We start from the raw sequence: 57,671 nt of genomic DNA, 5'->3' as shown, positions 1-57,671 counted from the left end.
GGTCCCCGGGGCCGCGAATCGGGGCGGCTTCTTCGGCGGAATTTCGGACGGACGGTTTACAACGGCGGATTTCGGAGTGAGAATTCCGTTCATTCGTGGGTGAAGCCCTTCCCACTCACCTGACCGCGGCGCGATTCACCCCGAATCGGGCTACAGGTCCTCCCCTGTCAGGACCAACGTCCCGGTCGCCGCCAGGACCCTCGTCCGAGGGAATGAGGACGATTTGTCCTGCAATTCCCGTCGGCTCGGGAGCAGGCTGGTACGCGTGGATCTCCTCGACATCGCCAGGTGGCAGTTCGGGATCACGACGGTTTATCACTTCCTGATGGTCCCGTTGACGATCGGACTCGCGATCCTCGTCGCGGGAATGCAGACCGCCTGGTACCGCACCGGTAACGAGCGGTACCTGAAGATGACCAAGTTCTGGGGCAAGCTCATGATGGTCAACTTCGCCATGGGCGTGGTGACCGGCATCGTGCAGGAGTTCCAGTTCGGCATGGCCTGGAGCGAGTACTCCAGGTTCGTGGGCGACGTCTTCGGGGCGCCGCTGGCCATGGAAGGCATCGTCGCCTTCTTCGTCGAATCGGTCTTCCTCGGTCTGTGGATCTTCGGGTGGGACCGGCTGTCCAAACGGGTGCACCTGGCCTGCGCCTGGGCGTTCTCGCTGGCCACCGTGGCTTCGGCCTACTTCATCCTGGCCGCCAACTCGTGGATGCAGCACCCGGTCGGTGTCGAGATGGTCGACGGGGAGCCCCGGCTGAGCTCGATCTGGGCCGTGCTGACCAACAACACCCTGCTCGCGGCCTTCCCGCACACGATATTCGGGTGCTTCGCGGTGGCGGGCACGTTCGTGCTCGGTATCGCCGCGTGGAAGGTCTGGAAGCGCGACCGGCAGGGCATGCCGCACGACGAGGACCGCCGGGTCTGGCACAAGTCGATGCGGGTCGGCGCGTGGGTGGCGCTGTTCTCCTTCGTGGGGCTGGCGATCTCCGGCGACATCCAGGGCAAGCTGATGTTCGAGCAGCAACCGCTCAAGATGGCCTCGGCGGAGGCGTTGTGCCACACCGAACAGCCCGCCAGCTTCTCGGTCTTCGCCTACGGCGACGTCAGCCGCCCCGACTGCGAGAGCGTCAAGAGCATCACCGTGCCGTTCATGCTGTCCTACCTGGCCCACGGGGACTTCAGCACCGAGGTCAAGGGCGTGCAGCAGCTGCAGGGCGAGTACGCGGAGAAGTACGGCACGCACTACCCGGACGACCCCAGGTTGGGCGAGCTCGCGGGCGAGCGGATCGAGTACCAGCCGAACCTGCCGGTCACCTACTGGGGATTCCGGTTCATGATCGGCTTCGGCGCCGTCTCGGCGCTGGCCGCCCTGGGGGCGCTCTGGTTCACCAGGGGCGGCAGGTTCCCGCGCGGGCGGCTGTGGGGACCGCTGGCACTGGCGTCCATCGCCACCCCGTTCCTCGCCAACGTGTTCGGTTGGATCTTCACCGAGATGGGGCGCCAGCCGTTCGTGGTGGCCCCGAATCCCAACCCCTCGGGAGTGGACGGTGTCTGGATGTACACGGCGCAGGCCGTCTCGTCCGGCGTCTCACCGGGCGAGATGATGACCTCGCTGATCGCGCTGACCTCCGTGTACGGCGTGCTGCTGGTGGTGGAGGTGTTCCTGATGGTGCGCTACGCGCGGGGCGGCTTCGAGTCCGTAATGCCGCACAAGTCCTCCGACGACGACTCCGGTTCGGGCGGATCCGGCTCGGACGACGTCCTCTCCTTCGCCTACTGACGCCCGCCCGGAGGACGGGTTCGCCCGATCCCTCGACCGATACCGTGACCCGTTTCCGCGCGGAATCAGCCGCGCACGACCGACCGCACCGACCACCGGAGTGACCTGATGGACCTGCCGACCGTCTGGTTCTGCATCATCGCCCTGCTCTGGCTGGGCTACCTCTTCCTGGAGGGCTTCGACTTCGGCGTCGGCATGCTGCTTCCCGTCCTGGGACGCAAGGAGACCGAACGTCGAGTACTGATCAACACGATCGGCCCGGTCTGGGACGGCAACGAGGTCTGGCTGATCGTGGCGGGCGGTGCCATGTTCGCCTCGTTCCCCGGTTGGTACGCGGGGCTGCTGAGCACCGCGTACCTGCCGTTCACCGTGCTGCTGCTCGTGCTCATCGGCAGAGGGGTGGCGTTCGAGTACCGGGGCAAGGTCGACACCGACCGGTGGCGTCGTGCCTGGGACACGGTGATCGTGATCGCCTCGTGGGTCGCTCCGATGATGGTCGGACTCGTGCTGTCGGCGACCGTGTTCGGACTGCCGCTGGACGCCAACGGTGACCGGGTCGGTGGTCCGCTGGTCATCCTCACGCTGCCCAACGTGCTCGGAGCCGTGGCCGTGGCGGCCTTCTCGCTGCTGCACGGCGCCGCGTTCCTGGCGTTGAAGACCGAGGGCGGGGTGCGGGAACGAGCCCACCGCTTCGCGCTGCTGCTCGGGGTCCCGCTGCTGCTGCCCGTCGTGGGGTTGCTGCTGGTCGCCCAGTTGCGCGAGGGAGCGCCCTGGACCTGGATTCCGCTGCTGATCGCGCTGCTGACGGGGCTCACCGCGCTCGCGCGGCAGGCGGTGGGCCGCGACGGCCAGGCGTTCGTGCTGCAGGGAGTGGCGCTGGCCGGAGTGGTGGTGACCCTGTTCGGCGCGTTGTGGCCCAACGTGCTGCCCTCCACGCTCGATCCGGCGTGGTCGCTGTCGATCGCCGAAACCGCGTCCAGCCCCTACACCCTGACCGTGGTCACCTGGGTGGCCGCGTTCGGGACGCCGGCCGTGCTGGTCTACCAGGGGTGGACCTACTGGGTGTTCCGCAAGCGGATCGGGACCAAGCACATCCCCCCGGTGCACGCCGCTTAGCCGTTGTGGCCGCTCGGTTTGCGTGGCGGTGCGAGTGGCGGAACCTCTCGCGCGGCGGTGCGAGTGACGTGAGTGGTCGGAGTTCGGCCTGCGGGAGCGGTGGGAGTTCGGCCTGCGAGGGTGCTCGGGGCGCGGCCTGGGTCGAAGGGGCGCGGCGATTTCGCGAGAAATTGACGCCCCCGGGGGCCACGGCTCGGTTGGCGTCACGACGGCACGAAGCAACGAAAGCGCGAAAGCAGCAGTGATGCTGGAAGAGACCGGGTGAGGGAGGTGGGAAGCGTGACAGGTCGTTCGAGGGAGCCGAACAGCTCCCCGAGTGCCGACAGCGGCGACGGCAGCGCCGTCCTCGCCGGGGGGCCGTTGGGGGCGCTGCCCCGGCTGTCGCCGTCCACCCGGCGCGCCCTCTACCTCAGCGGTGCGCTGGCCGTGCTGAGCGCGTTCGCGCTGATCACGCAGGCGTGGGCGCTGGCCGACGCACTGGCGCGGGTGGTCATGCGGGGCTTCGACACCGCCGCCATCGGCGACCGGCTGGCGGTGTTGTGCGGCGCGGTACTGGCCCGGGGCGTACTCGGTTGGGCCACCGCGAGCGTCTCCGCCCGCGCGGCGGCAGGAGCGAAGGAGGAGCTGCGCGCGCTGCTGCTGGACGCCGCGCTGCGGCGCGGCCCCGAGTGGATCGGCCGCTACGGAGCGGCGGAGCTCACCACGCTCGCCACCAAGGGGCTGGACGCGCTCGACGCCTACTTCACGCGTTACCTACCCGCACTGGTGACCGCCGCCGTGGTGCCCGCGATCGTCGGTTTCCGGATTCTGCTCGCGGACTGGACCTCGGCGGCCATCATCCTGGTCACGGTCCCGCTGATCCCGCTGTTCGCCTGGCTGGTCGGCCGCTACACCGAGAGCCGCACCAACCGGGCCGCCGAGTCGCTGCGGCGCATGTCCGGGCAGCTGTCCGAACTGGTCCGCGCCCTGCCGGTGCTCACCGCCTTCGGCCGGGCGGGCGCGCAGCGCGAGGCGGTGCGCCGCGTCAGCGAGCGGTACCGGCGCGACAGCGTCTCCACCCTGCGGATCGCGTTCCTGTCCGCGCTGGTCCTGGAGTTGTGCGCCTCGCTGTCGGTCGCGCTGGTGGCCGTGAGCATCGGGATGCGGCTGGTCTCCGGTGACCTCGACCTGGCGACCGGTCTGCTCGTGCTGGTGCTGGCGCCGGAGTGCTACCTACCGCTGCGCAACGCGGGAGCGGCCCACCACGCCAGCGAGGACGGCCTGGAGGCGGTGCGCCGCGTGGCGGAGGTCCGGCTCGAGCCTCCGGATGCCGGGCAGGGCACCTCCTCACCCGCGCCTTCCGGGATTCCGAACGCCGCCGGGATCGCGAACGCCGCCGGAGTTCCGAGCGCCGCCCCACTGCGGGTGACCGGTCTCCGGGTGGCCCGCCGCGAGGGCCACGCGCCCGACGGGCTGGATTTCACGGCTCATCCGGGGCGGGTGACCCGACTGGAGGGCTTCGGCGGGATCGGCCCCAGCGGCAGCGGCAAGTCCACCACGTTCGCGGTGCTGCTCGGGTTCACCACCCCCGAGTCCGGGACGCTGCGCTACGGCGAGACCGAGATCGACAGGCCGGACTCCGCGAGCTGGCGCACCACGGTCGCCTGGATCCCGCAGCGTCCCGCGTTCTCCGGTGGAACGGTCACCGACGAGCTGCTGCTCGCCGTCAGCGACCAGCCCGAGGGCACCGCCGTCCACATCGACGAGGTGCTGCGCGCGGCGGCGGCCGAGCACCTGGCCGGCCGTCCGGTCGATTCGCTGTCCACCGGTGAGCGGCAGCGCGTGGCGGTGGCGCGTGCCCTGCTGCGGTTGCGCGGCCGGGCCCGCGTACTGCTGGCGGACGAGCCGACCGCCCACCTGGACGCCGCCACCGCCGCGCACGTCTCCGCAGCGATCGAGGACGCGGCGGAGTCGGGCGCCGTCGTGCTGCTGGCCAGCCACCGCCCCGGACCTGCCGAGCCGCGCGAGTCGCCGCCCGACGAGCACGAGCACGGCACCGCGTCCTCCCCCGCCGCCTCCGGACCCGCCCGCATCCGGGAGCTGGTCACGGCGCGGGGAGTCGGCGGCGCGGCGCTCGGTGTGCTCTCGCTGCTGTCCGGCATAGCGTTGACCGCCGCCTCGGCGTGGCTGATCGCGCGGGCCGCGCAGCAACCACCGGTGCTGACGCTCAGCGTCGCCGCCGTGGGGGTCCGGACCTTCGCGTTGTCCCGCGCCGTGCTGCGCTACCTGGAGCGGCTGGCCACCCACGACGCCGCGTTCCGGCTGGCGGGCAGCCTGCGGGAACGGCTGTGGGGCGGGCTGGTCCGCTGGGGCCCCGCGCGTACGGCGGCGCTGGTTCGCGGCGACGGCGCGGCCAGGCTGGTGGACGACACCGACAACGTGCGGGACCTGGTGCCGCGCGTGCTGGGGCCGCCGCTGACCGCTGTCGGGGTGGGCGGCGGGGCCGTTGTCGTGCAGGCCCTGGTGCTGCCCGAGGCGGGGCTGCTGCTCGCGGTCGCGCTGCTGCTGGCGGGAGTGCTGGCTCCGCTGGTGGCGCTGGCGGTGCAGCGTCACGCGGCGGCCGTGGTGGCCGCGGGACGCCGGGAGGTGGCCATCCGGGTGCTGGGGCTGCTCGAATCCGCCGCCGAGCTGCTGTCGTTCGGAGCCGCCGGTGAGCGGCGTGCGGAACTGGCACGCGCGGACGCGAAGCTGGCGCGCGAGGCGCGCAGGGCGGCCTCGGGTGAGGGTGCTGCCGGGGCCGTCGTCACGCTCGTGATGGGGGCCGCCGTGATCGGCTGCACCGCGCTGGCGGCACGCGCGGTAGCGGCAGGCGAGCTCGCCCCGGTGCTGGCGCCGCTACTCGCGTTGGTGCCGATGGCGGCCACCGAGGCGGTCTCCGAACTTCCCACCGCCGCGCAGCAGTGGCTGCCGCTGCGCAGGGCACAGCAGCGGTTGAGCCCGTTCCTGTCCGAGCCGGACCAGGCGGAAGGGGTGCTCTCCGGTGGAGCGCCGTCCGGTGGAGCGCTGTCCGAACGGGACGGCGGTATCGACGGCGGGAAGCGCCCGGTCGGGGTGTCCGGGGAGTCGGAAACCGAGCCGGCCCAGGAACCGCCGGTCGCTCCGGGCGAGGTGCTGCTCGAAGGCGTCCGAGCGAGCTGGCCCGGTGCCGATGAGCCCGCGTTGTCCGGGCTGACGCTGCGGATCCCACCGGGATCGCAGGTGGCCGTGGTGGGCGACTCGGGCGGTGGGAAGTCCACCACGTTGGCGGTGCTGGCCGGTCTGCTACCGGTGACGAGCGGGACGTGCGCGGTGGGTGGCAGGGTCGCGTGGTGCCCGCAGGACCCGCAGTTGGTCTCCACCACGATCCGCGAGAACCTCCGGCTGGCCGATCCCACCGCCGACGACCACCGGTTGGCGGCGACGCTGCGCTCGGCCGGGCTGGGAGGCTGGGAGGACTCGCTGGGCACGGTGGTCGGCACCGGCGGGACCGAGCTCTCCGGCGGTGAGGCGCGGCGGCTGGCGCTGGCCAGGGCGCTGCTGGTTCCCGACGCGGAGGTGCTGCTGCTGGACGAGCCGACCGCCCACCTGGACGAGCCGACCGCGCTGGAACTGCTGGACACTTTGGAACGCGAGTCGCGCGGCCGCACCGTGGTGCGGGTGACGCACCACGACCGCGAGGTGCACCGGGCGGATCTGGTGGTTCGCATCCGCCACGGTTACGCGGCGGCGGTGCACCGTTCGGCGCACCCCGCGTAGCACGAGTGACGGAAACCGACCCGAACCGGAGGCGATTCCCGACAAGGTGCTCTCCGGCTGAATCTCCCGGCGGAGATTACCGGTGGAGATAACCGGCGGGTGCTCGATTCAGCGTTCCCGCCGAAGCGGAAAAACCCCGCTCGGAATCGGAACGGAAAAACGGTCGGCTCGATCCTTTCCGATCCGTCGGAAGGAACGAGCCGACCGTTCCGCTAGTCAGGTGCGAATCAGTCGATGGGAACGGCGCTCCACCGCTGGGACAGGCTGTCCACGTCCTTGTTCAGCACGATGTCGCGCGAGGGATAGGCCACCTGGTAGGGGTTCATCACCCGGTGAGCGTTGTTGTACGGCGAGATGCGCAGCCCCTCGTCCTTGTCCACGTTCCACCACTGCTCGCGGTCGCCGCGGTCGCACTCCTGCTGCCGCACGTGGCGCAGCGCGTCCTGATTGTTGGGTTGCAGGCAGAGACCCGAGCCGACGTTCTTGATGCGGAGCACCCCGCTGAAACCGGTGGGCAGGAACTTCCACTGCTCCTGGAGCCGGTTCGCGTCGGTCCGGTGCTGGTGCCACAGGTCCAGGATGCCGTTCTTCGAGGTGTTCCACCCCTTGGTGATCATGAACAGGTGGGCGCTGCGGTTGTAGAGGTGGTAGGGCTCGTCCAGCACGATCGAGGTCTGCGCCTCGCGCGCCCCAGGCCGCTGTTCGTGCTGTTCGGCGGCACCCGCTCCCGCGCCCATTACACCCACCAGGGAGAGCGCCGTCGCGAGTACCAGTGCGATCCGCTTTTTCGGCTTCACCGAGAACCGATCCTTTCTCATGATCATTTCGTGATTCCCGGGAAAACTGTCGAACACCCGAAGAGCAAGATCAACATATCGTTCGGGTGAACCGCCAGTACTGCCCTCGGTGCCGGATCCACTCGCGTTGTCCCCGCACCGGGAACGGAACCAGGCAGACTCGCGCACCCAGGCTGTTCCCGACCCCGCTTCCGAAGCCGGGCCAACCCAACAGGAACAGGTCCGTCCGAGAAACATGGCATGATCGTCTTGTGTTGAAGTGACCGCTCAACGTAGTCGTTGCGGTTACCCTCGATCGGCTGGGGAGGCACTCGAACATGGGACGGCGGCGCGAGTTCAAGAAGCTCAACAGGCAGGGCAGGGAAGCCGCCCGGTCGTTATGGCGAACCCTGCACTCGGGCGTTGAACCACCGCCGGTATCCCTGCCGGGGGTGGTCCTCCCCGGAGAACATTGTTGGGGTGCTGCTCCGATCATGTACGCACGATGGGGAGCCGCGGACGTCGACGTCCATTACGGCGGTTTCGCGGCCGTGGGGAACCCGGCTTTCGTGCTCGGGGCTTCGCTGGCCAACTCCGCCAAGAACGCCAGACTGCGCAAACAGGCGGAACGAATGGCAGCGGCGCAGTGGCGTGGGTTCCAGAGCACGACCGTCATCGTCACCGATCGCGGAGTTCGTTGTCGCGCGGATGGCCGACTTCTGCCGTTCGACTACAGCGCAGTCACCGGGTGCTGGCCGGAGATATACAACCAGACGTTGACGCTGGAGTTCGACCGCACCTCCCCACTGCTGCTCGGAGGACCGTGGGCGGTGTGGACTTCGGTCGCCGTCACTTACCACCTGTTCGGGCAGCAGGCACTCTATTCGGGGGCACTACGTCCGCTCGTGGAGTGAGGCGGAACCCAGCTCACACGCGCCCCGCGAGCACTGCTTCCGCCGGATCAGGATGCGACTTCCATCGCCGCGCTCATCGGCTTCCACTCTTGGGCAGCACGATCCGCTCGTCGGCGCTGAGCAGGGTGATCTCCGGGGTGTCTCCTCATGGCTTCGTAACGAAGAAAGGCTGGGAGCGGCAGTAGCGGCTCCCAACCTTCAGCGATCGCGCTCGAAGAAACGCGAGCGGCAGTATCGCACACAGCGACCGAGCCGGTCGTTGGCAAGAACGTTGGCGGGAGACATTGGATAGATACGTGTGCTGCTGTCGGTGGCGGAGCGACAGTGCTCTCGCCGACCGTTCAGGCAGCCATGGCCCGTTCTCGGTACGGCGACGGTTCGCCGATGTGCCTCACCTCGCATCCTTCTCCACCGTTTCCGAGTTCCGTCCATTTAGGATTTACCGCTGCGGAGCGGGAACGGCTCGCTTCGAGCCGGTGTTCGCCGATGTAGCCGGGTTCGGGGATCCGCTCGGGCACTTCGGGCAGGCTGAGCAGCCTGGCGAGGTCTTCCTCCGCGAGGCTGGTGGGGTGGCGTGGTCGTTGTCTGGCCGCGTTGTGGGGTCGGTAGTCGGGGTGGTTGAGCAGGGCGCGTCGTTCGGCCGGTGTGGGGTTGGGATCCGGCCGGTGGCCGAGGGCGTCCCACCAGCCCGAGTCGGGTGAGCGGTCGGGGCCGTGCAGCACGATCGTGGCTCGCCGCAACAGCGAGCCCGGCGGGATAGGGCCACAGCTCACTCCCGGCGTGCTGTTCCCGGTGGTGGCACTGTCGTCGCGGCGTTCGGCCGAGTTCGGTGTCTGGTGCCGCGCGAGCAGACCGGCGACCGTCAGCGCGCCCGGACCGACGTCGGCGTGCTCGCCGTGCCCGCCGCGTAGTGGGGCCAGCGCGCTGCCCACCGCCAGCGCCAGCACCGTGCCGATCAGCCACAGCAACCCGAGTGGCTGGTGCGGCACGGCCGGGCCCAGCGTGCTGGCCGCCGTCACAGCGCACCCCCGTGATCGCCGAAGCGTTCGCGGAGCTTGCGACTGGTCTCCTGTTCCTGGCGCTCCTGTTCACGGCCGTGCTCGATCGCCGCGCTCATGCAGATGTCACAGGTCGGCACCAGCCAGTCCACCTCGGACGGATCCGTCAACACCACGTGCTGCCCGCACAACGTGTCACGCCGCTGCTCCGGACGCGGCCGAACCTCCCGCGAGAAGGCGTGTCGAAACCCGCCCACCGGGTTCCACCACACCACCGGACCCGACCAACCCCACCCCAACAACGGAACCTCAAGCATCGCGAACACTCCTTGTGAACTCTCTCGAACGTTTCAGCGAGATCGCTTTACTTCGGAGCGACAGTTGCACATGTTTAACAAGCTGTCACATGTTACAGACTCCAAGTTGGGATCACTCCTGGTCAATGACACCTTCAGGTGATCTATGAGGGTCAACGAGAGTGTTTAGGATGTGGCACATGGCCCGCAGCGCACGAGGAAGCCCGCAAGCACGAGCGCTGGGCGCTGAGCTGCGTGAATGTCGCCAACAGGCGAAAGCGAGCATCCGTCAACTGGCACAAAGACTCGGTACGCACCACATGACGGTGTCCCGTTACGAGACTGGCGATGCCGTACCTGAGCCCGAAAGAGTGGCTGATTACCTCTCGGCTCTCGGGGTGAGCGATACCGAGTACGAACGCATCCTCGCCATCGCCCGAGAAGTCGGTGAACCGAACTGGCTCACCTCGGGAGCGCCCGGTGTAGAACAGCAGCTGAAGACACTGATCGAGTGCGAAAGATCCGCGACTGCCATCACCGACGTGTCACCGCTGCTGGTTCCGGGCCTGCTCCAAACCGCCGACTACACCCGCACCGTGATGTCGGGGATCTCTCCCGGTGAAACAGAAAAACGAGTCGTGCTGCGTCTCGGCAGGCGTGACACGATCACGAGAGCGGATGGTCCGCACCTGACGGCCATCATCTCCGAGGAAGCTCTGCAGCAGCCCACCGGTGGCTATCCGGTCATGGCAGAGCAACTACGCCATCTGCTCAAAATGGACGAGGAACCGAATATCACGATCCGGGTTCTTCCCACGCGGCAACAGATCGTTCATCCGGCACACGCAGGACCCTTCGTGCTGTACGAGTTCTCGAAAGCCGCGCCGATCGTCCATCTGGAGCACTACAGCTCCGCAGCGTTTCTCTATGGCATGCGCGACGTCACGGCCTACCGGGAAGCCGTTGTCACCCTGCACGAGCTGGCCCACCCTGAAGCGGAATCACGAGAGATCGTCGAGCAAAACGCCGCACACATGGAGAAACACCAATGATTCCCACCAATGCAACCTGGCGGAAGTCGAGCCGGTCGCACCAGAAGACCAACTGCGTCGAGATCGCCTTATCCAGTCAGGCCGTCGGCATCCGCGACACCAAGGACCGGCAGGGCGGCACCCTCACCGTCAGCCCAGCGGCCTGGGCCGGATTCCTGAACCACCTCAAAACCGGCGACTACGACCAGGGCTGACCCAACCCAGCGCCGTTTACGCCGTGGCCGGGGCGTCGATTTCCCGCGAAACTCCCAAAGCCCCGGCACTACGCGGCACGAGCGGCATCCCGATCAGACTCGCGGACCGTTCGGCAGAGCGACCTCGCCTGGTTGGCCGCTCCCCCTGCGCGAGCACTATGGACAGCATTGGACCATCCGAGTGATCGCGGTGCGTTCCCGGAACACCTCGGAGTGCTGATCGTCATAGTGGCCGTAGGTCCATCCCGCTGACGCGACATACCCAGATCCGGCAGGATGTGACCCGGTTTCGGATCACGACCCAGCGGCCAACGGCCCAGGAAGGAGCAGACGTGAGCCAAGACGGTTTCAGCGTCGACCAGGACAAACTCAAAGCATCCATCGCGGACCTGCGCAAGGCAAGAGACGAGGCCACAGAGATCGCCAACAACTCAACAACAATCGCCCCGGGCGAGTTGACCGCATACGACGACACCACCGGAAAGGCACGCGAGGCGTTCCAGAAGCGTATGAGCGATCCAGAAGGATCACTTCGCGCTGCCGCTGAAGATATTCGTAACAAGCTGGACGAGAAGATAGCCGCTTTCGAAGCCCTGCTGCGCGAATACGGCATCGCCGAGGACAACGCTTCGGTCGCACAGCGCGACACCGAAAGGCAGAGCTGAACACCGTGGAAAACTTCACGCACAAGGCACGACGCGGCGCTGTCATCGCGGGCGGACTCGCGCTGACCATAACACTGGCCGCCTGCTCCAGTGACTCAACGGGCCAGACCGGAACTCCAGAAGACACAGCCACCAGCAGCTTAGCTTCGTCCGACTCGCAATCCGAAACCGGAATCACCAACCCCAAAAACCCCGCCGCACTCGAACCATGCGAACTACTACCCACCGAAGCCACCGCCACACTGGGAGTGGAGACCAGAGGAGAAAGGAAACAGAACGATCTCAAACCCAGCCTCCCAGATCTGTGCGCTTGGAAAGGCAGAGAGAATGGCTCGAAGCAAGTTACCTTAGTCGCGCTCCCCGATCGCACAATTCAGCAATACTACGACAACAAATCAAACTACGGATACTTCGAAAAAATGCAAGTTTCCGAATATCCCGCAGTTGTGGGGAACACGAAAGCCCCCATGGAGGGTTCCAATTGCACGATGTACATGGCCGCTAACGAAAACCAAATAGTCATGTCTTCCATGTTTATTTCCACTAAAAACATCGGAAAAGTAAATCCGTGCGACTTGGCAAAGCAGGCTCTGGAGCTATCTCTGCCATCGTGGCCAGCGGCGAAGTGACCCCACAGGGGTAATGAGCTACTCCGAAGCATCCTCCCGAGGTCACAGACACAACCCGGTAGCTGGAACTCCTCCGTGAGGAGGATCCATGTGGCACCACCACCTCCATCACAGGAGTTCCACAACCACCTTCACCCCTCCCTCACGAGCGAGGCGCTCCAGAAGCGCATGAACGCCCCCGAAGGATCGCTTCACGCTGCCGCTGAGGACATTCGCGACAAACTGAACGAGAAGATAGCCGCTTACGAAGCCCTGCTGCGCGAATACGACATCGCCGAGGACAACGCTTCGGTCGCACAACGCGACACCGAAAGGCAGAGCTGAACACCGTGGAAAACCTCATGCACAAGGCACGACGCGGCGCTGTCATCGCGGGCGGGCTCGCACTGACCATGGCACTGGCCGCCTGCTCCAGTAACTCAACGGGACAAACCGGAAACCCAGAAGACACAACCACCAGCAACGTGACCTCATCCGCCTCGCAATCCGAAACCGGAATCACCAACCCCAAAAACCCCGCCGCACTCGAACCATGCGAACTACTACCCACCGAAGCCGCCACCACAATAGGCGTGACCACTAAGAGCCCCTAACACGTTGGTGATACCGGGCTGGGATGATCTTGGTTGATGGCTGCGCCGTGGGTGGTCTCAGACGAGTTGTGGGAGCGGATCGAGCCGCTGTTGCCGGCGCGTCCGGCGGGTCGGACCGGGCCGAAGCCGTTACCGGATCGGCAGGTGTTGCAGGGCATCCTGTTCGTGCTGGTCACCGGTATCGGGTGGGAAGACCTGCCGCAGGAGCTGGGGTTCGGATCCGGAATGACGTGCTGGCGGCGCCTGCGGGACTGGCAGGAAACAGGGGTCTTCGACCAGCTCCACGAGGTGCTACTGGCCGAACTCAACGCGGCCGGACAGATCGATTGGTCGCGGGCGTGTGTGGATGCTTCCCACGTCCGCGCGAAAAGGGGGGCACGGCCACGGGGCCGAGCCCCGTTGACCGGGGCAAAACCGGATCGAAGCACCACCTGATCACCGATGGCGGCGGCATTCCGCTGGCCACCCTCCTCACCGGCGGCAACCGGCATGACATTACCCAACTGCTGCCGCTGGTCGAAAAGGTCCCGCCGGTACGAGGGCGACGCGGACGGCCCCGCCGCAAACCCGACGTGCTCGTCGCGGACCGCGGCTATGACTACGAGCCCTACCGCCACCAGCTCCGGCAACGCGGAATCACTCCGCTGATCAGCCGGAAACGCACCCGCGACACCAACCAGCCCGTGCGCTGGGTCGTCGAACAAACCCTGGCACTGCTACACCAGTTCCGACGCCTGGCCACCCGATGGGAACGCCGCACCGACATCCACCACGGCTTCCTCACCCTCGCCACCAGCCTCATCAGCTGGCGCCGACTCCCCAAACAAATGCGTTAGGGGCTCTTAGTCGCGTTCCCCGAACGCTCCATCCAGCAGTACTACGACAACAAATCGAGCTACGGATACTTCGAAAAGCTGGAGGTTTCCGGACATCCCGCAATTGTGGGAAACACGGAAGCTCCTATGAAAAGCTCGGGTTGCGCGATGTACATGGCCGCAAACGAAAACCAGATAGTCCTGTCCTCCACTTTTATTTCCACTGAGAACATCGGAAAAGTAAACCCGTGCGACTTGGCGCAACGAGCCCTGGAGTTGTCGCTACCGTCGTGGCCAGCGGCGAAGTGACCCCGTAGGGGTAATGAGCTGCTCCGAAGCGTCCTGTTCGGTGTCCGATCAGCCAGGAAGGTGGAACTCAGCCGTGACGATGACCCGTGAACATCCCGCACCGCACACATGGCGCAAGCCCAGCCGCAGCGCCAACAACGCCCACTGCGTCGAAGTCGGCTTCGCCGACAACACCATCGCCGTTCGCGACACCAAGGACCGCGCGGGCGGCGCCCTCACCGTCACCCCCGCAATCTGGGCCGGATTCCTGAATCACCTCAAAACCGGCGACTACGACCAGGGCTGACCTGGCGCGCATGCCGCGCTACGCCGTGACCGGGGCGTCGATTTCTCGCGAAATCTGCGAAGCCCCGGTGCAAGACAGCGCACGAGACACGCCGAAAGATTCTCGGCGACGACGTAGCTCTCGGAGCACCGCGCTCAGCCGCTCGACTCGTGTCGGCACGACCACTCGAAGTCGGCAAACAGGTGCTCGGGATCGCGTCACTCAGTCCTCCAGCCCCCGCCCCACGGTGTCGAGCGCGTCGGTCAGCGCGGCCAGTTGTTCGCGGCTGAGCAGGTCGATCAGCGAGGAGCGGACCAGCTCCACGTGGCCGGGCGCCACCCGGTTCAGCTTCGCCATGCCCTTCTCGGTCAGCACCGCGAACACCCCGCGATCGTCGCCGGGGCACGAGCTGCGATACACCAGCCCGGCCTTCTCGAGCTTGCCGATCTGGTACGAAGCCCCGCTCTTGGAGGTCAGCAGCGATTCGGCCAGCTCGGTCATCCGCAGCTGCCACTCCGGCTCGTCGGCCAGCCGCACCAGGATCTCGTACTGCGGATGCGACAGTCCCTCCTGCTCACGCAGGTGATGTTCCACACGCCGCTCCACCCGGTGGCTCGCCGCCAGAAAGGCGTTCCACGCGGCCTTTTCCTCGGAGTCCAGCCACCTCGGTTGCGTCATGCACCCATCATAGCGGTTGTTCGAATTTGAACAACCCGGTAATTTGGCGATGGTTTCAATTTGAACTACCCGGTCGGGGAACCCCGACGCCGAACCACAGGAGGAAGACCGTGCCGCAGTTACCAGCCGGAATCCGCGATCTCGCCCTGCTTCTCGGGCGAGTCGTGCTCGGAATCGTGTTCATCGCCCACGGCATGCAGAAACTCACCCAGTGGGGAATCAGCGGCACCGCCGAATCGTTCGCGGGCATGGGAATACCCGCCCCCGGAGTATCAGCCTGGTTCGCCGCGCTGGTGGAGACGCTGGGCGGTATCGCACTGATCCTGGGAGTAGCACTGCCGCTCGTAGGCGTGCTGTTGGCGGCGGTCATGCTCGGGGCGTTGTTCTTCGTCCACCTCAGCCAGGGCTTCTTCTCCTCCGGCGGAGGTTACGAGTACGTGCTCGTGCTGGCCGCCGCCGCGCTCGCCCTCGGCTTCAGCGGCGGCAACTACTCGGTCGACCGGATGTTGCGCAAACCGCGCGAATCGGAAGCCACTCCGAGTACGACGAACGCCTGAACAACGTCCGCACGGGCACGACGCGGTACTCGGCACCGCGTCGCACCGGCACGAGCCGCCCGCGCCCGGGACGCGAAGAGGCATCCGAAGCGGAGGATCCCGGGTGCAGGACAGCCCGGGAAACGGCGAATACCGGGTGGGACCGTGACCTCCTCGGACGAGGGATCCGACAGTGTCCGGTCACGGTCCCACCCTCGCGGGGCGGCGAAAGGAGGCGCCAACCGCCCCACGACGGCGTCAATTTCTCGCGAAATCGCCGCGCCCCACGGGGAGCGACCGCGTGGGAAGCGACCCCGTGGAGAGCGATCTCGGCCCGTGAGTCTCAGCCCATCCAGTCGCGCCAGAGCTCGCGCATGCTGTCCAGCGTCTCGCGGTAGCGGCGGTAGCCGTCCTCGTAGCGCTCCCGCACCTCCGGGTTGGGCCGGACCTCGCGCAGCGGCAGCGTCCACTCGCCGGAGTCCACCTCGTCGCCCAGCGCGCGGGCGGCCGTCACCGCCGCTCCCCTGGCCCCCATGCCGGGGTCGTCCGTGAGGTGCAGCGGCTGCCCCAGCACGTCGGCGAACACCTGCGCCCAGGGATGCGAGCGCGTGCCGCCGCCGCAGGCCACCAGCTTGCCGTTCAGCCCGGCCGCCTCGAAGCAGTGCCGCGCCGCGTAGGCCACGCTCTCGCAGACCGCCCGCACCACGTCGCTGCGGCTGGTGCCCAACCGCACCCCGCTGATCTGCCCGCTGGCGCGCGGATCCACGAATGGCGAGCGCTCCCCGCCCGGCGCCAGGAAGGGCAGCGCGGAGACGTCGTTGGCTCCCGGTGGGCTGGCCTCCAGCGCCCCGCCGAGATCACCGATCTCCATGCCGAGCAGGTCCAGCACCCAGTCGAGGCTGGCGGTTCCCACCATCGCGGGCATGCCGTGCAGCAGCTGGTTCTCCTCGGGCGTGCACAACCACATCCCGGAGGGCTCTTCCTGCCAACGGCGGTTGCCCGACTCGGTGAGTACCTGGCAGGCCAGCGTGGTTCCCACGATCAGCAGCCCGTCGCCGAACTCGTGCAGCCCGCCGCCCACGGCGCAGGCGGGCAGGTCGAACGGGCCCGCCGTGACCGGCAACCCCTGGGGCAGCCCCAGCAGTTCCGCGCCGTTGGCGTCGAGCTCGAAGAGCTGCCGCGGCCGGGCCGGCTTGGGCAGCAGGTGCCGGAACTCGGTCAGCCCGCACGCCTCCAGCGCCCGCTCGTCGTACTCCCTGGTGTCGGCGTCCAGGAACGGCACGGAGGCGTCCGAGGCGTCCACGCTGATCTCGCCGGTCAGCACGTGCAGCACCGAGTCGACGCAGTACCCGGCCACCGCGGCGTCGCGCAGCGACTCCGGCTCGTTGTCGCGAAGGTGGGCCAGCAGGGGTCCCTGCGCACCGGGGAACAGCCCGTTGCCGGTGCGCTCGTAGACCTGCCTGCTGACCCCGTCGCGCTGCCACCGCTTGACCACGGCAGCGGCGCGACCGTCCATCCACGAGATGGGCTGCCGGACCGGCCTCCCGGCGGAGTCCCGCAACCACAACCCGTCGCCCTGCCCGGTCAGCGCCACGGCGCGCGGCTGCTGCCCGGTCCGCTCACCCACGTCGCGCACCACGGCGGCCACGGTGGACACCACGTCGTCGAGGTCCTGCTCCACTCTGCCGTCGGGGTAGTGCTCCAGGTGCGACTGCCTGCTCGCCTCGGCGAGCACGCGGCCCGAGTCGTCGAAGGCCGCCGCCTTGGTCAGCGAAGTTCCGATGTCGACCGCGGTGATCATGTCTCGCTCCCCCGGACGTCGGGATTGGCCAGGTGCGCGGCCCGCTCGCCCCGCGCGAACCGATCCACCTCGGCGGCCACGATCTCGGCGGCGCGGTGCGCGGTCTGCCGGGTCGCGCCCGCGAGGTGCGGGGTGGTGATGAGGTTGGGCGCGCCGTGCAGCGGCCACTCCGGCGGCGGGGGCTCCTCGTCGTAGACGTCCAGCGCCAGCGCACCCAGCTTGCCGCTGCGCAGCAGGCCGGGCAGCGGCTGGTAGTCGAGCAGGCCACCGCGGGCGGTGTTGACCAGCACCGCGCCCTCGGGCAGCAGCGCCAGGCGGTCGGCGTCGAGCAGGTGCTTGGTCTCCGGGGTGAGCCTGGCGTGCAGGCTGACCACCGAGCAGCGGGGCAGCATCTCCTCCAGCGCGACTGGTTCCACACCGTCGGCGCGCAGCCCGTCCTGATCGGCGTAGGGATCGGCGACCAGTACTTCCGCGCCGAAGGCGCGCAGCACCTTGGCCACCCTGCTGCCGATCGCGCCGTAGCCGACCAGGCCGACCGTGCTGCCCTCCAGCTCGATGCCCGCCTCGGGGTAGGCGTAGAAGTCGCCCCGCCAGTTGCCCCGCTTGAGTTCGGCGTCGGCGTCCGGGATGCGGCGCATCGCGGCCAGGATCATGCCCACCGCGTACTCGGCGGCAGCGGCGGCGTTGCGTCCGGGTGCGTAGGTGACCGAAACCCCCGCCCTGGTCGCCGCCGCGAGGTCCACGTTGACCGGACCACCGCGCGAGACCGCGACCAGTTTCAACGAGGGTGCCGCCGCGAACACGCGCTCGGTGAACGGCGCCATCTGGGTCACGCACACCTCGGCGCCCTCGACGGCCTCGATCACCTGCTGTTCGGTTCCGCTGGCCTCCTCGACCCCGCCGACGGGGCCGAACGGCTCGACCGGCCAGGGCAGTTTGAGCTTGCCGACCTCGACGTCGTTCACCCGGGAACGCACGGCGTTCTCGAGCAGGTCGGGTCCGACGAAGTTGTCGCCCGCTGCCAGCACGCGCACTGTTCATTCCTCCTTCAGCGGTCTCACCGCTGTCCGATGGCTCACCGCGGCGGTTTCCGGGGCGACCGGCCTTCGCGGGCGCGGTGCCCCCGACCGCTCCGGCCGCGGCGACCGCCGCGAGCCGCGGCTATCAGCTCTGATGTTCGTAGTCGGTTATGTATGCGACCTTGGCCGCGCTCGCCGAGGACGGGTCGAAGGAATAGCCCAACCACTCGTCGACCAGTCGTTTGGCCAGTTCGGGCCCGATGACCCTGGACCCCATGGTCAGCACCTGGCAGTCGTTCGACTTGATGGAGCGCTCCGCCGAATAGGAGTCGTGCGCGACAGTAGCGCGCACCCCGTCGACCTTGTTCGCCGAGATGCACATGCCGATGCCGGTGCCGCAGATCAGCACCGCACGATCGGCGTCGCCGCGTGCCACGGCTTCCGCCGCCGCTAGTCCCAGCCGGGGGTAGGCGCGGTCGTCGGAGTCGTCGTGCACGCCGTAGTCCAGCACCTCGGTGACCCTGGTGTCACCCTCCAGCTGTTCGGCGATCAGTTTCTTCAGTGCCACACCGGCGTTGTCGGCCGCCACGGCCACGGTGATCGGGCTCATGATTCCGGGTTCCCCTTTCGACGGTTTCGCTCGCACGCGCCGTCGGAGACTCCGGCGGCCACGGCGCTGAGCAGCAGGGCGAGTGAGGTCGCACCGGGATCGGCGGTGCCCTGGTCGTGCCCGCCCAACCGCGAGGCACGACCACGTGCGGAGGTCAGCCGCTCGGTGTCCCGCGCCGCCTTCGTGGCGACCTCGGCGGCGGCGGTCAGCGCGGTGGGCAGCTCGGTGCCTGCCAGGGAGCGCTCGGCGAGTTCGTCGGCGAACGGTTCCAGCGCGTCCAGCAGCGTCTTGTCGCCCTTGGCGGAGCCACCGAGTTCGGCGACCGCCCGGGACGCCTCGCGCACCGCTTCGGAGAGCACGGCGGTGTCCACGGTCGCGTGCTCGCGCAGTCCGGCGCCGGTCTGGCTGAGCAGAGTTCCGTAGAGCGCCCCGGAGGCGCCGCCCGCCGCGTCGGCCAGCGCGGTCCCGGCCGCCAGCAGCGCGTCACCGATCGAACGGGGATCGGCCGCGTCGCTGCCCACCCGGTCGGCTGCCCGAACGGCGGCCCGCAGGCCGCGCACGATGCCCTGGCCGTGGTCACCGTCACCGGCCACCGCGTCGAGCCGCCCCAGTTCGTCCTCGGCGTCGGCCACGTCGCCCAGCGCCCGGTCGAGCAGTTCGTGCACGATCCCGCCCCGGCTGGTGGCGTCCTCGGCGGGGGCCGCCCCACGTTCCTCGGGAGTGGGCTCGTGGTCGGTCAGCGGCCGCAGCGGCCGGTAACCGGGGGTGTCGCACTCCGCGTCGTAGAGCTCGGCGAGCTCGTCGTCCAACGCGAGCAGCGACAACGAGAGTCCGGCCATGTCCAGCGAGGTGACGAACTCCCCCACCTCGGGGCGGTACGGGCGCAGTCCGGCGGCCCGCAGCCTGCGCTCGATGGCCGGATAGCAGGCGAACATCTCCTCGTACTTGGTGCGTCCGAGGCCGTTGAGCAGCACGGCCACCCGCTCGGTCCCGGCGGGCAACTCGGTCAGCAGGTTGTCGACCAGTTCGGCGGCCAGTTCCTCGGCGCTCATGGTGTCGACGCCGCGCGCTCCGGACTCGCCGTGGATCCCCAGCCCCAGTTCCATCCGGCCGGGGTCGACGGTGAACAGCGGCTCCGACTTGCCGGGCAGTGTGCAGCCGCCGAAGGCCGCGCCGTAGGTGCGGGTGCGGTCGTTGGCCTTGCGCGCCAACGCGGCCACGCTGTCCAGGCTCTCGCCGCGCTCGGCGGCGGCACCGGCGACCTTGAACACGAAGAAGTCACCGGCCACGCCGCGCCGAACCTCGGGGGTGTCGGCGGAGCCGCTGGCGATGTCGTCGGTGACCAGCACGGTGCGGCTGTCGATGCCCTCGGCCGCCAGTCGCCGCGCGGCGAGCCCGAAGTGCATCACGTCGCCGGAGTAGTTGCCGTAGCTGAACAGCACGCCCGCTCCGCCGTCGGCGGCCAACGCGGTCCGGTAGACCTGCTCGGCGCTGGGGCTGGTGAACACGTCGCCGATGACCGCGGCGTCGGCGAGGCCGGGACCGACGAGTCCGGCGAATGCCGGGTAGTGCCCGCAACCACCACCGATGATCACCGAAACCTTGCCCTGGCGGGGAGCGTGCCTGCCCACCACGCCGTAAGCACCGGGCACGCGTGCCACGGTGCGGCCGTAGGCGGCGACGAAACCGTCCAGCCAGGAGTCCTTGAACGTGGCGGAGTCCGTCAGTCCGGTCATCAGGCACCCTCGCTCTCGGTCACGGGGTCGGACAGCATGGACAGCAGGGTTTTCCGCACGTGGTCCAGCGAGTCGGCGACGACGCTCGCCGAGGCGATGGCGTCCGGTTTGGGGGGATAGCCGGCGTTGGGGATGGCGACCACGCTCATCCCGGCCGCGTGGGCGGCGCGGATCCCGTTGCTGGAGTCCTCGACGCCGGCGCAGTCCGCGCCGGTGAATCCGAGTCGCCGGGCAGCCTCGGTGTAGACGTCGGGACTGGGCTTTCCCCTGGGCACCTCGGCGCTGGAGACGGTGGCCGTGAAGTGCTCGGCCAGGCCGTGCCGCTTGAGCACGGCGTCGATCAGCGGCCTGGCCGCCGATGAGGCGAGCGCGATCGGCACCACCGAGCTGACCTCGGTGACCATCTCACGGGCGCCGTCGAGCAGTTCGATCTCGCCGTCGTCCAGCGCGGCGATCATGTCGTCGACGACCGCGCGTTCGGTCTCCGAGGCGGGTTCCGGGGTCCCGCAGACCCTGCCCAGATAGGCCGACCATTCGGGCGAGCTCATGCCCTGGACCGTCGAGGTGTCCTCGGCGCTCCACTCGTGTCCGTGCCGGGCGGCGTAGCGGGTCCACATCCGTTCCCAGAGATGTTCGCTCTCCACCAGTACGCCGTCCATGTCGAACACGACCGCCCGCAGCGGTCCCGTCGACCGGGGCTCGGTTACCTCACTGACCGTCATGCGCCGTCCTTTCACAAACTTGACGTTAAATTAACTCTATCTACTTTAATTGTCCAGACCCGGGTTAACACGACTCGGGGAACACGTCGCCCGAACAGCGCAGTGGAGCCGAACGATCACCCCTGGACCGGTTCACGATCGGACACGTTGCGTCCTCAACCGGAAACCCAGAAATAACATCTTGCGCGTGAAAGTAACGAGGTGCATGATACTCGGTTAACACCGGCGGTGCCGCGCATCACAGCTCGATCGCCCATCCGCCGCGTCAACAGGGCCCCTCGACCGAGGCCGCGGGGTCCGGCAACACCAGTCGCTTCGGAGGCGAAAACATTGGTACAGCAACCAGCAGCGGCGGACGGTTCGACCGCCGCGTCGGAGAGCCGTAGTTGGCTCGACAGAATCGGTATCCCCAAGCCGCTGCTCTGGGGCTTCGTCGGCGTGCTGATCTTCATGATCGGCGACGGCGTGGAGATCACCTACCTGACCCAGTACCTGACGCAGCCCGAAGGCGGCGGGCTGGCGGGCTCCCAGGCCACCTTCGCCACGGTGACCATCTACGGCCTCGCCGTGATGATCGCCTCCTGGTTCTCCGGCACGCTGTCCTCGATCTGGGGACCCCGCTACGTGATGTGGCTCGGCGCGGGCTGGTGGGTCGTCTTCGAACTCCTCTTCCTGTACGTGGCCATCCCCTCGCAGAGCTACCTGCTGATCGTGACCATCTACGGCATCCGCGGCTTCGCCTACCCGCTGTTCGCCTACGCCTTCCTGGTGTGGGCGCAGGTGGCCAGCCCGGTGCACATGCGCGGCTCGGTCGCGGGCTGGTTCTGGTTCGTGTTCACCGGTGGTCTGCCCACCCTGGGCGCGGCGGTGGCCGCCTTCGCGATCGGCCCGCTGGGCATGAGCCTGCACAACACGCTGGTGCTCTCGCTGGTGCTGGTCGCCGTCGGCGGTGTGATCGGCTGCTCGGTCAAGGAACCGCACGGCACCAAGCCCATCGCCGACGAGACCGTGCAGAACCCGCGCAGCCCGAAACGACTGATCGAGGGCGTCGACATCATCTGGCGCGACAAGCGGACCCTGGCGGGCGGTATCACCCGTATCGTCAACACCGCGCCGGAGTTCGGCTTCTTCGCGATGTTCCCCTTCGTCTTCGGACCGGAGACCCCCGGCGGCGGCTTCCTCACCGCTCCCGAGATCGCGGCCATGACCAGCATCGTCTACGGCGCAAACATCGCGGCCAACCTGGCGTTCGGTGTGCTGGGTGACTACTTCGGCTGGCGCCGCACCGTGACCTGGTTCGGCTGCGTGGGCTGCGCGATCGCCACCCCGCTGTGGTACTTCGCCTCGATCGCCAGCGAGAGCTTCGGAGTCGCCGCCACGCTGGGCGCCGTCTACGGTGTGCTGCTGGCGGGATTCGTCCCGCTCTCGGCCCTGATGCCGTCCATGGTCACCACCAAGGACAAGGGCTCGGCACTGGCGGTGCTCAACTTCGGCGCCGGCGGTGCGGCCTTCCTCGGGCCGGTGACGGTCTACGCCATCCACCCGGTCTTCGGCGGCGGCGGCGTGGCCATCGCGTTCGCGCTGATGTACGTGATCGTCGCCGTGTTGTCCACCTTCGTCAAGGACGGCAGCGACCCGGGCGAGGCCAAGAAGGCGCGGGCGGCCACCGCGACCGCCCCGGCAGGGGCCACGACCGGCTGACCGGTCAGACCCCGCTCCACCGCTCGGGGAGGTGCTCGCACCAACCGGGTGAGCAGGCGACGCCGCGTGGCGTCAGGGGGCGTTCGGAACGGTCACGGGCAAGCACCTCCGAACGCCCCGTCCCGGCGGCGCGTGTGGCGGAGCGACTCCGCCACACGCGCCGTTCGGCTCGGCACACCGGGATCGAGAGCCGATGCGCGATCCTGGTGAGCGACACACCGCCCGACCACACGGTCCCGAACACGCGACGAGAACCAATGACCAGCGAAGCGAACAACCACCGGCCCACCTCCACCGAACTGGTACTGCTCGACGTCGGCGGGCCGATCTACGACGACGCGGTCTACCGCGACGCGCTGCTGCGGGCCACCCGCGAACTCGCCGGAGCCGAGATCGACCGCGAGACGTTCCAGCGGGTCTACGACGAACAGCGACAGCGCCAGGCGGGCTCGCTGCGTACCGCGATCGCGGAGCACTTCCTCACCCCGGACGACCGGAAACGACTGTCCGATCTGGCCGAGAGCTACTGGGAATACCCCCCGAGCGCGCTGTACCCGGAAGTACTGCCCACCGTGCGCGCGCTCGCCAGGACGTACCGCCTGGCCGTGGTGGCCAACCAACGAGAGCTGGTGGTGCGGGCACTGCGCCGCGACGGGATCGCCGAGCACATCGACGTGTGGGCGATCTCGGAGACGGTGGGCGCGGAGAAGCCCGACCCGGCGATCTTCCGGTACGCCTTGGACCGTGCCGGTGTCTCCGCCGCCGAAACCGTGCACGTCGGCAACCGGCTGGACACCGACGTGCGCGGCGCGAAACGGGTCGGGCTGCGCAGCGTGTGGATCACGCGCGGTGAGGCCCCTCCCCACCCGACCTCGGAACAGCTGGCCGAACCGGACGCCGTGATCCGCTCACTCGACGAGCTACCAGCGGCACTGGAACGGCTGTGAAGGACCCGATCTTGAGCACCGAAGCGGCAGTACGACACACCGGAGCCACCGAACCGCTGGTCGCGGGGGTGGACATCGCCACGGCCGAGGTGCGCGTCGAGGTACGCGACGCCGGTGGCGAACTCGCGGCGACAGCGGCCACCGCCCTGCCACGGCCGGTGCACGGTGCCGACGGTTCCTCCGAACAGGACGCGCGGAGCTGGTGGCCCGCCGTGCGCGACACGCTGGCCCGCTGCGCCGCCGAACTCGGCGACCGGAGCCGCGCGATCACGGCGCTGGCCGTCTGCGCCACCTCGGGCACCGTCACGGCCGTGAACGGCGCGGCGGAGCCGGTGGCACCGGCGATCATGTACGACGACCGCCGCGGCGCCGAACACGCCGCGCTGGCCCGGCGTGCCGGAGCGGGGCGATGGGACGACATCGGGATCACTCCCTCGGCCACCTCGGGCCTGGCGCACCTGGCGCTGCTGGCGGAACGCACCGAGGACCCCGGAGCCAGGCTGCTGCACACCCCGGACCTGGTAGCCGAACGGCTGGTGGGGCATCCGGTGCCCACCGACAGCAGCCACGCGCTCAAGAGCGGCTACGACCCGCTGCGCCGACAGTGGGTGCACGAGGCGCTGGACTCGGTGGGTGTGGACGCCGCGCGGCTGCCCGAGGTGGTGGCACCCGCACGACCGCTGGGGACGGTCTCCCGCGAGGCCGCGTCCGAGACCGGGCTGCCGGTCGGCTGCGAGGTGCGCTCCGGGATGACGGACGGCTGTGCCGGGCAGCTCGCCGCGGGGGCGGTGGAAACCGGGCGGGTGGTCACGGTCATCGGGACCACCCTGGTGCTCAAGGCGGTCTCGGCGGAACTGGTGCACGACCCGACCGGTGTGGTCTACAGCCACCGGCACCCCGAGGGCGGCTGGCTGCCGGGAGGGGCGTCGAACACCGGCGGTGAGGCCCTGGCCGACGTGACCGACGAGCTGGCCGAGCTGGACCGCGCTGCCGCGACACGTGGCCCCGCCGGGGTGCTGTGCTACCCGCTGCGCAGGCAGGGGGAACGTTTCCCGTTCTCCGACGGGCGGGCACGCGGTTTCCTGTCGGGCGAGCCCGCCGACCGCGTGGAGCTGCACCGCGCACGGCTGGAGGGCGTGGCGTTCTGCGAGAAACTGGCACTGCGACGGCTCGACTCGCTCGGCGCACCCGTGACCGGACAGGTCCGCACCGCCGGAGGAGGTGCCCGCAGCCTCACCTGGTGCCGGATCCGCGCCTCGGTGCTCGGTGAACCGGTGCTGCGGATTCCCCGGGCCGGTACGCCGCTGGGAGCCGCACTGCTCGCGGCCTGTGGCACGGTCCACCCCGATCTGGGGTCGGCCGCCGCGGCCATGACACCGGACGCCGAGTCGGTGGAACCGGTGCCCGGCGAGGTGGCACGGCTCGCCGAGAGCTACGAGGCGTTCCACGCCGAGCTGCTCGGCAGGGGGTGGATCTCGTGACGGCTACCGACCAGGGGGTCGCTCGGGACGATGAATTTTCCGTGCGAGACTCGGGGTGGCACGATCTCGGGCGATACGGGTCACTTCGCTGAGGTTAACCTCAATTCGCTGAGGCTCACTTATTTGAGGAAAGCCAAACTTTTTTGAGGAAACCCTGAGAAATGCGCCGCGAATCAAAAGGCGTACATTCGTGGCATGACTTTGAAGGCAGCCAATCCGGAAGAACACGAGTCCAAGTTCCACCAGCTGCTGCAGAAGCAGGTGCGCAGCGAGTTCAATGCCTCGCAACAGTACATCGCACTCGCGGTGTGGTTCGACAAATCCGATCTCCCCCGCCTCGCCGCGCACTTCTACAAGCAGGCGCTGGAAGAGCGCAATCACGGTATGATGATCGTGCGTTTCCTGATGGACAACGACATTTCCGTGCACATTCCGGCGGTCGACGAGGTGCGCAACGAGTTCAACGAGGCGCGGGAACCCGTGGCCCTGGCGCTGGAGCAGGAACGCGAGGTCACCCGCGAGATCGAGATGCTGGCCAGGACCGCGCGCGCCGAGGACGACTACATCGGCGAGCAGTTCATGCAGTGGTTCCTCAAGGAGCAGGTCGAGGAGGTCGCGCAGATGTCCACCCTGCTGACCGTGGTCGACCGCGCGGACGGCAACCTCTTCGAGATCGAGAACTTCCTCGCCCGGGAGCAGGTGGGCGACGACGGGGAGGATCCCTCCGCGCCCGAGGCCGCCGGCGGCGCCGTCTGAGATCCCGCTGCGTGGCTCGTGGCTGGGATGGCCGGGTAGCCGGCACGTGAGGCGGCGCCTTGCGGCGTTGGGCCGCTCTTGAGTAGCGACCTACGCTGCGAGGCGGCCCGGCCTTGCAATGCATCCGCCTCACGCACCGGGGACACGCGCGCTGCGACACGCACGGTCGCTTCCCGACACGGGCCCAGGGGTGTCGATTTCGCGAGAAATCGCCGCCGCCCCAGCCACACCGCCCCACCAGCACCGCGATTTCGCGAGAAATCGCCGCGCTGCTTCGCCGCAAGCCGCACTCCGACCACCCTCGCGGTCGGCACCGCCGCGGGTTCTCGCGTGCGGCTCTCGCGAGGAAGGCCCGACGTGGCGTAGGTGCCTACTCGATGTCGGGCCTCCCCGCAGCGAGAGCCGTGCGCGAGGTTCCGCCACCCGCACCGCCACGCGGGCCGAGCCACCTACCCTGCTCAACGAATGGTGATCTGCCGCCCGCGAAGACCGTCCCGGGCACGCCGTTCGGCCGCGTCCAAGCCCCGCTCGTCCAGCGAGGCCAGCGCCTCGTCCAACCGCTGCCCCAGCGCGGCCGCGGGCTCCTCCCACTCGCGGTGGTGCTTCTCGCGGTCCAGATCCCACACCGGCACCAACAGGCCGTGCGCCCGGAACGAGCCCGCGTAACGGCTGTCCTCGTCCAGCGCCAGCTCACCGCGCGCCGACAACCGGGCCATCGCCGAGATCAGCTTCTCCTCGGGCTCGGGGCGCACCCAACGCAGATGGGCACGGTCGGTCGCGTCCACCCAGTAGGCGGCGTGCACGCCCTCGGTCTCCAACCTGCGGGTGGGCATGATCGCGGCGTTGGCCCGTTCCAGCGACATGGCGACCTCGCCCGAGGCCTCCACGCCTTCCGGCATCCACCACGAGAAGTCCTCGTGTATCCGCACGTCCAGCTGCGCCTCGGTGTCCATCAGGTCCTGCAGCCGGTTGGGAACCGTGCCCTCCGGAGCGTCCTCCGGTCCGATCGCGGACAGCGAGTTGCCCGCTTCCGCGGTCTCCGCCCACTCCACGGCGCGGGCCAGGTCCCTGCTGATATCACCGGATTTGGTCTGCACCTGCAGTCCGACGAACGCCTTGCCGTCGGTACGCACCAGGGCGGCCGCGGCCATCGGCAGCACCGTGGCCAGTTCGATCTCGCGCTCACCGGAGGTGCGGGGCAGCACCGCCGTCGCCGAGGGCACGAACTCGCGCAGCGCGACCAGTTCGCACTCGGCCGCGATCCCCTCGAACGGCCTGGTCACCTTGATCTTGCTCTGTCCGCCGGAGGCGCCGTGGCACGCCTTGTAGCGCTTGCCGGAGCCGCACGGACACGGCTGCCTGCGACCGACCACCGGTATCTCGGAGTCGGGGCGCTGTTGTGCTTCGGTGCGTTCGCTCAAGTCTGTCTCCCGGTAGTGCTCGTCTGGGCTTGCCGTGCTCGGGTAAGCACTGTGTCACATCCGGCTTCCCGCGCGACGACACCGACACATCCCACCAGCGCGCAGTCTCCCCCGGAGGACGGTTCGGCACCGCTCAACGCGCCGCGTGCGGCGGCCTGGAAGCGCGGGGAGGTTCCGGGGCACCGGTCACCCGCCGTACCCGCACGGGCCGGGAGGTAGTCGGGTCCGGCGGCACCAACAGCCGGTTGAACCGTCTGACCACCATTATCGACAGCACCGCCACCCCGGTCAGCGCCAGGTCGGAGACGGCGTGCAGCAGCACCCCGTCGGCCAGCGCCTGCGCACTGTCCCGCAGCCCCCAGAGCAGCGCGGTCCAGCCCAGCAGCAGACTCAGGCACCAACCGCTCCACCACAGCTTGACGATCCGCGACGGTGCGGGACGTCCGCGTCCATCCGCCTCGCCGATTCCGCGCAGCGTGGCGTGCTCCAGCTCGGCGAGTGCCGATCCCGGCACGAACAGGTTGAGTCCCGGAACGAGGAATCCGGCCACCACCTGCCAGTCCCGGCGCGCCGGGCGCAGCTCGGCGCGTTGATGCGCGTAGGCCCGGGCCCGCAGTGCCCACAGCACCCCGAAGATCCCCCCGAGCACCCCGAACAACCAGGTCATGATTCCGGCAGTGGCCACGAGCGCGTCCGAGACCGCCAGAACAGTCCCGTCCAGCGCACCGTTCTTGCTCCGCACGAGCAGCAGGTAGCGCCAGAACTCGGCAGTCGCCGCGGCGCTGCCCAGCACTACCGTGATCCAGAGCGTGGCGACCGTGGTGACGGACAACGAGACGATCCGTTCGGCCGGATCGGCTCGTCCGTTCGTGGGAAGTGCCAACGGCCAGCGCCACGCCAGCGGCGGGAAACCCCAACGCGGCGGTGCCGGGTAGGAAGGCGGTCCGGTGTAGGGCCGCCTGCGGTGCGATCGGCGTGGCTGCCGGGGACCGCCCGGTGGATTGGCCGTCCACTCCATCGGTGGGCCGGATGCCGGTGGGTAGCTCCTCACAGCACGTATGGTTCCGTATCCGGCTCCTCGGACACCAGCGGGCGGCCGAGAGCGGACCAGCCGTTCATCCCCCGCTGGACGTTGACCGCGTCCCAGCCGCTGGCGTTCAGGTAGGCGGTGACCTTGGAGGAGCGCCCGCCCGAGCGGCAGATCACGTAGAGCTGATCGGCCTCTGGAATCTCGTCGAGCCGCTGCGGGATCTCGTTCATCGGAATGTGCACCGCGTCCGGGGCGTGCCCGGCGGACCACTCGTCGTTCTCCCGCACATCCAGCAGCGCCCCCTCGGGCAGCTGTGTCGGCAGTTCCTCGAGGGCCACCTCGGGGACGCGGCCGTGCATCGGTGTAGTCACACCCCGATACTGCCAGCCCGTCGGCCTCGTCGATAACGGGCCGGGCCTCACCAGGGCAGCGGACCCGCCTCGTCGAAGTAGCCACCGGTCGGCCCGTCGGTACCGATCCGCGCCATGCGAACGACGATCTCGGCACCCTGTTCGACGGTCCGGGTCCCCGTGTTGTGGTTCAGATCGGTCGCGGTGTAACCGGGGTCGACCGCGTTGATCCGCATCTCGGGCAACTGCTTCGCGTACTGCACGGTGATCATGTTGACGGCGGCCTTCGAGGCGGGATAGGCGATGCCCGGATACGCGTGGACCGGTGTGCCCGGTGTGGTCATCCCCGCCAGGGAAGCCAGTCCGCTGCTGAGGTTGACCACCACGGGGGCGGTGGAACGACGCAGCGACGGCAGGAACGCGTTGGTCACCCGCACGATGCCGAACACGTTGGTCTCGAACAGCCCGCGCGTCATCTCGGCGGTGACCTCGGCGGCGGGGACCACGCCTCCCTCCGGGGTACGCCCCTCGGTCCCGGCGTTGTTGACCAGCACGTCCAGCCCACCGCCTGCCTCGACGGTCTTCGCCGCCGCCGCGACGGACTCGTCATCGGTGACGTCGAGGACGAGTGACCTGGCACCCAGCCGATCGGCGGCCAGCCGACCGCGCTCCGGATCCCTGCTGCCGACGTAGACGGTGTGCCCGGCCTCCACCAGCCGACGGGCTGTCTCGAACCCCAGCCCCTTGTTCGCTCCGGTGATCAGTGTCGTCGTCATGGCGCCAGACTGCCCGCGCCAGTGGGAGCCGACCAGCCCCGCGTTCCGGGGAACGCCCCGACGCGGGGAATGCCCCTCCTGGGGTAGGGCACGCCTCAGTGCCGCGGCCGGCCTCCTCGCTCCTCGGCCGGTTGCCGGTGCTCGGCAGCCCAGGAGGCGAGGATGCGCAACCGTTCGTGGGTGGGGGACTCGGATTCGGCGGTCCAGGTGACCAGCTGCTGGTCGGGGTCGGTCGCACAGGTCAACGTGTCCCAGTCGAGGTCGAGGTCTCCGACGACCGGGTGGTGCAGCGTCTTGGTGCCGATCCGCTGACTCGCGACGTGGTGGGCGGCCCACCACCGCCGGAACTCGGTGTCGCGCACGGACAGCTCACCGACCAGCTCCACCAACCGCGCGTCGTCCGGATACCGGGCCGCTTCCCTGCGCAGCAGCGCGACGCTCGTGTGCGCGACGGTCTCCCAGTCCGCGTAGAGCCGACGCATCGCGGAGTCGGTGAACAGCAGGCGGACGTAGTTGCGGTGATTGGCGGGCAGCTGCCCGAAGTCGGTCACCAAAGCCGCCGCGAGGGGGTTCCAGGCCAGGATGTCCATGCTCCTGCCCAGCACGAAGGCCGGGGTGAACCGCAGGTCGTCGAGCACCCGCCGCAGCGAGGGACGCACCCGCTGCCGCGTTCGGCGGCGCGGTCGCGCGGCCTCCTTGCCCGCCAACTCGCTCAGGTAGTCACGCTGGTCGTCGTCCAGCCGCAGCACACTGGCCAGCGAACCGAGCACGGAGGCGGAGGCGGGGATACGTCCCTGCTCCAGTCGGGTGTAGTAGTCGGTGCTGATCGCCGCGAGTTGGGCGACCTCCTCGCGGCGCAGCCCCGGTACCCGCCGGACCGCGCCCGTGTCGGGCAGGCCCACCTGGTGCGGAGCCAGCTCGGCGCGCCGCGCCTTGAGGAAATCCCCCAGTTCGCCGCGCCGGGTGTTCCTGCCGCTCATGGTGAACCTCCCTCTCCGGCACGCTCGCGGTCCGTGCTGGTAATGGTTCTCCCACGTCGCGCTCTCGCGCGGAAGGTCCGACATCGAATGAGCTGTTCGATGTCGGACCTCCCGGGGAGAGAACAGGCGGGAGATATCGCCGAGACGGGTGATTCAACGAGCTCCCGCCAGGTGCCGTCCGAAGAACTCGGTCAGCTTGGCCACGGCCTCGTCGACGGGCTCGTCCCTGTCGTAGAGGTCGACGTGTCCGGCGCCCTCGATGGTGTGAAGCTCGGCGGTCTCCCCCGCGTTGGCGACCGCCCGCCTGCTGTGCGGCAGGGTCGCCGCCTCGCTGCCCGCGATCATCAACAGTGGCCGTGGAGCGATCTTGCCCGCCTCGGCGTAGGAGTCGTACTGGTCCAGCACGTCGGCGCTGCGCGCCACCCACTCGTTGGTGGAACGGGGGTGCCGACCGCGTGGTGTCTTGTAGTACTCGTGGAACTCCCGCACCAGCGCCGGAGTCGAGTCGTCCACCTCGTCCGGCACCGCGCTCACCAGCGTCGCCGGTTTGCCGGCGGCTTCCTCACCGCGCAGCCGTCCCGCCTGCTCGACCATCGCGCGCCAGCCCTCGGGATCACCGTCCCGGAAGAAGCTCGGCACGTCCGCACCGCTGACGGTGGCCACGGCCTTCATCCGGTGATCGGTCTGCGCCGCGTACGGCGCGTACCCCCCGGAACCGCAGATCCCCAGCACACCGATGCGCTCGGCGTCGACGTCGGCGAGGGTGCTCAGGTACGACACCGCCGCCCGGAAGTCCTCGGCCCGCTGGAACGGGTCCTCGAGTCCGTGCGGCTCGCCCTCGCTCTCGCCCTGGTACGCCGCGTCGAAGGTGAGCGCGACGTAGCCCCGCTCGGTCAGGCGCCGGGCGTACAACGCCGCCGACTGCTCCTTGACCGCGGTCGTCTGGTGCCCGACCACGATCGCGGGCGAGGGCCCCGACGAGGGGTCCGGGGTGAAGAGCTGCCCCGCGAGCATCAGTCCGCTGCTCTCGAAACGCACGTCGGTAATCATGTTCGTCTCCGGTGAATCGTGAGGAAGTCCGTCGTCCACGCCGGGTGTGGCTTTCCGGCACGGCGGATCCGCATCCGCCCACGACCCAATGTGCGCCGTCTTCACGGGAGCGGGCAGGGACGACTTCATCCGGGGAAGAGTTTGTCCCCCTCACCCGTGCGCCGCACGGCAGAGCATCGGCCACGCGTGGCACCGATGACGGCCGGGACGCCGAGACGGGACGAGTTCCCACCCGGAGCGTGCGGGACGGACCGTTCTCCGGCCGCGGCGGAACGATCGCGCTCAACGGCGACGACGCCTGCCGCGTCTGAGGCGGTGACGGCCGTTGGAACGGTTCGGGACGGTCGCGGGCTCGTCGTGCTCAGCGGCGTGGTGGTCGGCCGAACGGTCCCGTGTGAACCCGAGCCGGTCCGGGGTGTGCATGCGCAGCATCACGCGACCGGTGTTCTCGGGAACCCCTCGCGAGGTCAACTTGCTCACCAGCACCGTCACCGCGAAGGCGAGCGGAACGGTGAACGCCGCCGGCTGCAGCAGCACCGCCGACCACCAACCGTAGCCGTCCCCCAGGAACGCGCCGGTGAGCACCGCGAGCAGCACGAGACCGCCGCCCACGACCAAACCGCTCATCGCGCCGACCGCGGTGAGCCCGCGCCACCAGATACCGAGCACCAACAGGGGGAAGAACGTGGAGGCGGCCATGGCGAAAGCCAGCCCCACGCTCTGCGAGATGTCGCGGCCGATCGCTATCACCGCCAGCGCGGCGGGCAGGATGCACGATCCCAGCGCGACCAATCGGAAATTGGCGAGTTTGCCGGGCAGCAGATCGGTGAACAGCACCCCGGACACGCTCATCACCAGCCCGGAGGACGTGGACAGGAAAGCCGCGAAGGCACCCGCAGCGGTGATGGCCCCCACCAGCTCCCCCGGCCATCCCTGCAGCATCGCCGTCGGCAGCAACAGCACCGCGGCGTCGGTTTCCCCGGTCACCAGCAGTTGCGGCACGTAGAACCGGGAAAGCACGCCCAGCACGGTCGGGAACAGGTAGAACAGCCCCAGCAGACCCAGCACCACCAGCGTGGTGCGCCGGGCGCTGTGCCCCGTGGGATTGGTGTAGAACCGCACCAGCACGTGGGGCAGCCCCATCGTTCCCAGGAAAGTCGACAGGATCAGCGAATAGGTCTCGAAGAGCTCGTAGGAATCACCGTCCTGCGGCGACAGCCAGGAGCGGTTGTTCGGCTCCGCGTCGGCGACCACCGGAACAGCGCTTCCCTCGGGGAAACGCAACTCGGAGTCCGCGCTCACCGAGTGCATCCCCGGTGTGAGGTACACCGTTCCGCCGGTCGGCTCGTCCTGCCGAACGGGCCCGCTGAGCCGTTCCGGACCGGGGCCGGACAGCACCTTCACCCACACCGATCGGGTGACGCGCAACCGCACGTCCGTTTCGATGTGGACGGTGGTGGCCCGCTCGAACACCGGCGGAGTGGGTTCATCCAGCCCACGTCGGTGCTGCGCGTCGTCCCCGAGGAACGCGAAGAACAGCACGAAAACGGGCACCGCTATCGCGAAGAGCTTGACCCCGTACTGGAACGCCTGCACCAGGGTCACCACGTGCATCCCGCCGCTGAGCACTCCGACGAGCACCACGATCGCCACAAGCACGATGCCGCCCGCGTAGGAGATACCGGTGACCGTGGACAGGGTCACGCCCGCCGCCTGCAGCTGCGGCACCAGGTACAGCCAGCCGATGAGCACCACCAGCACGGTGGCGAGGGTGCGAACCCGCCCGGAGTCCAACCTGACCTGCGCGAAATCCGGCAGGGTGTAGGCACCCGAACGGCGCAGCGGCGCTGCGACGAACAGGATCAGCGCCAGATAGCCCGCCGTGTAGCCGATGGGGTACCAGAGCGCCTCGATGCCGTCCTTGAGCAGCAGCCCGGCGATGCCCAGGAACGACGCGGCGGAGAGGTACTCGCCCGCGATCGCGGCGGCGTTGCGCTCCACACCGACCATGCGTCTGGCCAGCAGGAAGTCCGAGGTGGTGCGGGCACCGCGCGACCCCCACACCGCCAGTCCGAACGTACCGACGGCGATCAGCACGACACCGCCGAGAGCCCACGGATTCACCGCTGCACCAACTCGGCGAACTCGCGTTCGTGCCGCTCCGCCTCACGGATGGCTATGTAACCGATCAGCAGGATGAACGGGAAGGGCAGCACCCCGAGGACGAGCCACGGCAGCGGAATGCTCCACAACCGGATCTCCGAAAGGCCGGGAACCCAGCGCAGCAGCAGCGGAAGCCCACCGAGCACCAGCACGCTGACGCCCGCCAACAGCAGCGAGGTACGCAGCTGGGCCCGCACCAGCCCACGCACCATCGCCTCCCCCATGCTGCTCTGGTCCTCCAGGTCGATGATCGCGCGGGGGACCCGGCGTTCGCCGCGCCGGTCCGCGAGCACGACCCGCTTACGACGTGGGGGGCGCTGCTGCGAAGCGGATGTCCTGTTGGAAGTCACGTTCGTCGACCCTTTTCGAAGTGATGGCCCGCTGGGTCATTCCCGGGGTTGCCGGGGTGAGCGCACCAGCCGGTCCTTGAGTTCCCTGGTGTGCCTGCGACTGACCGGCAGTTCACGAGTCTCGCGGTACTGACCTCCGGCGATCAACACCGAATATCCGGAGGATGACATGCGCAGCTCGTTTATGAGGTTCAACGAGACCAGATAGGACCGGTGGATGCGGACGAACCCCGCGTCCGCCCACTTCTCCTCCAGCTGTGCGAGCGGAATCCGCACCAGGTGGGAGCCCTCGTCGGTGTGCAGCCGCGCGTAGTCCCCCTGCGCCTCCACCCAACGCACCTGGGAACGCTGCACCAGACGGGTGGTGCCGCCGAGCTCCACCGGTATGACGGAGTGGTCGTCCTGTCCGCCCGGTTCGAGCGCCGCACCGGTCGAACCGGCGTTCAGCGCGGTGCGGTCACCTGAGCCCCCTTCCAGCGGTGTACTGATTCGCTGCACCTTGCGCAGCGCCCGTTCCATCCGTTCCGGGCTCGCCGGTTTCATGACGTAATCGATGGCTCCCAGGTCGAACGCCTCCAGTGCGTTCTCGCCGTGGGCGGTTATGAACACCAGGGCGGGGGCGTTCTCGAACGAGAAGAGCACCCTGGCGAGGTCCATTCCGGTCAGTCCCGGCATCGCGACGTCGATGAAAACGGCGTCGACCAGCGGCGCGTCGGAGGGGCGACCGGCGAGGTCCGGGTTGTCCTGCCGCAGCAGCCGCAGCGCCTCGGCTGCGTCGAAGGCGGTCAGCACCTTGTCGACCCGCGGATTGCTGTTGAGCATGTCACGTGTCGTCGTGATTCCCGGCTCCTCGTCGTCGACGACGAGCACGACGAGCCCACCGCCGTTCGAACCGCCGGTACCGGAACCGGCGCGTTCGATACGGCCACGGGAACCGTTGATGCGATATGGGGTACTCACGGCAACGCCCAATCCTCCCGAGCACACCGGGCACTGTCCACGGCCGACTCCAGTGAAGCTCTTGGAGACCGCCCGCGGAACCGTCCGGAACGAACCGACCGCGGGTGAGTGGGCACACTCACCGCATTCAACCTAAGCCCCCGCATTCACGTTTCGCCGGGTGGGTACAGCCGCATTCGCACGATCGTTGCAACACTTCGCGGATTTTCCCTCTTCAGAGGGAAAGGACCGTGCGGGTCGCCGCGATCCGGCGCGCGACTCGGCTCCTCGTTCGGGCAGTGGCGATTTCTCGTGAAATCGACGCCGCACCGGGGTGGTGCGGCCCCGTGGCCGTCAATTTCCCACGAAATCGCCGGGCCGTTCGCCGCAGAGCCGAACTCCAACCACGCACGCAGGCCGCGCTCCGATCGCCCCCGCAGTCGGCACCGCCGCGGGTTCTCCGGTGCGGCTCTCGCGAGGACGGCCCCGACGTTGTGTAGGCCGCTACCCGATGTCGGGGCCCGCAGCGAGAGCCGTGCGCGAGGTTCCGCCACAGAACCACCCATGACCACCGAGCCGGGAATCCACTTCACAACCCGAAGCGGGACCACATGGCCCTGTTCTCGGCGGTCTCGAACAGCGCCTGCGCCATTCCGGCCGCCAACCCCTGGGTTCCACCGGCGGGACCGGTCATTCCCAACCGGGCCAGCAGCGGTTTGCGCGGTTCCACGGACACCAGGTGCGACTCGGGGAACCGACGGGACACCACGTCGCGCAGGTTGCCGAGTCCGTCCACCAGGCCCAGTTCCCTGGCTCGCCTTCCGGTCCAGACCTCACCGGAGAACAGGTCCTCGGTGGACTCGTCCAACGAGTTCCCGCGACGCTGCCGCACCCAGTCCGCGAACTGGGTGTGCAGCTCCTGCTGCATGCCCTGCAGCCACTGCACGTCCTCGGCGTTCTCGGGACGGAACGGGTCGAGACGGGTCTTGTGCTGGCCCGCGCTGTGCACCCTGCGCTCGACCCCGACCCGCCTGATGAGTTCCTCCATCCCGAAGCCGGCGCTGACCACGCCGATGGAACCCACCATCGAACTCGCGTGGGCGTAGACCTCGTCCCCGGCACAGGCGAGCCAGTAACCTCCGGAAGCGGCCACGTCCTCGCAGAAGGTCAGCACCGGCACCTCCTTCTTGTCGGCCAGGCTCCGGATGCGTTCGGCCACCAGGGCGGACTGCGTGGCGGCACCGCCCGGCGAGTTGATGACGAGCGCCACGCCGGACAACCGGTCGAAGGAGAACGCACGGGTGAGCGCGGACTCCACGGTCTGCAGCGATATCGAGGGGCGGCTCACCGGTGACGGCGTCGGCGTGATCGGCCCGTGCAGTTTGACCACGGGCACCACCGGCCCCCGCTCGGCGCGTTCGGCCAGTTTTCCGGGCAGTTTCTCCGAAATCCTGTCCGAAAGCGTGGCGGTGAATTTCTGGGAGGACTTGTCGTTCATGCCCCCACGTTACTGCCGGTGGACGCACCGTTGACGACTCGACCGCGCCGCGGAGCGCGAACCGGGTGACGGCACGGGTCGGTGCCTCAACCAGCCGACGAGGAATCGGAGGAGATCACTTCCCGGACGGGCTCCTCCACTCCGGCCTCCTCGGTTCCGGATTCCCCTGTTCCGGATTCCCCTGTTCCGGATTCCCCTGTTCCGGTCTCGCCCGGGACCGCGTCGTCGGAATCGTTCCGCTCGTCCTCCTGCCGCGGCTCGGGCGCCGGGTCGGGCGGAACCTCGGGGCAGTCCATCTCCTCGAACGGCTCACGCGCGACGGGCCGGACTCCGGGCGCGAACTTCGGCACCCGCATTATGACCTTCATCCCCGCGTCGCGCTCGGTTTCCACGACCAGCCCGTAGTCGTTGCCGAACGTCGCGCGCATCCGGTCGTTGACGTTGCCCAGCCCGACGTGTGACCCCTCGGTGTGGCTGCTCTCCAACTCAAGTTCCAGCTCCCGGGGATCCATACCGACACCGTTGTCGTCGACGCTGATCAGTGCCTCGCTGCCGTTGTCCTCGGCGGCCACCGAGAGCGTTCCACCACCCGGCTTTTTCGCCAGGCCGTGTCGCACCGCGTTCTCCACCAGCGGCTGCAGCGCCAGGAACGGCAGCACCACGGGAAGCACCTCGGGTGCGATCTTGAGCTGCACGTTCAACCGCTCCGGGCCGAACCTGGCCGATTCCAGCGTCAGGTAGCGGTCGATGTTGCGCACCTCGTCGGCCAGGGTCGTGTACATCTCGTTCGACCGGAAGGAGTACCTGGTGAAATCGGCGAACTCCTGGATCAGTTCCCTGGCGTGGTCCGGATCGGTGCGGATCAGCGCGGAGATCGTGTTCAGCGAGTTGTAGACGAAGTGCGGCGAGATCTGCGCCCGCAACGCCCTGACCTCGGCCTCCGCCAGCTTCTGCCGGGACACCTGCAGCTCCGACAACCGCAGCTGCGAGGTGACGTGCTCGGCCACCTCGGTTGCGGCACGGATCAACCGGCTCCGCTCCCCGGCTGTGATCAGTACCAGCGCGCCTCGGCTGAGTCCGTCCACTTCGAGCGGCACGATCACGACGTGCCGCATCAGGCAGGGACGTTCGTCGCAGACGATGTCGGAGTGGTCCACGTACTCGCTCTTGCCGGTACGCAGGGCCCGCTCGATGCTCTCGGTGATGTCGCGGTAGTGGTGGTTGGCACCACCGTCCCAGGCGAGCAGCGTCCCCTCCGGATCGACGATCCCCACGGCGAGGCAGGACAGCAAGGCACGCAGATGGGGGGCGGTCTCGTCGGCCGACTCCTGGTCGAGTCCCCGGCGCAGATGAGGAGCGGCGCTGGTCACGCTGTGCAGCGCCGCCAGTGTCGCGTCCTCCTTGGACGTGCTGACTCGACGTGAACGGCACAGCATCACGAACATGCCGAGCACGGCCAGCGCGGCGATCACGGTGAGCACTGTCCGCTCAGTCAACACCTCGAGCACACTTCACATACTCACGGTCATAACGCGCGGAATCAAGGAGATCACGACCAGTGAGCCCGTTCCGTCGGTGAGCGGTTCGGCGTTGGACGTGCTACCCCATATGGCGGCCGATCACTCCACCGGTTGCAGTGCTCCGTTCATGTCCGGCTCGGCGTACAGCTCGATGTTGCGCGCCACCCGGGCGCTTTCCTGCCGCGCCGTCAGAGCGCCGCGTACGACGCCGACCCATCGCTCCGGTGGGTGCTCGTCGGTATCGCCGGGTGTGTCCGCGATGACCGTCCACGGCCTGCGCACCAACCAGCGGACCGGGAAGAACAGGATCAGCACGAGCAGCGCCAGAATCACCCAGATCGGGACGATCACGGCGGTCGGTGTCCAGACGAGGAACCCCGCGATCATCACGAACACGATCGTCCCCATCACGACGCCGGGGGAACGACCGCCACTCACATCGAGCTCCCACTCGTCGACCTGGAGCGGATCACTCCACTCGATGTTGGTCTTGAGGGTCCATCTCCGACCGTCGGAACCACGTACCGCGCGGTTCATTACCGCCTCCACGCACTGGTCGGGCACGATCCGGGCCAGTGACGGCCCGTACCGGCTTGATCGGCAACCGTGATGCCACCGTACCGCGTGAGTTCCGCGGCTGCGTCGAACACGACCGCGGTTTTACCCTTCCGGAGGAATCGAGGTGGGATTATCCGCCGGGGGTGATACCGAACCCCTCGAAACCCGTGGCGGAATCGGCGATGCGGGCGGGGCAGCGGCACGTGAGTTGAGGTCCCGCGGGATCGGCTCTCGAACAACGACGACCGGGAGATTCGATGGATCTGGACCGGGCACGCGAGATCGTGCGCGAACAGCACCGCGCCGTACTGGCCACCCGACGCTCGGACGGTGAACCACAGTTGAGTCCGGTGCTGGCCACTGTGGATTCCGGTGGTCGGATCACCGTCAGCACCAAGGCGAACACCGCCAAGGTCGCCAACATCGGCAGAGACCGGCGGGTCTGGTTGTGCGTACTGCCCGACGAGTTCTTCGGCAGGTGGATCCAGCTCGACGGCACGGCCGAGGTCGTGCGGCTGCCCGAGGCGATGCCACTGCTCGAGGAGTACTACCGCGACATCTCGGGCGAGCACGAGGACTGGGGGCAGTACCGGGCGGCCATGCGGGCCGAACAACGGGTGGTGCTGCGCATCGAACCGACGCGTGCGGGCCCGTCCTGATCGAGCGTCTCCGCTCCGTGGCGGGCACCGCGGGGAGCTCCCGGATCACCAACGCTCCCGGCGCCCGCGAGCGCGAGTGGCACCCATGCCGGACCCCCTTTCCTCAGTCCGCCCGGCATGGGTTAGAGTATTCATCACAGCGGCCGAGAGGTCACTGCGAGAGCCGAATACGGATCGTGCGGATGTAGCGCAGCGGTAGCGCATCACCTTGCCAAGGTGAGGGTCGCGGGTTCGAATCCCGTCATCCGCTCCATGACGAAAGACCCGCCGGGCAAGTCCCGGCGGGTCTTTCGTCGTCACACGGTCGCCTCCGGTAACTCCGCGCGGCATCAAGAGCACCGGTGCGCTTCGAGGCCCGCGGAGCTCCCCGTTCGGGCGGCGTCGATTTCTCGCGAAATCGCCGCGCCCGTGGCGAGAGCGGTGCGAGAGGTTTCGCCATGCGACCACCCACGCGGACCGGGCGACGAACTCCTCACTCCTCCAGCCGGAAACCGACCTTGAGCCCCACCTGGAAGTGCGCCACCTCACCTTCGGCGACGTGCCCCCTGATCTCGGACACCTCGAACCAGTCCACCTCCCGCAGCGTGCGGGACGCACGGTGGACCCCCTTGCGAATGGCATCGTCCAACCCCTGGTCGGAGGTACCGACGATCTCCGTGACCCGGTAAACGTTGTCGCTCATCCCCGCATGCTCGGGGCAGTCCCCCGGCGGCGCAAGAGACGAGCGCTCTCCCCACCTGACGGAGTGCCGCACTACGCCATTCGGCCTACAGGTCTAGACCAGAACCTGTTATGAGGTCTGGACCAAAGTGATGGTGATCATCCGCTCCGAATTACGCGAAACGGAGCTGACGACGCCCCCGAGCTCGTCCGTAGCTTTTCCGGTTACAACGAGCAACGAAGGGAGTACCCATGCTCACCAAACGGATCAAGCGGGCGCTCGGCATCGCGGCCTTCGCGGTCGTACCGCTGGCGCTTCCCATGGTCACCTCGGGTGCCGCTGCGGGCCACGGCTACACGCAGAACCCGATGAGCAGGCAGGCGCACTGCGCCGACGGCACGGTCAGCAACTGCGGAGCCATCCAGTGGGAGCCGCAGAGCGTGGAAGGGCCGGGCAACTTCCCCTCGGGCGGTCCTTCCGACGGCCAGCTCTGCAGCGGCGGCAACGGCCGGTTCTCCGAGCTCGACGAGCCGCGCAACGGCAACTGGCCCGCCACCGACGTGAACGCGGGGCAGAGCCTGCAGTTCCGCTGGGAGCTCACCGCGGCGCACTCCACCGAGTCGTTCCGCTACTTCATCACGAAGGACAGCTACGACCCGAGTCAGCAGCTGACCCGCAGCGACCTGGAGCTGCAGCCCTTCTTCACGGTGGACTACAACGGTGAGCAGCCCGACTTCACCGTCACCCACACCGGTCAGCTGCCCAGTGACAAGAGCGGCAAGCACCTGATCTTCGGTGTTTGGGAGGTCGCGGACACCGCGAACGCCTTCTACACCTGCTCGGACGTCAACTTCAGCTGACGTCGCGCGGCGGCGCACGCCGCGCACGAGCGGGTCCCGGCAGCACGACGTGACGGGAACCCGACCGTGATCACCGAGAATCCGTCCCGGCGCCACCGTTGCGGCGCCGGGACGACTCACGTCCGGCCGGATGCCCCGCCCCCTGATGGGGTCGGGTGCCCGGCACCGGAGAGCGTCAATTTCTCGCGAAATCGCCGCGCCGGGTTGGTACGAGCGGCGTCAATTTCTCGCGAAATGTATGCGTACGGGAGGTGCCGCCCCCATGTGGCTCCGGAGCCGGACCACCGGGGAGCCGGACCACCGGGGAACCGGACCACCGGGGAGCCAGGCCAGCCGGGGCCCAGACCATCGGGGACTCGGGCGGCCAGGGGTTCAGACCGCCAGCCCCGTGGGGCAGGCGACCCCGGTCCCACCGATCCCGCAGTAACCGTTCGGGTTCTTGCTCTCCGAGAGGTACTGCTGGTGGTACCCCTCCGCGTAGTAGAACTCACCGAGCGGCGCGATCTCGGTGGTGATGTCGCCGTGCCCGGCGTTCGTCAGCGCTCGCTGGAACTGTTCCCTGCTGGCCTCGGCCACCTCGCGCTGGCGCTCGTCGACGGTCAGGACGGCCGATCGGTACTGCGAACCGACGTCGTTGCCCTGGCGCAGCCCCTGGGTGGGGTCGTGGTTCTCCCAGAACACCTTGAGCACACCGGCGTAGTCGATCACTTTCGGGTCGAACACCACGAGCACGGCCTCGGTGTGCCCGGTCATACCGCTGCACACCTCCTCGTAGGTCGGATTCGGGGTGTAGCCACCGGCGTAGCCCACCGCGGTGGTCCAGACGCCCTCGGTTCGCCAGAAGGTTCGCTCCGCACCCCAGAAACACCCCATGCCGAGCACCGCGCGTTCGGTCCCCTCCGGGAAGGGACCGACGATGGTGCGATCCGGATACACGGCGTGCCGCTCGGGGACGTTCAACGGACTCGAACGCCCCGGGAGTGCCTCGGCGGGCTCGATCATGCGGGTCTTGTTGCCGAACAGTGCCATACCCCGAGGTTACAGCGGTGACGCGCCCGAAGGGCTGTTGTGCGGCCCGAGACCTGTTACGGCCTCGATCGTCCCGTGGTGGGAGTCGCGCGTAGCGCTCAGCTCCGGGGATCGTCGGGAGACTCGGGGACCCGACGCCCCTCACGGGAGCCGCCGGAAGGAGGCACGCGGGGCAGGACGGGCGCGGTGCGTTCCTCGGGGGCTTCCACCGGAACTTTCGGCAGGGGGCCGATCGGCTCGGTCGTTGGGCCGTCTCCCCGCTCGTTCGCGTGGTCCACCGGCGGAGCATCCGTATCGGCGGGAGCAGCGCTCGGTGCGCGACGCGGCGCGAGGTAGTGCCGCAGCCGCATGGTGGGTTCCTCGACGAACTTCCACGACAGCGTGCCGACCACATAGGCGATCGGGGCGGCCAGGGCGAGCAGCACCCACTGGTTACCGATCCCGGCCAGCACGAGGGTCTGCTGGATCGGAAAGGCCCAGACGTAGACGCCGTAGCTGCCGTTGACCCACACTCCGGGGACGCGTGCGCGGGCGGGCCAGTGGTGCCCGAAGACGATCACCGCGTAGCTGACCGCGAGGGTCATCCAGAACGCGGTGGCCTCGCTCATCGGCATGGCCGCCAACGCGAGCAGCCCCGCCGTCGCGGCCAGCGGTGAGCGGGGAACCGGGTAGAGCCGCAGCACGACCCCGATGGCGAAGGCGACCAGGAAGGACAGCAACGGCTCGACGGGTACGCTCAGCAGCGATCCCGGGGAGTCCGGCCCCGGAGCGTGCGCCATCCTGCGGTCCACCACGACCAACACCACCAGCGCCAGCACCGCCAACCAGCGGCTGCGTCGGCGTGCCGCTCCCACCAGCAACAGCAGCCACAGTCCCGCGTAGGCGATCAGCTCCATGGGTAGTGTCCACAGCGAGCCGTTCACGGAGCCGTCCCACGGATTGCTCGCGAACGTCCCCGGTAACTGGTGCCGCAGCGTCACCATCCCCGTGTTTCCGACGACGTAGCCCCAGGTGCGCTGCTCGCCGAAGTACTCGGCCAACGGCAGTGTGGTGACCAGTGGGCCGAGTACGAGCGCGACGAAGAGCGAGACACTCAGCATCGGCGGCCAGAGCCGAAGCACTCGTTTCGCCGCGAACCTGATGGGGTGCGGATCGCCGACCCAACTGCCGGTGATCTGGAAACCGCTCATGGCGAAGAACCCCATGAGCAGCCCGTGATCGGGCTGGACCGGCCATTCCGGCGGGAACATGTCGTTCCCGCTGACCAGTGGATAACTGTGGCCGTAGATGACGACAAGCGCGCCGATCATCCGCAGCCAGGCGAACCCGTGGTTCGGCGGGGCGAACCATTCGGGATGCGTGCGTTCGGCGCGTGGCACGCGTTCACCCATCCCCGAACCTCACCATACGACTGCGGTTGCGCCGAGTAGCTTAGCGATCACGACGACGACGCCGTCCGGACTCGGGTGATCCACCGCCGGGCGGCTGCTCGGCAAGAACCACGAACGACGATTCCCAGTATCGCGGACTCCTCGAGCGTTCTTCCCACAAGGATCGTTTTCGGGTAGTGACCACAAGACACCCGTGGAGGTGCGAGGATGGAACCGGTCGCGATCGGGGCGCGGCCGTTTGATCCGGAAAGGGCTCAACGGTGACCTGGCAAGACGAGCTGCAACAACTGGACGCGGAACTCACGGCGGGACGGATCTCCGCCGATGAGTACCGACAACGGCGCGATGCCGTGTTGGGCCGTGCCCAAGCGGAGCAATCGGACAGCCCGTCAGGTGGTTTCCCCGCGCAGCAGCCCGATCCGGGCGAGCAGCACTCCTGGCCGCAGCACTCCGTCGACCCCGGACAGAGCTCGGGCGGATACGGCGGGCAACCGGGAGCGCAGCAGAACCCGTTCCCGCCCGCTTTCAGCTGGCAGCAGTACGGCGGGGACGCCGATGGGCAGTCCGACAGCACCCAGGTGGTACGAAACACCGGAGCCCACCCTCCCGGAACGCAGCCTCCGAGCGGGCAGCAGGACTTCCCGCAGCAGGGCCACCAGCAGCAACCACCCAGCCCACCGCACGGTTGGCCCAGCCAGGGGCAGTACCAGCAGGCACGCCCCAACGAGCAGTTCCAGTGGGGCCAGTACTCCTGGGGCGGTGGCAGCGGAGATGGCGACACTCCCTGGGGCAATTCGGACTTTCCTCCCGAACACGGTGACCCGAGCTGGCTGCGGCAGGGTCCCGAGGTCTTCGAGACGGTGGGCAAATCCTCCAAAAAGGGCAGAACTGTGGGGTTGTCCGTCGGCGGCGTGCTGGTGCTCGGTGTCGCCGTCGCGGTGGTGTTCTACTTCCTGTCCTCACAGGGCACGCCCCAGGCGACACCCCCGCAGCCCACGAGCAGCTCGACGCCCACCTCGACGACTCCGCCGCTCCCGGAGCCACCGGCCGTCAAACCGGCTCCCGGCAACGCCGAGGAAGTGCTGGTTCCGACGCCGGAGGGGAAGCCCCACCCCTTCAACGGGCCGTTGGGTAGGACGGCACTGTCCGGCCCCCACTCGGGCGCCCTGATCGAGCCGGTGCGCGAGTTCGCGCTCAACAACGGCATTGTCAACGGTCGCTACTCCGGAACCGACGCCAACGGCGTTCCGGTGCGTACGACGATGATCGCCGTCAAGATGCCCGACGAGGCGACCGCCGAGAAACTCACCCGGAAGTACCTCCAACAGCAGGGGGCGCTGACGGTCATCGACGAGTTGTCCTATCAGGGCGTCGACGTCTACTCCTCGGGCGATACGCTGCGCACCGCCTACACCAGCCACGGCTGGACCGTGATCCTGGACGTGCAGGCGGTCAACGCCCCGGGCAGCGACGCACGCGCGCTGTTCGAGAAGCTGCTGACCGACCAGCTCGCGAAAACGCCACCGACGATCCGCGAGTGATTCCGGGCGCGGAAGGACGACGAGCGCGGGCGGTTCCACGGGCGAACCGCCCCGGCCGGGTCAACGAAGCCCCATCAGCTCCCGCAGCGTTTCCCGGCACACATCCGGCCCGAACTGCTCGGCCACCGCGTTGCCGCCCACTTCGGACAACCGGCGCCACTCGGCGTCGTCGGTGAGCACCCGCACGAGCCGGGAGGCCAGTCCGGCCGCGTCGTCGGCGACCGGAACATCGCGCTCGGGGATGAGCCGGATGCCCTCCATCGCCAGGTTGGTGCCGACCACCGGCACACCGGCTGCCAGACTCTCGCCGACCTTGCCCTTCACCCCCGCGCCGAACCGCAACGGGGCCAACGTCACCCTGGTGCGGTCGTAGATCCCGGCGAGGTCGTCGACCCAGCCGTGCACCTCGACCCCGGGTCCCCGCAGGGCGGTGACCTCAGAAGGCGGATTGCTACCGACGATGTGCAGCCCGGCCCGCGGGCAGTGGTGCCACACCAGCGGCATGATCTCGCGAACCGCCCACTCCGCGGCGTCGACGTTCGGCGGGTGATCGAACCCCCCGACGAACAGCACGTCGCCACGTCCGGGCGGACCGTCCACACCCCGACGCACTTCGTGCACATTGGACAAAACTCGCACGTCGGCGTCGTCGACCAGCTCCGACAGCGCCCGCTGCTCGTCCTCCGACACGACCAGCGTGACATCACAGCTGCGCACCAGGCCGAGCTCGGACTGCCGGGAGGCGAAGGACCTGCGACGCAGCGCCGTCGCATCCTGTTCGCGCCCCTCGGACGCGGCCAGCTCAGCCTGCCGCTGCAGCCGAACGAAGTGCAGGTCCACGGTGTCGTAGGCGATCACCGCGCTCGGTGCGTCGACCCGCAACCGCTCCACCAGGCTCCACGCGACCTGGGGGCGGGACAGCAACGCCAGCGTGACCTCGGTCCCCACCTCGGAGAGGAAAGCGTGCTGGTGTTCCGGCCGGGCGAGCACGGTTACCCCAATGCGCCGCAGCTCGTCGGTGTAGGGCCGCAGCTCGGCCTGGTTGTCGGGAAAGAACACCACCCGTGCGCCCAGGGTGGCGAACTGCCGCAGGATCCGCCACATGCGCAACGACCCGGAATCGTAGTCCGGTCGCGGAACCTGGTGGTCCTTGACCAGCACCAGCGGGCCGAAGTGCCCCCGCGTACCGCGCTCGCGCGCCAACCAGAGACTGCGGGGGTCGGCCTCCGGAAGATGCTGCTCGCGGAGGGTGTCCTGCCACTTCTCGACGAAGATCCCGCGGTTGAGCTCCTGATGACGTTTGACCCCGGATCCGGTCTCGGTACCGTTGGATGCCCCCTCGTGGTGTACCACGACGGCTCGCGGCTGCACCACGGTGCGGAAACCGGCGGCACGGACACCGAACGCGAGATCGGTGTCCTCGTAGTAGGCGGGCGAATACCCGGTGTCGAACCCTCCCAGCGACTCGAACAGCTCACGGCGCACCAGCAGTGCCGCGCCGGAGCAGTAGTCGACGTCGCGCAGCGCGGCGTACTCGGGTGCGTCGGGGTCACCCAGCCTGCCGAGATTCCACCCGGTGCCGTCGGACCAGACGGCGCTGCCGCACTCCTGCATCCGCCCGTCCGGATAGAGCAGTTTGGCACCGACCAGACCGATGCGCTCGTCGGAGTCGGCCGTGGCGACCAGCTCGTCCAGCCAGGACTCGGTGACCTCAGTGTCGTTGTTCAGGAAGAACAGCTGACGACCACGGGCGTGTTCGGCACCGAGGTTGCAGGCACCGACGAAACCGAGATTGCGCTCGGCTCGCACCAGCCGCACGCCCGGACAACGCCGCAGCAGTTCCGCACTGTCGTCCGGCGAGGCGTCGTCGACCACGACCACCTCGAAGGGAGTGCTCACCCGGTGCCCGGCCAGGCTGCGCAGGCACTGCCTGGTGTAGTCCCACTCGCCGTGTACCGGCACGATCACGCTGACCTCGGGCTGCTCGCTGTGCGGCACGGCGACCGGGTCCCGCTCGACCGCCCCCTGCGTGTGGGAGGGGCCGCGTCCCATCGCGATCTCGTAGACGTCACGCCTGTTGGTGCCGCGCGGCGCGACGCGTTCGACCACCTTTCGGTACTTGGTCACCGCGCGTTGCACGAGTGCGGAGTTCTGCTCGACGAGCTCGGCCACCCGACGACGAGAACCGTCCAGTTCGGACTCCAGTTCGGTGACGGTCTCACGCAACCACTCGTTGCGCGTCGACTCGCGTCGCGACCGCAGCCGGGCCTCGTGCAGCTCGGCACGCAAGCCGTCGCGTTCCCGCTCGGCCTCGACGGCCCGCTCCTCGGCCGTGCTTCGCGCCGACTCCAACTCGCCGATGATGCGTTTGAATTCCTCGGCCTCGGAGCGGTTGGCGCGACAGAGCTCGTTCAACCGGGCGACATCGGCCACGGCGGCGTCACGCTGCTCGATGATCTCGCGGTTGTCCTCCCCCGAGTCACCGCGGGCGAGCTTGAGATCCGCGTCCAGCAGCACCGCGGCGGCGGGAAGCTGCGGCAGCTGCCGGTCGGAGGCCAGCCCGAACAGATAGGTGTGCCCCACGCCCTGCCGAACTTGCCAGTCACCGGAGTCGAGTTGACGCAGTGTCTGCAGCCGCACCCCGTCGGCGGCGATGTCGGGATCCCCGGGATCAGCCGGGGTGAGCAGCGATCCCACGGCGACGTTCTGCTTGAGCATCGCCACGTGCCGGAAGGAGTCACGCAGCAGCGCCTCGAACTGCGGCGCGGCGAGCTCCCTGACGTGGAACGGATTGTCGTTGCCGTGCTCGTGGTGGTACACGGCGGTGTCGGGGGTGCTGATCAGCAGCAGTCCGCCGGAGGCGAGCCTCGCTCGAACGAGCCGGAGCACGGCGTCGTGCTCGGCCACGTGCTCGATCGCCTCGAAGCACACCACGACGTCGAAGGTTCCCGCCTCGGCCAGCGTCGCGGGATCGGTGATCGATCCGGTGTGGAACGTCAGGTTCGAGGCGGTGTAGTTGCTCGCCGCGTGGCGGACGGCCTCGCCGTCGATGTCGACTCCCACGACCTCGGTCGCCTGGGCCGCGAGCATGGCGGCGCCGAAGCCCTCACCACTGGCCAGGTCGAGGACGCGCTTGCCACGCGCGAGGCGGGCCGCCACCGCGTAGCGGTGGTAGTGCTCGTAGATCACCTGCGCGTCGTCGGCCCACGGAACGCACCGCTCCCCGGTCCACTCGATCAACCGTCGCGGACGCTCCGTCACCGAATCACCGTTGTCGCCCATTCGGTCCCCCTTCGACGCACGAGACATCGGTCCGAGTCCGCCGCTCACCCGACCGGTTCGAGCGCGTCCACCGGCAACCGTGTGGCCAATTCTGCCTCCGTCCGGTGAGCGGTCCGGAACGGGTCGGGTCGGTCAGCGAATCAGGACCCGTCGACTCGTTCCGCCGTGTCGTCACTCGGCCGCCGGTTCCCGTTCCTCGGACTCGGTGGGAAGCAAGCCGAGTACCGCGGGAACGGCTCCCGACGCCGCGCCGAACAGTTCGTCGGGATCCTCGTCCTCGATCACCCGGTCCGGAGACGACTGCTCGGTGCCGTCGTCGCGGTCGCGCGCGGTGGAGCCCGGGAAACCGGGAAAACCGCGTGCGCTGATGCCCCCGCGCCCCGTAACCCGCTCACCGAGCACACCGCCACCGAGTACCGCACCGCCGGTGGCGGCCAGTCCCGCCGCACCGGCGGCGAGGTGGGCCCCGGAGACCTCTCCGCCGAAACCGTTGGGGGCGTCGCTCTCAGCCGGGCCGGGGGCGTCCGGTTCGGCCGGACCGGACGCCGCGGGGCTCGCGCCCCACGCGGGTTCGGTAACCCGGGCGGTCCCCGTTCCCCACGCGGCCGTTGAATCACACGAGGATTCGACGAACCGAGTCATGCCGTGGGTGTTCTCGGAGGTCCGCACACCGTAGTTCCGCAGGGCGGTCTGGTTCGTGAGCCGGTTATCGCCCGTAGCCACTGACTCGTCGACGACAGCACCGGGATCGTTCCGGGCCTCGGCGACACCGGTCGTGGACGAGTGCCCGTTCACCTCGACCACCTGTTTCTTGGCCTCGTTGAAACCGAAACTCTGCGCGCGCAGCGCTTCACCCGCCCGCTCCGCGAACTCCGCCGAGTCGTCGGCCGCGACACGGGATCGCATGCCTCTGTTCCGCACCGCATCGGCGGCGGTACCGCTCCAGGCCGCTCCGATCCTGTCGATCGCGGCATCGATGCGTTCGGCCGCCTCGCCGTGTTCGGCCGCGATCCTGCTCCAGCTCTCGGCCGCACGGTCCATGCTGTCGGTACCGGGCGCGTGGTGGAACCATTCGTGGATCCTGCCGGGATCCACTCCCTCGGGACGGAGTTCCGAGTCCGGCACGTCCGCGACGTTCGCCCCGGAACGATCCGTCCGCGCTCCACCCTCGACCGACGTGCCGTCAGCTTCCCGATCCACACCTCACCGCCTTTCGGCCTCGGACAGCGTGCTGCCCGCCACATCCGACGACTCACGATCACCGTCACCGCGCAGTCTGCCAGAAGGACGATCGCCGTCCGGGCGGTTTCGTGAGAACAGGTGCGTTCCGGCTCCCGGCGGGACGGGCGTCCGGAACGCGGCGCTTCCGGGGCGGGATCACTCCGAGACGCCGCGCAACGCGCGATTCGCCTCGTCCTCCCGCGCGTCGTAGTGCCGCATCGCGTCCTCGAGATCGTTGATCATCGCGCGCAGTTCGCGCTGATCCCGCTCGTTGCCCGCCAGGTAGTCCGTCACCAGCCCCGGGCCCATCTCGTGCGCCGCACGCCGACTGTAGGGATCGTGGCCGGGGGCGATCAGCGTCGCGTTGCCCCGCGCTTCCTCTGCTGCCCGTTCCAGGGCGTGCAGCGCACGGCGCAACTCGGCGACGGCTTCCGGGATGCGGTCACGGTCCACCGAGTAACCGGCTCCGGGGTCCGTCGCGGAGTGTCCCCCGGTTCGCACCGGGTCGACGACCCGCCCGTCCTCACTCATCGAACTCGAAGAGTTCACCAACCGCAGCCTCTCCGTTCGGCACCGGGACAGCACGCGGGCTCGCGGCGGAACACCGGACCACCCGCGTCCGCAGTCTCGCAGACCCGAGCGGAACCGTGTGCCCGAAGAACCGAATCGGCGCTGCGATCTCGTGGGTGTGCCCCCGGTCTCCGTCGATTTCTCGAGAAATCACCGCGCCAAGGCCGTCGTCGGGAAGTGGCCATACGGGTCGCAGCGCGGGTTTCCCCGGTGCGTGAGTCGGATGCATTGCGAGGCCGGGCCGCTCGCCGCGTAGGTCGCTACTCAAGAGCCGGCCCAACGAAGCAAGGCGCCGACTCACGTGACGGCTACCCGACCAGACACGCAACCGGCACCGGCCACACAACACGATGTCGGGACTCCCGGAGCGAGAGACCGCGAGAGGTTCCGCCAAGCGACCGCCCGAGCGGACCGGGCCGCCGGGAACCTCCTCTACCCCTTCACGCAGACGACCTGCCGCAACTTGGCCACCACTTCCACCAACGCTGTCTGCGCGTCGATGACGGAGTCGATGTCCTTGTAGGCGCCCGGGATCTCGTCGAGGACCCCGTCGTCCTTGCGGCACTCGATTCCCGATGTCTGCTCCCGCAGGTCCCGCGAACCGAACGTCTTCTTGGCCTTCTTCCTGCTCATCCTGCGACCGGCGCCGTGCGCCGCCGACTGGAACGAGTCGTCCGACCCCAGGCCGCGGACCACGTAGGAACCGGTGCCCATCGAGCCGGGGATGAGTCCCATGTCGCCCTTCCCCGCCCGGATCGCGCCCTTGCGGGTGACCAGCATGGGCTGACCGTCGATGGTCTCCTCGGCCACGTAGTTGTGGTGGCAGGAGATCGGCTCGTCGAACTCGATCCGCCGTCCGGTGAAGCAGCCGCGCAGGGCGCGCATCGTCAGGGCGAGCATGATGCGCCGGTTGACGCGCGCGTACTCCTGCGCCCAGAACAGGTCGTTGCGGTAGGCCGCCATCTGCGGCGTGCCGGCGACGAAAACCGCGAGGTCGCGGTCGGGCAGGTCCTGGTTGTGCGGCAGTTCGCGGGCCTCGGCGATGTGCTGTTCGGCGAGTCGGTTGCCGATGTGCCGGGAACCGCTGTGCAGCATGAGCCACACCGCGTCGTGCTCGTCCAAGCAGACCTCGATGAAGTGGTTGCCGCCGCCGAGCGTGCCGAGCTGCTTGCCCGCCTTTCTCTCCAGCGAACTCACTCCGCCGTGCAGCTCGCCGAAGCGCCTCCACAGCTCCTGCCACTCCGAGGTGTCCAGGCCCAGCCGTGCGGGATCGACGGCCTCGTCGTGCGCGCGGAATCCCACCGGAACGGCACGCTCGATGCTCGTGCGGATACCGCCGAGATCGGCGGGCAGGTCGTCGGCGTGCAGCGAGGTCCTGACACCTTCCATGCCACAGCCGATGTCCACACCCACGGCGGCGGGGGAGACGGCATCCCGCATGGCGATGACCGAACCGACCGTGGCGCCCTTGCCCAGGTGCACATCCGGCATGACGCGCACCCCGTGCACCCACGGCAGGGCCGCGATGTTGCGCAGCTGGTCCAGCACCGCGGGCTCGACCTCGTGCTCGGTGGCCCACATGAACGTGGGAGCGCGGGTACCGGACAGCAGTACGGGGAAATCCGTCACGACACTTCACCCTTGTACGGACACTGGACGATCTCCGGTGGCGATTTCGCGGGACGGCGATTTCGCGGGAAATCACCGCGCCGCCACGAAGCAGCCCACCGGCACCGGAAACCTCGAAAACGGGACGCGAGAACCGTAAGCCCGGCCGGGAAACGGCGTCCAATGATTTCTTGCCCTGCTGGAACACCGAAAAGGCCCCTCGGCCGCGGAGTTCTTCGCGGCGGAGCGGCGATCATCACCGTCGCGGTGTCGATTTCTCGCGAAATCGCCGCGAACCGGAGCGATCGGAGGTGTCGCTAACGCCCCACGGCGTAGCCCTGTGCGCCGCGGGCGTTGGCGGCGCCCCGCAGCATCCCGGTCTCGGGGTCCCTGCCGACTGCGGCGAGCCTGCCCAACGCCCAGGGGCCCGCGTCGGTCACCTCGTGGCCACGCCGCCGCAGCCGCTCGAAGGTCGCCGTGCCGAGCCGGGACTCGGCGAGCACCCGACGCGGTTGCCAGCCGCGCGGGTAGAACGAGGCGGGAAACGCGGTGGTGTGCCAGGCGGGCGCGTCGATGGCCGCCTGCAGATCCAACCCACCGTGCACATGGGCCAGCCAGAAGCACAACTGCCACTGGTCCTGCTGATCGCCGCCCGGCGTGCCGAAGGCCAGCACGGGCTCGTCCCCCCTGGTGAACAGCGAGGGGCTGAGCGTGCTGCGCGGCCTGCGGCCGGGGACCAGCGAGTTCGGCAGTCCCTCGCGCAGCCAGCACATCTGGGCACGGGTGCCCAGGCAGAACCCCAGCTCCTCGATCACCGGCGAGGACTGCAACCAGCCCCCGGAAGGGGTGGCCGAGACCATGTTCCCCCAGCGGTCGACCACGTCTAGGTGCACGGTGTCCCCCTTGCTGTCCCCGTTCGGCGAGACCGTCGGTTCCCCCAGCCCCACGCCGCTGGGATCGGGCGGCAGTCCGGCCCCGCGTTCCCCGGAGACGTACTCGGGCAACCGTGGGGTGTGACCGGCGGGGGTTCCCGGCCGCAGCGTTTCGGCCGCGTTCTCGCCGATCAGCTCGCGACGCGCGGCGGTGTAGTCCGCACCGAGCAGCTCCGGCAGCACACCGGGATCGGCCGAGTCGCCGTAGTGGGCCTCCCTGTCGGCGAAGGCGAGCTTGGCCGCCTCCACCGCGTGGTGCACGGTTTCCGCGGTGGCGATCCCGTCCCGGTACTCCACCGGCAGCTCCTCCAGCAGCCGCAACTGCTGCAACAGCACGGGCCCCTGACACCACGCACCGAACTTGGCCACCCGGCCGTCACCGGAGGTCCGCAGCGTCACGGGCTCCTCGTAGGTCGCGCTGTAGTCGGCCATGTCCTGCCCGGTGAGCACGCCCGCGTGCGAGCGTCCCGAGCTGTCGGCGACCGGACCACGCGCGAACCGGTCCACCGCTTCGGCCACGAAGCCCCGCGACCAGGCCCGACGAGCCGCGTCGATGCGGTTACGACGGTCGCCTCCCGCCGCTTCCCCCTCCCGCAGCAGCCGTTGCCACGTCCGGGCCAGCACCGGATTGCGCAGCATCGTTCCCGCGCCGGGCGCGGCACCGTCGCGCAACCACAGCCGGGCGGAGGACGGCCAGCGCACGCGGAACATCTCGCGCACCGTGGCGATGGTCTCGGACAACCTCGGGACCACGGGAAACCCGTCGCGCGCGTATCCGATCGCGAACCGCAGCACCTCGTCGAGCGACTTGGTTCCGTAGTCACGCAGCAGCAGCAACCAGGCGTCCCAGGCGCCGGGCACGGTGGCCGGAAGCAGCCCGGAGCCCGGGATCAGTTCGAGCCCCAGTTCGTCCCGGAAGTGTTCGACAGTGGCACCGGCGGGCACCGGCCCCTGGCCGCAGAGCGCGCGAACGGGACCGCCGGAAGTGGCGAACAGCGCGGGAAGTTCGCCACCGGGACCGTTGAGGTGCGGTTCGACCACCTGCAGCACGAACCCGGCGGCCACGGCGGCGTCGAAGGCGTTGCCGTCGTCCTCCAGCACCGCCATGCCCGCGGCGGAGGCGAGCCAGTGCGTCGAGGCGACCATGCCGTGTGTACCGGCGAGTTCGGGACGGGTGGGGCAAGCCATGCGATCACTCCGATCCGGGAGGGCCTGTCGGCCCGGTTCACCGGGCCTTACTCGGTTCTCCGGGCGCTCCTGTCGTGGAAGCGGTCCTGTCGTGGAACCTATCGCCGCCCCCTCCCGCCGGGGCACCCTCGAACGGGAAACCGGGGCGCGTGCTGCCGCGACCGGGGGTCATGGCGGGGAAACCCGTGACGCGGCATCGCGCCGGGACTAGAGTCGGATCTCGTGGAACAGCGACGTCTGGGCGATTCCGGTCTCGTGGTCAGCGCCGTCGGCCTGGGGTGCAACAACCTGGGCAGACCGGGCACGACCACCGAGTCCCCACGCGGTGCGCAGGCCGTGGTCAACCGCGCGTTGGATTCGGGCATCACATTCTTCGACGTGGCCGATGTGTACGGCTCACCGCGAGGACGCAGCGAGGAGCTGCTCGGCCAAGCGCTGCGGGGACATCGTGATCGGGCCGTCATCGCGACGAAGTTCGGGATGGACATGCAGGGCAGCAACGGCCCCGACTTCGAGGCGCGGGGGTCCCGCCGCTACGTGCGCCGCGCGGTGGAGGCGTCGCTGCGACGGTTGGACACCGAATGGATCGACCTGTACCAGCTGCACCGCGCGGATCCGCTGACTCCGCTGGACGAGACGCTGTCCGTACTGGACGACCTGGTGCGGGAGGGCAAGATCCGCTACGTGGGCCACTGCAACCTCGCGGGGTGGCAGACCGCCGACGCGTCGTGGACCTCCACCCACCGGGGGACAACGGGCCCGGTTTCGGCCCAGATCCACTACTCGCTGCTGGAACGCGAGGCCGAGCGCGAGGTGATCCCGGCCTGCTCGAAGTTCGGCGTGGGACTCATCCCGTACTTCCCGCTGGCGAACGGGCTGCTCACCGGTAAGTACCAGCAGGGCCAGGAACCGCCGGAGGGAAGCAGGCTGTCCGGCCGCGAGCGACTGCTGGCCGACGCCCCCTGGGAACGGATCGAGCGGCTGCGGGAGTTCGCGGAGAAGCGCGAGATCTCCATGATCGCCACCGCGATCGGGTGGCTGGCGGCGCAGCCCACCGTCGGGTCGGTGATCGGCGGCGCGACCTCGCCGGAGCAGGTCGAGTCGAACGCCTCGGCGGGACAGTGGCGGCCCAGCCAGGCCGACCTCGACGAGATCGACACGATCTGCCCACCCGCCTACCGCTGACGACCGGGAGCCTCGTCCGGCCTGCGACGTGAGACGGATATCGACGATCGAGCCGAAGGAGTTCCGTCCGGTCTCCGAATTCGCGTCCCCGCGGAAACGGATCCGTACCCCCTCCATCGACGCGGCAGCGCCGAACCCCATCCACGCCACTCGCACCGCCGCGGGTTCTCTGGTGCGGTTCTCGCGAGGAAGGGTCGACGTTGTGTAGTAACTACCCGATGTCGGGCCTCCCGGAGCGAGAGCCGTGCGAGAGGTTCCGCCACCCGAGCCCCTACGAGGCCGACCAACAAGTTACGACCCAGGAGAGATGAGATGTTACTGAACGACACTGCCGCCATCGTCACCGGCGGGGCGTCCGGCCTGGGCGCCGCCACCGCACGCGAACTCGCGGCCAACGGGGCACGCGTCTTCGCGGTCGACCTGCCGGATGCCGTGGCGAACGCGGCCGAGGTGGACGGGGTGGCCCACACCGCCGCCGACGTGACCGACGCGGACCAGGTGCAGGCGGCGGTGGAGTCCGCCGCGGGTTCGGGCGTGCCGTTGCGCACCGTCGTCAACTGCGCGGGCATCGGCCCGTCCGCGCGGGTCGCGGGGCGGAAGGGGCCGCACGACTTCGACCTGTTCCGCAAGGTGGTCGAGGTCAACCTGGTCGGCACGTTCAACATGCTCCGACTGGCCGCGGCCGCGATCGGCGAGACCGAGCCGGACGAGAACGGGCAGCGCGGTGTGGTCGTCAACACCGCTTCGATCGCGGCCTACGACGGACAGATCGGGCAGGCCGCCTACGCGGCCTCCAAGGGCGGCGTGGCCAGCCTGACGCTGCCCGCGGCACGCGATCTCTCCTCGACCGGGATCCGGGTGATGACGATCGCACCGGGCATCGTGGACACTCCGATGCTGGCCACGGTCGGCGAGGAGGTCCGGAACACCCTGGCCGAGGGCGTACCGTTCCCGAAGCGGTTGGGAACGCCCGAGGACTACGCCAGGTTGGCCCTGGACATCGTCGAGCACGACTATCTCAACGGCGAGGTCATCCGGATGGACGGCGGACTGCGGATGGGACCCAGGTAAGGCCCGTTCCTCACCCGGCGTCGGGCACCGTTGACGGAGCGCACCGTGGTTCGGCGTCGGGGTGTTCCGGGAGCTGTCGGAGCGGGCCGTCACCCGCACGTCGCCTCGACGCTGCGGTGACTCCGCCGATACCGCATGCTGCGACCGGCAGCGGATACGAAGAGGTGGGGAATGTCGCGCACGATGAAAGCCGTTCAGTACCGTCGAGTCGGGGATCAGCCGGAGGTCGTCGAGGTGGACGTTCCCGAACCGGGTCCCGGCCAGATTCTGCTCAAAGTGGACGCGGCCGGGATGTGCCACTCCGACATAGCCGTGATGAGCTGGCCCGAGGAGAGTTTCCCCTACTCGCTTCCCATGACGCTGGGGCACGAGGGGGTCGGAACCGTCAGTGCGCTCGGCTCCGGCACCTACAGCTGCTCCGTGGGCGACCGGATGGCGGTCTACGGCCCGCAGGGCTGCGGCCGCTGCCACATGTGCTCCCAGGGCAAGGAGAACTACTGCGACTACGCGGACCAGCTGGGTATTCGACCGCCCGGTCTGGGCGCTCCGGGCGCGATGGCGGAGTACATGCTGGTGAACCGGGAACGCCACCTGGTGCCGCTGGGTGATCTGGATCCGGTGGAGGCGGCCCCGCTCACCGACGCGGGACTGACTCCCTACCACGCGATCAAGAAGTCGTTGCCGAAGCTCGTGGGCGGTTCCCGGGCCGTGGTGATCGGCACCGGCGGCCTCGGCCACGTGGCGGTGCAGCTGCTGCGTGCGCTCTCACCGGCCGAGGTGATCGCGGTGGACGTCAGCGAGCAGAAGCTGGAACTGGCCCACCGGATCGGCGCGCACCGCACCGTGATCTCCGACGAGTCCGCACCGGACAGAATCCGCGAACTCACGAACGGCTTCGGCGCCGAGGTGGTGCTCGACTGCGTCGGTAACTCGGCGACCACCACCATCGCGGCGAAGTGCACCCGCGCCGAGAGCGACCTCACCGTGGTCGGCATCGGGGGCGGCGCGGTACCGGTCGGCTTCGGAACGACACCGTTCGAGGTCTCGGTCTCCGCACCGTACTGGGGCAGCCGCTCGGAGCTGATCGAGGTACTGGAACTGGCCCGCGCCGGTGCGGTTCGGGTGCACGTGGACTCGTTCGGGCTGGACGAGACACCCGAGGTCTACGAGCGCTTCCACCGGGGCGAGATTCCCGGCAGGGCCGTGATCGTGCCCTGATCGGCCGTTGCCGCTACCCGGGTCACATGTCCCCGGTGTACGGGATTTCGCGCACCTGCCCCGACGAGATCCAACGCCGGATGGCCAGGGTCGCCCTGACGTCGTCCTCGTTGTACTCCAGCAGCCGGTCGCGCTGTTGCCGTTCGGGCGCACCGCCGTCGAAACCGACGGCGTCGCGGTACCAGCGCATCGAGTTCTCCCCACCCGCTTCGGAGTCACGCCAGGCGAATCCGGCGCTGGGCGCGATGACCTTCAGGCCCTTGCCGTTCGGGCAGAGGAACTGGTCGCGAACCACGGCGAACACGTCCACCCATTCGGACGAGCCGACGAACTCCCGAACCTCCTCGACGGTCGGGATGCCGGGTTTGCCCGCGAACCGCTGCGCCGAACTCAGCATCCAGCGGTTCTCGGCGAGCTCGTTGTAGCAGTAGGCGCGGAAGGTCAGGCCGTGCTC

General features: G+C 68.8%; 52 protein-coding genes and 1 tRNA gene (1 of these 53 cut by a window edge). 23 read left to right on the top strand and 30 right to left on the bottom strand.

All coding sequences use genetic code 11. The features are described from left to right. Positions 1-265: 265 nt before the first annotated feature. The 3 genes from J2S53_RS16770 (at position 266) to cydD (ending at position 6,673) form a co-directional block, all read left to right on the top strand. Positions 266-1,783 carry a cytochrome ubiquinol oxidase subunit I gene (locus J2S53_RS16770; protein ID WP_456242813.1) on the top strand — a complete coding sequence of 506 codons (1,518 nt, stop codon included), beginning with the start codon at positions 266-268 and terminating at the stop codon, positions 1,781-1,783. 108 nt (positions 1,784-1,891) lie between these two features. Continuing rightward, positions 1,892-2,899: a cytochrome d ubiquinol oxidase subunit II gene (gene cydB, locus J2S53_RS16765; RefSeq protein WP_456241764.1), complete on the top strand. Its 1,008-nt coding sequence runs from the start codon at positions 1,892-1,894 to the stop codon at positions 2,897-2,899. A 279-nt stretch (positions 2,900-3,178) separates the two neighbouring features. Then, positions 3,179-6,673, top strand: coding sequence for a thiol reductant ABC exporter subunit CydD (gene cydD, locus J2S53_RS16760; protein ID WP_456241763.1), 3,495 nt, complete (start codon positions 3,179-3,181; stop codon positions 6,671-6,673). Between the two features lie 227 nt (positions 6,674-6,900). Here cydD and J2S53_RS16755 read toward each other — a convergent pair whose 3' ends face one another. Continuing rightward, a complete protein-coding gene (locus J2S53_RS16755) occupies positions 6,901-7,470 on the bottom strand; it encodes an RICIN domain-containing protein (RefSeq protein ID WP_456241762.1) in 570 nt (189 codons plus the stop codon). Between the two features lie 473 nt (positions 7,471-7,943). On the opposite strand from J2S53_RS16755, the gene J2S53_RS16750 reads away from it, so the two are divergent. Further along, positions 7,944-8,363 (top strand): hypothetical protein, encoded by a 420-nt coding sequence (locus J2S53_RS16750; RefSeq protein ID WP_456241761.1) that lies wholly within the window; start codon positions 7,944-7,946, stop codon positions 8,361-8,363. 341 nt (positions 8,364-8,704) lie between these two features. Here the strand turns inward: J2S53_RS16750 and J2S53_RS16745 are convergent, their stop codons facing one another. Then, positions 8,705-9,382 carry a hypothetical protein gene (locus J2S53_RS16745; RefSeq protein WP_456241760.1) on the bottom strand — a complete coding sequence of 226 codons (678 nt, stop codon included), beginning with the start codon at positions 9,380-9,382 and terminating at the stop codon, positions 8,705-8,707. Further along, positions 9,379-9,678, bottom strand: coding sequence for a zinc finger protein (locus J2S53_RS16740; RefSeq protein WP_456241759.1), 300 nt, complete (start codon positions 9,676-9,678; stop codon positions 9,379-9,381). The genes J2S53_RS16745 and J2S53_RS16740 overlap by 4 nt, the downstream gene beginning before the upstream one ends. Positions 9,679-9,857: 179 nt before the next feature. Between J2S53_RS16740 and J2S53_RS16735 the strand changes: the two genes are divergently transcribed. From J2S53_RS16735 to J2S53_RS16705, 7 genes are all read left to right on the top strand, one after another. Continuing rightward, positions 9,858-10,709, top strand: a complete 852-nt coding sequence (locus tag J2S53_RS16735; protein ID WP_456241758.1) for a helix-turn-helix domain-containing protein — start codon at positions 9,858-9,860, stop codon at positions 10,707-10,709. Beyond that, positions 10,706-10,903: a DUF397 domain-containing protein gene (locus J2S53_RS16730; RefSeq protein ID WP_456241757.1), complete on the top strand. Its 198-nt coding sequence runs from the start codon at positions 10,706-10,708 to the stop codon at positions 10,901-10,903. The genes J2S53_RS16735 and J2S53_RS16730 overlap by 4 nt, the downstream gene beginning before the upstream one ends. A 332-nt stretch (positions 10,904-11,235) precedes the next feature. Beyond that, complete coding sequence (locus J2S53_RS16725) at positions 11,236-11,568, top strand: hypothetical protein (protein ID WP_456241756.1); 333 nt, start codon at positions 11,236-11,238, stop codon at positions 11,566-11,568. 5 nt (positions 11,569-11,573) lie between these two features. Then, positions 11,574-12,197, top strand: coding sequence for a DUF3558 domain-containing protein (locus J2S53_RS16720; protein WP_456241755.1), 624 nt, complete (start codon positions 11,574-11,576; stop codon positions 12,195-12,197). A gap of 90 nt (positions 12,198-12,287) precedes the next feature. Then, the gene (locus tag J2S53_RS16715; RefSeq protein WP_456241754.1) at positions 12,288-12,521 is read left to right on the top strand and encodes a hypothetical protein; all 234 of its coding nucleotides are present in this window, start codon (positions 12,288-12,290) and stop codon (positions 12,519-12,521) included. Between the two features lie 305 nt (positions 12,522-12,826). Beyond that, positions 12,827-13,626 (top strand): IS5 family transposase gene (locus tag J2S53_RS16710; protein ID WP_456241753.1). Its coding sequence is split into 2 segments (ribosomal slippage): positions 12,827-13,171 and positions 13,174-13,626, totalling 798 coding nucleotides; the frame shifts between segments, so codons are not numbered across the junction. Positions 13,627-13,993: 367 nt separating this feature from the next. Then, positions 13,994-14,200 carry a DUF397 domain-containing protein gene (locus J2S53_RS16705; RefSeq protein ID WP_456242812.1) on the top strand — a complete coding sequence of 69 codons (207 nt, stop codon included), beginning with the start codon at positions 13,994-13,996 and terminating at the stop codon, positions 14,198-14,200. 201 nt (positions 14,201-14,401) lie between these two features. On the opposite strand, the gene J2S53_RS16700 is transcribed toward J2S53_RS16705, so the two are convergent. Then, positions 14,402-14,857, bottom strand: coding sequence for a MarR family winged helix-turn-helix transcriptional regulator (locus J2S53_RS16700; protein ID WP_456241752.1), 456 nt, complete (start codon positions 14,855-14,857; stop codon positions 14,402-14,404). Positions 14,858-14,967: 110 nt separating this feature from the next. On the opposite strand from J2S53_RS16700, the gene J2S53_RS16695 reads away from it, so the two are divergent. Continuing rightward, positions 14,968-15,414, top strand: a complete 447-nt coding sequence (locus J2S53_RS16695; RefSeq protein WP_456241751.1) for a DoxX family protein — start codon at positions 14,968-14,970, stop codon at positions 15,412-15,414. 322 nt (positions 15,415-15,736) lie between these two features. Here J2S53_RS16695 and J2S53_RS16690 read toward each other — a convergent pair whose 3' ends face one another. The 5 genes from J2S53_RS16690 to J2S53_RS16670 all read right to left on the bottom strand — a co-directional run bounded on the left by J2S53_RS16690 (position 15,737) and on the right by J2S53_RS16670 (position 21,281). Beyond that, positions 15,737-17,194 (bottom strand): FGGY family carbohydrate kinase, encoded by a 1,458-nt coding sequence (locus J2S53_RS16690; RefSeq protein ID WP_456241750.1) that lies wholly within the window; start codon positions 17,192-17,194, stop codon positions 15,737-15,739. Next, entirely contained in the window at positions 17,191-18,228 is a 1,038-nt protein-coding gene (locus J2S53_RS16685) for a 2-hydroxyacid dehydrogenase (protein WP_456241749.1), read from the bottom strand. The genes J2S53_RS16690 and J2S53_RS16685 overlap by 4 nt, the downstream gene beginning before the upstream one ends. 130 nt (positions 18,229-18,358) lie before the next feature. Further along, positions 18,359-18,814, bottom strand: a complete 456-nt coding sequence (locus J2S53_RS16680) for a ribose-5-phosphate isomerase (RefSeq protein WP_092925650.1) — start codon at positions 18,812-18,814, stop codon at positions 18,359-18,361. A 5-nt stretch (positions 18,815-18,819) separates the two neighbouring features. After that, positions 18,820-20,559 carry a dihydroxyacetone kinase family protein gene (locus tag J2S53_RS16675; RefSeq protein ID WP_456241748.1) on the bottom strand — a complete coding sequence of 580 codons (1,740 nt, stop codon included), beginning with the start codon at positions 20,557-20,559 and terminating at the stop codon, positions 18,820-18,822. Further along, complete coding sequence (locus tag J2S53_RS16670; RefSeq protein WP_456241747.1) at positions 20,559-21,281, bottom strand: HAD family hydrolase; 723 nt, start codon at positions 21,279-21,281, stop codon at positions 20,559-20,561. Before J2S53_RS16670 ends, J2S53_RS16675 begins: the two co-directional genes overlap by 1 nt. A gap of 330 nt (positions 21,282-21,611) precedes the next feature. Here J2S53_RS16670 and J2S53_RS16665 point away from each other — a divergent pair, with 330 nt between their 5' ends. From J2S53_RS16665 to J2S53_RS16650, 4 genes are all read left to right on the top strand, one after another. Next, positions 21,612-22,982, top strand: a complete 1,371-nt coding sequence (locus J2S53_RS16665; protein WP_456241746.1) for an RbtT/DalT/CsbX family MFS transporter — start codon at positions 21,612-21,614, stop codon at positions 22,980-22,982. 257 nt (positions 22,983-23,239) lie between these two features. After that, positions 23,240-23,929 (top strand): HAD family hydrolase, encoded by a 690-nt coding sequence (locus tag J2S53_RS16660; RefSeq protein ID WP_456241745.1) that lies wholly within the window; start codon positions 23,240-23,242, stop codon positions 23,927-23,929. 11 nt (positions 23,930-23,940) lie between these two features. Continuing rightward, positions 23,941-25,410 (top strand): FGGY-family carbohydrate kinase, encoded by a 1,470-nt coding sequence (locus J2S53_RS16655; protein WP_456241744.1) that lies wholly within the window; start codon positions 23,941-23,943, stop codon positions 25,408-25,410. 195 nt (positions 25,411-25,605) lie between these two features. Further along, entirely contained in the window at positions 25,606-26,166 is a 561-nt protein-coding gene (locus J2S53_RS16650) for a ferritin (protein WP_456241743.1), read from the top strand. Between the two features lie 458 nt (positions 26,167-26,624). On the opposite strand, the gene J2S53_RS16645 is transcribed toward J2S53_RS16650, so the two are convergent. The 12 genes from J2S53_RS16645 to J2S53_RS16590 form a co-directional block, all read right to left on the bottom strand. After that, complete coding sequence (locus J2S53_RS16645) at positions 26,625-27,587, bottom strand: DUF5926 family protein (protein ID WP_456241742.1); 963 nt, start codon at positions 27,585-27,587, stop codon at positions 26,625-26,627. 133 nt (positions 27,588-27,720) lie between these two features. Next, positions 27,721-28,638 carry a DUF4328 domain-containing protein gene (locus tag J2S53_RS16640; protein WP_456241741.1) on the bottom strand — a complete coding sequence of 306 codons (918 nt, stop codon included), beginning with the start codon at positions 28,636-28,638 and terminating at the stop codon, positions 27,721-27,723. Next, positions 28,635-28,976, bottom strand: a complete 342-nt coding sequence (locus J2S53_RS16635) for a rhodanese-like domain-containing protein (protein ID WP_456242811.1) — start codon at positions 28,974-28,976, stop codon at positions 28,635-28,637. The genes J2S53_RS16640 and J2S53_RS16635 overlap by 4 nt, the downstream gene beginning before the upstream one ends. 59 nt (positions 28,977-29,035) lie before the next feature. After that, complete coding sequence (locus J2S53_RS16630) at positions 29,036-29,743, bottom strand: SDR family NAD(P)-dependent oxidoreductase (RefSeq protein ID WP_456241740.1); 708 nt, start codon at positions 29,741-29,743, stop codon at positions 29,036-29,038. A 95-nt stretch (positions 29,744-29,838) separates the two neighbouring features. Then, the gene (locus J2S53_RS16625; RefSeq protein ID WP_456241739.1) at positions 29,839-30,723 is read right to left on the bottom strand and encodes a helix-turn-helix domain-containing protein; all 885 of its coding nucleotides are present in this window, start codon (positions 30,721-30,723) and stop codon (positions 29,839-29,841) included. A gap of 153 nt (positions 30,724-30,876) precedes the next feature. After that, positions 30,877-31,773, bottom strand: coding sequence for an alpha/beta hydrolase (locus tag J2S53_RS16620; protein WP_456241738.1), 897 nt, complete (start codon positions 31,771-31,773; stop codon positions 30,877-30,879). A gap of 282 nt (positions 31,774-32,055) precedes the next feature. Then, positions 32,056-33,897, bottom strand: coding sequence for a sodium/solute symporter (locus tag J2S53_RS16615; RefSeq protein ID WP_456241737.1), 1,842 nt, complete (start codon positions 33,895-33,897; stop codon positions 32,056-32,058). Beyond that, entirely contained in the window at positions 33,894-34,286 is a 393-nt protein-coding gene (locus tag J2S53_RS16610) for a hypothetical protein (protein ID WP_456241736.1), read from the bottom strand. The genes J2S53_RS16615 and J2S53_RS16610 overlap by 4 nt, the downstream gene beginning before the upstream one ends. Positions 34,287-34,322: 36 nt before the next feature. Next, positions 34,323-35,246 carry a LytR/AlgR family response regulator transcription factor gene (locus tag J2S53_RS16605; protein WP_456241735.1) on the bottom strand — a complete coding sequence of 308 codons (924 nt, stop codon included), beginning with the start codon at positions 35,244-35,246 and terminating at the stop codon, positions 34,323-34,325. Positions 35,247-35,814: 568 nt separating this feature from the next. Then, a complete protein-coding gene (locus J2S53_RS16600) occupies positions 35,815-36,723 on the bottom strand; it encodes a S49 family peptidase (protein WP_092978011.1) in 909 nt (302 codons plus the stop codon). 86 nt (positions 36,724-36,809) lie between these two features. Further along, a complete protein-coding gene (locus tag J2S53_RS16595) occupies positions 36,810-38,231 on the bottom strand; it encodes a sensor histidine kinase (protein WP_456241734.1) in 1,422 nt (473 codons plus the stop codon). A gap of 111 nt (positions 38,232-38,342) precedes the next feature. Beyond that, positions 38,343-38,780, bottom strand: coding sequence for a DUF983 domain-containing protein (locus J2S53_RS16590; protein WP_092978015.1), 438 nt, complete (start codon positions 38,778-38,780; stop codon positions 38,343-38,345). A 278-nt stretch (positions 38,781-39,058) separates the two neighbouring features. On the opposite strand from J2S53_RS16590, the gene J2S53_RS16585 reads away from it, so the two are divergent. Both J2S53_RS16585 and J2S53_RS16580 read left to right on the top strand, forming a co-directional pair. Continuing rightward, positions 39,059-39,460: a PPOX class F420-dependent oxidoreductase gene (locus J2S53_RS16585; RefSeq protein ID WP_456241733.1), complete on the top strand. Its 402-nt coding sequence runs from the start codon at positions 39,059-39,061 to the stop codon at positions 39,458-39,460. 178 nt (positions 39,461-39,638) lie between these two features. Then, positions 39,639-39,713, top strand: a tRNA-Gly gene (locus tag J2S53_RS16580). 219 nt (positions 39,714-39,932) lie between these two features. Here the strand turns inward: J2S53_RS16580 and J2S53_RS16575 are convergent. Next, a complete protein-coding gene (locus J2S53_RS16575) occupies positions 39,933-40,142 on the bottom strand; it encodes a dodecin (RefSeq protein ID WP_092604524.1) in 210 nt (69 codons plus the stop codon). 230 nt (positions 40,143-40,372) lie between these two features. Here J2S53_RS16575 and J2S53_RS16570 point away from each other — a divergent pair, with 230 nt between their 5' ends. Next, positions 40,373-40,981, top strand: a complete 609-nt coding sequence (locus J2S53_RS16570; protein ID WP_456241732.1) for a lytic polysaccharide monooxygenase auxiliary activity family 9 protein — start codon at positions 40,373-40,375, stop codon at positions 40,979-40,981. 372 nt (positions 40,982-41,353) lie between these two features. On the opposite strand, the gene msrA is transcribed toward J2S53_RS16570, so the two are convergent. Both msrA and J2S53_RS16560 read right to left on the bottom strand, forming a co-directional pair. Continuing rightward, complete coding sequence (msrA, locus tag J2S53_RS16565) at positions 41,354-42,010, bottom strand: peptide-methionine (S)-S-oxide reductase MsrA (protein WP_456241731.1); 657 nt, start codon at positions 42,008-42,010, stop codon at positions 41,354-41,356. Between the two features lie 98 nt (positions 42,011-42,108). Further along, positions 42,109-43,401, bottom strand: coding sequence for an acyltransferase family protein (locus J2S53_RS16560; protein ID WP_456241730.1), 1,293 nt, complete (start codon positions 43,399-43,401; stop codon positions 42,109-42,111). A gap of 260 nt (positions 43,402-43,661) precedes the next feature. Between J2S53_RS16560 and J2S53_RS16555 the strand changes: the two genes are divergently transcribed. Further along, on the top strand, positions 43,662-44,942 hold the full coding sequence (locus J2S53_RS16555) for a hypothetical protein (RefSeq protein ID WP_456241729.1): 1,281 nt from the start codon (positions 43,662-43,664) through the stop codon (positions 44,940-44,942). 60 nt (positions 44,943-45,002) lie between these two features. On the opposite strand, the gene J2S53_RS16550 is transcribed toward J2S53_RS16555, so the two are convergent. From J2S53_RS16550 to J2S53_RS16530, 5 genes are all read right to left on the bottom strand, one after another. Continuing rightward, a complete protein-coding gene (locus J2S53_RS16550; protein ID WP_456241728.1) occupies positions 45,003-48,224 on the bottom strand; it encodes a glycosyltransferase in 3,222 nt (1,073 codons plus the stop codon). A gap of 171 nt (positions 48,225-48,395) precedes the next feature. Further along, the gene (locus J2S53_RS16545) at positions 48,396-49,424 is read right to left on the bottom strand and encodes a WXG100 family type VII secretion target (RefSeq protein WP_456241727.1); all 1,029 of its coding nucleotides are present in this window, start codon (positions 49,422-49,424) and stop codon (positions 48,396-48,398) included. Between the two features lie 177 nt (positions 49,425-49,601). Further along, a complete protein-coding gene (locus J2S53_RS16540) occupies positions 49,602-49,994 on the bottom strand; it encodes a hypothetical protein (RefSeq protein ID WP_456241726.1) in 393 nt (130 codons plus the stop codon). 453 nt (positions 49,995-50,447) lie between these two features. Further along, positions 50,448-51,596 carry an RtcB family protein gene (locus J2S53_RS16535; protein WP_456242810.1) on the bottom strand — a complete coding sequence of 383 codons (1,149 nt, stop codon included), beginning with the start codon at positions 51,594-51,596 and terminating at the stop codon, positions 50,448-50,450. 344 nt (positions 51,597-51,940) lie between these two features. Then, positions 51,941-53,743, bottom strand: coding sequence for a gamma-glutamyltransferase family protein (locus J2S53_RS16530; protein WP_456241725.1), 1,803 nt, complete (start codon positions 53,741-53,743; stop codon positions 51,941-51,943). Between the two features lie 222 nt (positions 53,744-53,965). Here J2S53_RS16530 and J2S53_RS16525 point away from each other — a divergent pair, with 222 nt between their 5' ends. The 3 genes from J2S53_RS16525 to J2S53_RS16515 all read left to right on the top strand — a co-directional run bounded on the left by J2S53_RS16525 (position 53,966) and on the right by J2S53_RS16515 (position 57,217). After that, positions 53,966-54,928, top strand: a complete 963-nt coding sequence (locus tag J2S53_RS16525; RefSeq protein WP_092978038.1) for an aldo/keto reductase — start codon at positions 53,966-53,968, stop codon at positions 54,926-54,928. Between the two features lie 312 nt (positions 54,929-55,240). Further along, entirely contained in the window at positions 55,241-55,999 is a 759-nt protein-coding gene (locus J2S53_RS16520; protein ID WP_456241724.1) for an SDR family NAD(P)-dependent oxidoreductase, read from the top strand. Positions 56,000-56,182: 183 nt separating this feature from the next. After that, complete coding sequence (locus J2S53_RS16515) at positions 56,183-57,217, top strand: NAD(P)-dependent alcohol dehydrogenase (RefSeq protein WP_456242809.1); 1,035 nt, start codon at positions 56,183-56,185, stop codon at positions 57,215-57,217. Positions 57,218-57,239: 22 nt separating this feature from the next. Here the strand turns inward: J2S53_RS16515 and J2S53_RS16510 are convergent, their stop codons facing one another. Further along, on the bottom strand, positions 57,240-57,671 hold the final stretch of the coding sequence (locus J2S53_RS16510; protein WP_456241723.1) for a TM0106 family RecB-like putative nuclease. 1,242 nt of this gene lie beyond the right edge of the window; 432 of the gene's 1,674 nt are visible here — the last part of the coding sequence; the start codon falls outside the window, past its right edge; its stop codon occupies positions 57,240-57,242.

It is taken from the genome of Actinopolyspora lacussalsi (assembly GCA_030803735.1).
GTDB lineage: Bacteria > Actinomycetota > Actinomycetes > Mycobacteriales > Pseudonocardiaceae > Actinopolyspora > Actinopolyspora lacussalsi.
Note: the sequence above shows the minus strand (reverse complement) of the source record. Positions and strands in the feature narration are given on the sequence as shown.

Bases quoted from the DNA above. Each gene is read 5' to 3' on its own strand.
- J2S53_RS16625 (WP_456241739.1), bottom strand. From the start codon at position 30,723: ATGAGCGGCAGGAACACCCGGCGCGGCGAACTGGGGGATTTCCTCAAG.
- J2S53_RS16590 (WP_092978015.1), bottom strand. From the start codon at position 38,780: ATGAACCGCGCGGTACGTGGTTCCGACGGTCGGAGATGGACCCTCAAG.
- J2S53_RS16635 (WP_456242811.1), bottom strand. From the start codon at position 28,976: ATGCACGGCCGCGTCCCCGAGGTGGCCCTCGAGGAACTGCCGACACAG.
- J2S53_RS16690 (WP_456241750.1), bottom strand. From the start codon at position 17,194: ATGATCACCGCGGTCGACATCGGAACTTCGCTGACCAAGGCGGCGGCC.
- J2S53_RS16650 (WP_456241743.1), top strand. From the start codon at position 25,606: ATGACTTTGAAGGCAGCCAATCCGGAAGAACACGAGTCCAAGTTCCAC.
- J2S53_RS16520 (WP_456241724.1), top strand. From the start codon at position 55,241: ATGTTACTGAACGACACTGCCGCCATCGTCACCGGCGGGGCGTCCGGC.
- J2S53_RS16620 (WP_456241738.1), bottom strand. From the start codon at position 31,773: ATGATTACCGACGTGCGTTTCGAGAGCAGCGGACTGATGCTCGCGGGG.
- J2S53_RS16630 (WP_456241740.1), bottom strand. From the start codon at position 29,743: ATGACGACGACACTGATCACCGGAGCGAACAAGGGGCTGGGGTTCGAG.
- msrA (WP_456241731.1), bottom strand. From the start codon at position 42,010: ATGGCACTGTTCGGCAACAAGACCCGCATGATCGAGCCCGCCGAGGCA.
- J2S53_RS16575 (WP_092604524.1), bottom strand. From the start codon at position 40,142: ATGAGCGACAACGTTTACCGGGTCACGGAGATCGTCGGTACCTCCGAC.
- J2S53_RS16670 (WP_456241747.1), bottom strand. From the start codon at position 21,281: ATGACGGTCAGTGAGGTAACCGAGCCCCGGTCGACGGGACCGCTGCGG.
- J2S53_RS16535 (WP_456242810.1), bottom strand. From the start codon at position 51,596: ATGTGGGCCACCGAGCACGAGGTCGAGCCCGCGGTGCTGGACCAGCTG.
- J2S53_RS16700 (WP_456241752.1), bottom strand. From the start codon at position 14,857: ATGACGCAACCGAGGTGGCTGGACTCCGAGGAAAAGGCCGCGTGGAAC.
- J2S53_RS16530 (WP_456241725.1), bottom strand. From the start codon at position 53,743: ATGGCTTGCCCCACCCGTCCCGAACTCGCCGGTACACACGGCATGGTC.
- J2S53_RS16585 (WP_456241733.1), top strand. From the start codon at position 39,059: ATGGATCTGGACCGGGCACGCGAGATCGTGCGCGAACAGCACCGCGCC.
- J2S53_RS16730 (WP_456241757.1), top strand. From the start codon at position 10,706: ATGATTCCCACCAATGCAACCTGGCGGAAGTCGAGCCGGTCGCACCAG.
- J2S53_RS16675 (WP_456241748.1), bottom strand. From the start codon at position 20,559: ATGACCGGACTGACGGACTCCGCCACGTTCAAGGACTCCTGGCTGGAC.
- J2S53_RS16705 (WP_456242812.1), top strand. From the start codon at position 13,994: ATGACCCGTGAACATCCCGCACCGCACACATGGCGCAAGCCCAGCCGC.
- cydB (WP_456241764.1), top strand. From the start codon at position 1,892: ATGGACCTGCCGACCGTCTGGTTCTGCATCATCGCCCTGCTCTGGCTG.
- J2S53_RS16750 (WP_456241761.1), top strand. From the start codon at position 7,944: ATGTACGCACGATGGGGAGCCGCGGACGTCGACGTCCATTACGGCGGT.
- J2S53_RS16560 (WP_456241730.1), bottom strand. From the start codon at position 43,401: ATGGGTGAACGCGTGCCACGCGCCGAACGCACGCATCCCGAATGGTTC.
- J2S53_RS16550 (WP_456241728.1), bottom strand. From the start codon at position 48,224: ATGGGCGACAACGGTGATTCGGTGACGGAGCGTCCGCGACGGTTGATC.
- J2S53_RS16570 (WP_456241732.1), top strand. From the start codon at position 40,373: ATGCTCACCAAACGGATCAAGCGGGCGCTCGGCATCGCGGCCTTCGCG.
- J2S53_RS16735 (WP_456241758.1), top strand. From the start codon at position 9,858: ATGGCCCGCAGCGCACGAGGAAGCCCGCAAGCACGAGCGCTGGGCGCT.
- J2S53_RS16515 (WP_456242809.1), top strand. From the start codon at position 56,183: ATGAAAGCCGTTCAGTACCGTCGAGTCGGGGATCAGCCGGAGGTCGTC.
- J2S53_RS16600 (WP_092978011.1), bottom strand. From the start codon at position 36,723: ATGAACGACAAGTCCTCCCAGAAATTCACCGCCACGCTTTCGGACAGG.
- J2S53_RS16740 (WP_456241759.1), bottom strand. From the start codon at position 9,678: ATGCTTGAGGTTCCGTTGTTGGGGTGGGGTTGGTCGGGTCCGGTGGTG.
- J2S53_RS16660 (WP_456241745.1), top strand. From the start codon at position 23,240: ATGACCAGCGAAGCGAACAACCACCGGCCCACCTCCACCGAACTGGTA.